Source organism: Paucilactobacillus wasatchensis (assembly GCF_000876205.1).
In the GTDB taxonomy this organism is placed as follows: Bacteria; Bacillota; Bacilli; order Lactobacillales; family Lactobacillaceae; genus Paucilactobacillus; species Paucilactobacillus wasatchensis.
This window is the reverse complement of sequence record NZ_AWTT01000011.1, coordinates 1-43,135: the sequence shown is the minus strand read 5'-3', so window position 1 is coordinate 43,135 and position 43,135 is coordinate 1. Positions and strand designations below refer to the sequence as shown.

General features: G+C 39.8%; 37 protein-coding genes, 1 tRNA gene and 1 other annotated feature. Of the genes, 29 read left to right on the top strand and 9 right to left on the bottom strand.

The window, feature by feature from the left end; translation table 11 throughout:
* Positions 1–247 precede the first annotated feature (247 nt).
* A complete protein-coding gene (locus tag WDC_RS03220; RefSeq protein ID WP_044010376.1) occupies positions 248–2,467 on the bottom strand; it encodes an extracellular solute-binding protein in 2,220 nt (739 codons plus the stop codon).
* Positions 2,468–2,809: 342 nt separating this feature from the next.
* Between WDC_RS03220 and WDC_RS03215 the strand changes: the two genes are divergently transcribed.
* The 7 genes from WDC_RS03215 to WDC_RS03185 all read left to right on the top strand — a co-directional run bounded on the left by WDC_RS03215 (position 2,810) and on the right by WDC_RS03185 (position 10,508).
* Positions 2,810–4,198: an MFS transporter gene (locus WDC_RS03215; protein WP_044010375.1), complete on the top strand. Its 1,389-nt coding sequence runs from the start codon at positions 2,810–2,812 to the stop codon at positions 4,196–4,198.
* A gap of 14 nt (positions 4,199–4,212) precedes the next feature.
* Complete coding sequence (locus WDC_RS03210; RefSeq protein WP_044010374.1) at positions 4,213–5,739, top strand: glycoside hydrolase family 2 protein; 1,527 nt, start codon at positions 4,213–4,215, stop codon at positions 5,737–5,739.
* Entirely contained in the window at positions 5,727–7,319 is a 1,593-nt protein-coding gene (locus WDC_RS03205; RefSeq protein WP_044010373.1) for a hypothetical protein, read from the top strand. The genes WDC_RS03210 and WDC_RS03205 overlap by 13 nt, the downstream gene beginning before the upstream one ends.
* A 155-nt stretch (positions 7,320–7,474) precedes the next feature.
* Positions 7,475–8,800: an MFS transporter gene (locus WDC_RS03200; RefSeq protein WP_082040901.1), complete on the top strand. Its 1,326-nt coding sequence runs from the start codon at positions 7,475–7,477 to the stop codon at positions 8,798–8,800.
* Between the two features lie 280 nt (positions 8,801–9,080).
* Positions 9,081–9,575 carry a phosphatidylglycerophosphatase A family protein gene (locus WDC_RS03195; RefSeq protein WP_044010372.1) on the top strand — a complete coding sequence of 165 codons (495 nt, stop codon included), beginning with the start codon at positions 9,081–9,083 and terminating at the stop codon, positions 9,573–9,575.
* Between the two features lie 347 nt (positions 9,576–9,922).
* Positions 9,923–9,996: transfer RNA gene (locus WDC_RS03190), tRNA-Thr, on the top strand.
* A 182-nt stretch (positions 9,997–10,178) separates the two neighbouring features.
* Positions 10,179–10,508: a heavy metal-binding domain-containing protein gene (locus WDC_RS03185; RefSeq protein ID WP_044010371.1), complete on the top strand. Its 330-nt coding sequence runs from the start codon at positions 10,179–10,181 to the stop codon at positions 10,506–10,508.
* A gap of 16 nt (positions 10,509–10,524) precedes the next feature.
* On the opposite strand, the gene WDC_RS03180 is transcribed toward WDC_RS03185, so the two are convergent.
* On the bottom strand, positions 10,525–10,968 hold the full coding sequence (locus tag WDC_RS03180) for a MerR family transcriptional regulator (protein ID WP_044010370.1): 444 nt from the start codon (positions 10,966–10,968) through the stop codon (positions 10,525–10,527).
* Positions 10,969–11,074: 106 nt separating this feature from the next.
* Between WDC_RS03180 and WDC_RS03175 the strand changes: the two genes are divergently transcribed.
* A complete protein-coding gene (locus WDC_RS03175) occupies positions 11,075–12,106 on the top strand; it encodes an NAD-dependent epimerase/dehydratase family protein (RefSeq protein ID WP_044010369.1) in 1,032 nt (343 codons plus the stop codon).
* A 56-nt stretch (positions 12,107–12,162) separates the two neighbouring features.
* On the opposite strand, the gene WDC_RS03170 is transcribed toward WDC_RS03175, so the two are convergent.
* A complete protein-coding gene (locus WDC_RS03170) occupies positions 12,163–13,047 on the bottom strand; it encodes a DegV family protein (RefSeq protein ID WP_044010368.1) in 885 nt (294 codons plus the stop codon).
* Positions 13,048–13,189: 142 nt separating this feature from the next.
* Between WDC_RS03170 and WDC_RS03165 the strand changes: the two genes are divergently transcribed.
* The 4 genes from WDC_RS03165 to WDC_RS03150 all read left to right on the top strand — a co-directional run bounded on the left by WDC_RS03165 (position 13,190) and on the right by WDC_RS03150 (position 16,367).
* Positions 13,190–13,516 (top strand): hypothetical protein, encoded by a 327-nt coding sequence (locus tag WDC_RS03165; RefSeq protein WP_044010367.1) that lies wholly within the window; start codon positions 13,190–13,192, stop codon positions 13,514–13,516.
* Between the two features lie 81 nt (positions 13,517–13,597).
* Positions 13,598–13,822, top strand: a binding site (T-box leader).
* A gap of 139 nt (positions 13,823–13,961) precedes the next feature.
* The gene (locus WDC_RS03160) at positions 13,962–14,762 is read left to right on the top strand and encodes a transporter substrate-binding domain-containing protein (protein ID WP_044010366.1); all 801 of its coding nucleotides are present in this window, start codon (positions 13,962–13,964) and stop codon (positions 14,760–14,762) included.
* A 173-nt stretch (positions 14,763–14,935) separates the two neighbouring features.
* Complete coding sequence (locus WDC_RS03155; protein ID WP_044010365.1) at positions 14,936–15,631, top strand: amino acid ABC transporter permease; 696 nt, start codon at positions 14,936–14,938, stop codon at positions 15,629–15,631.
* A gap of 1 nt (position 15,632) precedes the next feature.
* Positions 15,633–16,367: an amino acid ABC transporter ATP-binding protein gene (locus WDC_RS03150; RefSeq protein ID WP_044010364.1), complete on the top strand. Its 735-nt coding sequence runs from the start codon at positions 15,633–15,635 to the stop codon at positions 16,365–16,367.
* Between the two features lie 277 nt (positions 16,368–16,644).
* On the opposite strand, the gene WDC_RS03145 is transcribed toward WDC_RS03150, so the two are convergent.
* Complete coding sequence (locus WDC_RS03145) at positions 16,645–16,872, bottom strand: hypothetical protein (protein WP_044010363.1); 228 nt, start codon at positions 16,870–16,872, stop codon at positions 16,645–16,647.
* Positions 16,873–16,896: 24 nt separating this feature from the next.
* Complete coding sequence (locus WDC_RS03140; RefSeq protein WP_044010362.1) at positions 16,897–17,406, bottom strand: YbhB/YbcL family Raf kinase inhibitor-like protein; 510 nt, start codon at positions 17,404–17,406, stop codon at positions 16,897–16,899.
* A gap of 779 nt (positions 17,407–18,185) precedes the next feature.
* On the opposite strand from WDC_RS03140, the gene WDC_RS03135 reads away from it, so the two are divergent.
* The 13 genes from WDC_RS03135 (at position 18,186) to WDC_RS03075 (ending at position 33,141) form a co-directional block, all read left to right on the top strand.
* Positions 18,186–19,622 (top strand): anthranilate synthase component I family protein, encoded by a 1,437-nt coding sequence (locus WDC_RS03135; RefSeq protein WP_044010361.1) that lies wholly within the window; start codon positions 18,186–18,188, stop codon positions 19,620–19,622.
* 1 nt (position 19,623) lies between these two features.
* The gene (locus WDC_RS03130; RefSeq protein WP_044010360.1) at positions 19,624–20,232 is read left to right on the top strand and encodes an anthranilate synthase component II; all 609 of its coding nucleotides are present in this window, start codon (positions 19,624–19,626) and stop codon (positions 20,230–20,232) included.
* A gap of 680 nt (positions 20,233–20,912) precedes the next feature.
* A complete protein-coding gene (trpD, locus tag WDC_RS03125) occupies positions 20,913–21,929 on the top strand; it encodes an anthranilate phosphoribosyltransferase (protein WP_044010359.1) in 1,017 nt (338 codons plus the stop codon).
* Positions 21,926–22,723 (top strand): indole-3-glycerol phosphate synthase TrpC, encoded by a 798-nt coding sequence (gene trpC / locus WDC_RS03120; protein WP_044010358.1) that lies wholly within the window; start codon positions 21,926–21,928, stop codon positions 22,721–22,723. Before trpD ends, trpC begins: the two co-directional genes overlap by 4 nt.
* Positions 22,710–23,306 carry a phosphoribosylanthranilate isomerase gene (locus WDC_RS03115; RefSeq protein ID WP_044010357.1) on the top strand — a complete coding sequence of 199 codons (597 nt, stop codon included), beginning with the start codon at positions 22,710–22,712 and terminating at the stop codon, positions 23,304–23,306. Before trpC ends, WDC_RS03115 begins: the two co-directional genes overlap by 14 nt.
* The gene (gene trpB / locus WDC_RS03110) at positions 23,281–24,489 is read left to right on the top strand and encodes a tryptophan synthase subunit beta (RefSeq protein WP_044010356.1); all 1,209 of its coding nucleotides are present in this window, start codon (positions 23,281–23,283) and stop codon (positions 24,487–24,489) included. The genes WDC_RS03115 and trpB overlap by 26 nt, the downstream gene beginning before the upstream one ends.
* A complete protein-coding gene (gene trpA, locus WDC_RS03105) occupies positions 24,482–25,261 on the top strand; it encodes a tryptophan synthase subunit alpha (RefSeq protein ID WP_044010355.1) in 780 nt (259 codons plus the stop codon). Before trpB ends, trpA begins: the two co-directional genes overlap by 8 nt.
* A gap of 185 nt (positions 25,262–25,446) precedes the next feature.
* Positions 25,447–27,477: an alpha-glucosidase gene (locus WDC_RS03100; RefSeq protein ID WP_044010354.1), complete on the top strand. Its 2,031-nt coding sequence runs from the start codon at positions 25,447–25,449 to the stop codon at positions 27,475–27,477.
* A 134-nt stretch (positions 27,478–27,611) separates the two neighbouring features.
* Entirely contained in the window at positions 27,612–28,982 is a 1,371-nt protein-coding gene (locus WDC_RS03095; RefSeq protein WP_044010353.1) for an aldehyde dehydrogenase family protein, read from the top strand.
* 28 nt (positions 28,983–29,010) lie between these two features.
* Positions 29,011–30,435 carry a glycoside-pentoside-hexuronide (GPH):cation symporter gene (locus WDC_RS03090; RefSeq protein ID WP_044010352.1) on the top strand — a complete coding sequence of 475 codons (1,425 nt, stop codon included), beginning with the start codon at positions 29,011–29,013 and terminating at the stop codon, positions 30,433–30,435.
* A gap of 15 nt (positions 30,436–30,450) precedes the next feature.
* Positions 30,451–31,116 (top strand): transaldolase family protein, encoded by a 666-nt coding sequence (locus WDC_RS03085; protein WP_044010351.1) that lies wholly within the window; start codon positions 30,451–30,453, stop codon positions 31,114–31,116.
* Positions 31,117–31,124: 8 nt separating this feature from the next.
* On the top strand, positions 31,125–31,811 hold the full coding sequence (locus tag WDC_RS03080) for a DUF4867 family protein (RefSeq protein WP_044010350.1): 687 nt from the start codon (positions 31,125–31,127) through the stop codon (positions 31,809–31,811).
* A gap of 1 nt (position 31,812) precedes the next feature.
* A complete protein-coding gene (locus WDC_RS03075; protein ID WP_044010349.1) occupies positions 31,813–33,141 on the top strand; it encodes a hypothetical protein in 1,329 nt (442 codons plus the stop codon).
* A 59-nt stretch (positions 33,142–33,200) separates the two neighbouring features.
* Here the strand turns inward: WDC_RS03075 and WDC_RS03070 are convergent, their stop codons facing one another.
* Both WDC_RS03070 and WDC_RS03065 read right to left on the bottom strand, forming a co-directional pair.
* Complete coding sequence (locus WDC_RS03070) at positions 33,201–33,989, bottom strand: tyrosine-protein phosphatase (RefSeq protein ID WP_044010348.1); 789 nt, start codon at positions 33,987–33,989, stop codon at positions 33,201–33,203.
* 82 nt (positions 33,990–34,071) lie between these two features.
* The gene (locus tag WDC_RS03065) at positions 34,072–35,034 is read right to left on the bottom strand and encodes a GDSL-type esterase/lipase family protein (protein WP_044010347.1); all 963 of its coding nucleotides are present in this window, start codon (positions 35,032–35,034) and stop codon (positions 34,072–34,074) included.
* Positions 35,035–35,161: 127 nt separating this feature from the next.
* On the opposite strand from WDC_RS03065, the gene WDC_RS03060 reads away from it, so the two are divergent.
* Entirely contained in the window at positions 35,162–36,178 is a 1,017-nt protein-coding gene (locus WDC_RS03060; protein ID WP_044010346.1) for a DUF1002 domain-containing protein, read from the top strand.
* Positions 36,179–36,527: 349 nt separating this feature from the next.
* Positions 36,528–37,544 (top strand): zinc-binding alcohol dehydrogenase family protein, encoded by a 1,017-nt coding sequence (locus WDC_RS03055; RefSeq protein ID WP_044010345.1) that lies wholly within the window; start codon positions 36,528–36,530, stop codon positions 37,542–37,544.
* A 72-nt stretch (positions 37,545–37,616) separates the two neighbouring features.
* Here the strand turns inward: WDC_RS03055 and WDC_RS03050 are convergent, their stop codons facing one another.
* Together WDC_RS03050 and WDC_RS03045 are read right to left on the bottom strand one after the other, a co-directional pair.
* Positions 37,617–38,285 carry a Crp/Fnr family transcriptional regulator gene (locus WDC_RS03050; RefSeq protein WP_044010344.1) on the bottom strand — a complete coding sequence of 223 codons (669 nt, stop codon included), beginning with the start codon at positions 38,283–38,285 and terminating at the stop codon, positions 37,617–37,619.
* Positions 38,286–38,448: 163 nt separating this feature from the next.
* On the bottom strand, positions 38,449–39,615 hold the full coding sequence (locus WDC_RS03045; protein WP_044010343.1) for an iron-containing alcohol dehydrogenase: 1,167 nt from the start codon (positions 39,613–39,615) through the stop codon (positions 38,449–38,451).
* A gap of 357 nt (positions 39,616–39,972) precedes the next feature.
* Between WDC_RS03045 and WDC_RS03040 the strand changes: the two genes are divergently transcribed.
* Together WDC_RS03040 and pepF are read left to right on the top strand one after the other, a co-directional pair.
* On the top strand, positions 39,973–41,247 hold the full coding sequence (locus tag WDC_RS03040) for a cation:dicarboxylate symporter family transporter (protein WP_044010342.1): 1,275 nt from the start codon (positions 39,973–39,975) through the stop codon (positions 41,245–41,247).
* A gap of 12 nt (positions 41,248–41,259) precedes the next feature.
* Complete coding sequence (gene pepF / locus WDC_RS03035) at positions 41,260–43,068, top strand: oligoendopeptidase F (RefSeq protein WP_044010341.1); 1,809 nt, start codon at positions 41,260–41,262, stop codon at positions 43,066–43,068.
* The last annotated feature ends 67 nt before the right edge of the window (positions 43,069–43,135 follow it).

Below are 43,135 nucleotides of genomic sequence, written 5' to 3'. Positions count from 1 at the left end.
TGGCAATCAGGCGATTAGATTCTGATCATACTATGTTGTCCCCAGAATCAACTGCTAAAACAGTCAGTTTTAATTGTCGCTAAGTGAAATCCATAAATACTTACCGTTTTTGCCACTTAGTAATATTGACGTCGAAGATAATCTGCTTTATTGACCACGTTTAAAAGAATATTTAAAAAGGAGGCTGATGCAAAAAAATGCTCAACTTCCTTATTATTTGTAATTAATAGAGTGAGAAAAGTCTTTATTACTCATTTTTATGATTTTCAATGAAAGTAATAATTTTTTGTTCCATGTTTGATACGGTTGTTTCAACGCTTATATCGCCTGCAATAAACTTTTCTAGTTCAGTTGGAATGATAGAAGTATATATTTTGTCGCTTTGTTCATAATTGCTTATCGAAACGGGAATAATTCTTTTTCTGCTTTGCTTATAACTATTTGGCAATAGCGATTTCCAGGGGTAGATATTTTCTAGGTCATCGCGTTTATAATACTTGCTCCGAAGAGTTGAGCCTCCGAGTAGGGAAAATGGAAATGTGTTTTGAATGGAGCACGCCCATAATATAAAATTTTTGGCAGCATTAACATTTTTGCTAAATGGATTGATAGATAGACACCAGCCACCAAGAACAGAAGTGTTGTCTGGAATAAGTGAAAATCCAATATTTCCAGCCGCTTGTGACTTCGAGTAATCATTTAAGTTAACTGCATCCGTGTTGTACAGGACACACATCGCCACGTTGCCAGTTGAGAATTCTTTGGCTACATCTTCCCAGACCTCAAGCTTTTTTTCATGAGAGGTGAATTTATAGCTATCTTTGAAATTTTGCAAAGCTACACATGTATTTTTGTTATTAATGATTACGTCACCATCGTTATCGAAGATATCACTACCATAAGCCCATAATCTATTTAGAAAACTGATAGTGGTAGAAATGTTTGGACCCGATACATTGGAAATACCATATTCAACTGGAGATTGATGATTAAATGCTCTGGTAAAGTACTTAGCGATTAAATTGAAAGTTGCCCAGTTCTTAGGGGGAATAAGCTCTTCGTTTTGGGTGAGTCTAAAATTGTATTTAAGCATTTTATCTTCGAATAGATCTTTACGATAGAAAAGGATTTGAGCACCAGAAAGAAAAGGGATGCCAATTAAATTACCATTATGAGTGCCATATTCATCAATCATACCATCTACAAAGCCAGCAAAATAATTTGGGTTATCTTGTTTTAGTTCGTTTAATGGTAACAAAATTCCTTGATCAGCAAAACTGTCCATCCAGGCAACATCGACCATAAATCCATCATAATGATCACTTTTTTTAATTTTCTGATCGTACAAATCATGTTCTAGATTTTGATATTTTTTTAAATCAAAATTAATATTAATTCCGGTTTGTTGGGCATAGGTTGTTGATAACATTTTAAGCGCACGTGCGGCAGGAGAATCAACCAATTCAAATTGTAGCGTAGTGTCAGTTTCATTTTTTATGAGTTGTGCAGAATTACTTTCTTCATAATTTGCCTGAAAAACTCGAATGATGTTTTCATGAATTTCTGGGTTTTTCATTGCGTTAAGCAATTGATTCGTGATGTAATTACCAACAGTTTTGAAAGATACAGAAATTTGAGCATCAATGTTGTTATTATCTTCTATCCAATTACTTTCTTTTATAACGATCAAGAATACTTTAGTTAAATTGAGCATTTTTAGTGCTTTAATTACACCTTTGGCAATTTGATAGTTACTGACAATTAAAGCTTCAATTTCTGGGTGATTATAGAACAGATTGAATGCTGTAATGAAACCACGTTCCTGGCTGCCATCAGTTGACTTGATGTAATCGCTAGTATTATTTGGATAATATTCTCGATAGATATTTAAAAAATTATTTTCATAAATAAGTTCTGATTCCATGATCAACCCTGTATGGGTTATTTTTTTCTGCTGGAGACCAGTAAGTGCCTTTTTTAAGGCAACATCATATGAAATAGTGGCTGTGTCGCCTTCAAAAAAACGTGAATTATATTCACTAATCAGTACAGAGGGAATTGAGCTGTTTTTTAGTATTGACGAAACATTATCTTTAAACGGAGAATAAATAATGATGCCATTCACATGATGCTCTAAACATTGTTCCACACATTTTTTTTCAATTTGAAAATTATTTTTGGTTAATTTTAAAAAGATACCAAAATTATTCTCGCGCAGCTTTGAATCTACTGCAGCCAGAAAAGAGATACAATCAGGATTCTGAAGATTGGGAATTATAACACCTACGAGCGAATTATCATGTTTTTTTAAATTACGGGCTCGAACATCCGGATAATAAGCCAGTTCGTGCATTGCATCTTCGACTTTTTTAACAAGCTGAAGGTTTTTTGTTTTACCATTCAAAACGTTTGAAACTGTGCCAACTGAAACTTGAGCTTTATTTGCGACATCTTTGATTGTTGCCATATTATTCACCTTAAATTTTTAAGATTTTTATGTAGTGTGAATTAATGATTGCTATTAAACGCAAAAATCATATGAACAAAGGAATACATAAATACTAATAGTCGTAATATATCACAGACAAGAGTGATAGACAAGATCTCATAGCATCAGCAAGGAAAGCGGTTGCAATTAATAATAAAGATGTTATTATATTCGTATGAATCGATTCATGAACATATTTTCACACTAGGAGGATGTTGGTTTCAAAGAAAGTGCAGCAGGTTTAATTTAATGATCACCGGGTGAGACTCGTTGGTAGAGCGGGATATTTTCGAGACAATTTATGAATTGGAGTGAATACAGATGGATGTTACTGAAAATAAGGGCAATATTGATAGAAAAGATAAAGTTCCATTTTTAGGCAGAACCGCATATAGCTTTACGGGGCTTAGTTATCAATTAACTGCAACGATGGTTGGGGCATATGTTGTATATTTTTTTACTAATGTTGCAAAAATGAATTTAGGGCAAGTAGGTGTACTACTACTATTAGCACGAATTTTTTCGGCATTTGGAGCTCCCTTAGCAGGTATTTTTATTGATAACACTAAAAGCAAGTGGGGAAAGGCACGTCCTTGGTATCTATGGATGATGTTGCCGGTATCAGTAATTACTGTGCTGCTTTTTATAGTACCTGGATTTTATAATCCAGCCACAAATACGATATATATTTGGATTTTTTACATTATTTGGTCATTATTAGAAATTTTTATTGATACACCGACGACGGCGATTTTACCAATGTTAACGAGCAGTAAAGAAGAACGAACATTATTGAATAGCTTACGAAACGGGGGCAGCCAAATAGGGGGATTAGTAGCCAATGCAGCGGTATTACCGTTGGTAGCATTCTTTGGTGGTTCAAACGATAAAAAAGGATTTTTCTTCACCGCACTATTTATGGCTGTTTTATCAATTCTTGGTTATATCTTTGTTTTTAGTGGATTGAAAGAACGCAATACAGAAAATATTGGAGTTACAGCGAAGAAAAAAATGTCGATGGCAGAAAGCTTTAAGGCCATTAAAGGTAATTGGCCATGGATCTTGGTTTTCATTATTACAATTTTGAATTTTATTGCTAATATGTCACGTAATACAGGAGTTATTTACTATTTTCAATACAATTTACACAACCGGGGGATGGCTGCACTTGCAAATGGATTAAATACCACCCAACTAATCTCTATTGCATTATTGCCACTGTTTGTTAAATTTATTGGACAGACCAATACGTGGATTTTAGGGACTTTGATGTCTGCAGTCGCTCAAATTATGATTTTAGTTTCTGGTCAAAACATCACACTGGTACTAATCTGGTGGGTTGTAAGTAACTTAGGAATGGGATTCAGTGTACCACTAATTTTTGCGGTTATTGCTGAAACTGTAGACTTTGGTGAATGGAAGTCAGGTGTCAATGCCCCTGGGTTATTAGCAGGAATTGGTGCTACAACAGCTAATAAATTTGGTGGAGGTTTGGGATCTGCTCTTGTTCCATGGATTTTAGCAGCTTTCGGTTACACTGCAGTTGGTCAACAATCAGCACATGCGTTGGTAGGGATTAATGTTGCATTTATTTGGGTTCCAGCTGTTGTGTATGTTTTGTCTGTAATTCCGATGTTTTTCTATAGAAAATACGAAAAAATGGGTCCTCAGATTAAAGCAGAGCTAGAAGAACGTCGGGCTAACAGTTAAAGGAGGAATCGTCAATGGCTAAAGGTAAAGCGAATGATCAATTTGCAAATATTGCAAAAAATTTAGGCCATTCTAATAATCTAAAAGATGGATTGGTTCGCATATTTCCTAAAGAAATTAAACCTGAGAATTTACCGATGGGAAATTTTGAAGATGAAATTGAACTGCCAAAAAAAATGACAACTCAAGAACAACTTGATGCTGAATTGAAGTCAATGCGAAAAAAATTTAGTCCATTTCTTCAAAAGCAAGCTCCGGAAATTATTAACACCCGAAATAAAATTGAGTTAAGCAAATTTGATTGGAGAATTGAAACCCAAGCTGATCAACAAAATTTTTCTAGGGTTTTAGCGGGCGGTGGCGAATGGGACACAGTAACAATTCCGCACTTTGGTAAACCGCTGGGCAATAAGACAACTTACTACCGCAAACAGTTTGATTTACAATCACAAAATGTACCAGGCGATAAAGAGTCGATGTTTATCCATTTCAATGGGGTAGACTATATTGCACATGTTTATATCAATGGGTATTTAGTTGGATCTCACGAAGGATTCTTCGCACCATTTGAATTTGAAATTGATAAATATGTGCATCAAGGTGAAAATACGTTAGTCGTCCAGGTTGAAAATGATTTTATTCATAAACGAAATGAGTTAGAAGCCGGCGGAGAGATGTATGGCGGCGATAAAATTTATGCTGCAACTGGACCGGGTTTCGATGATCCTTCGTTAGGTTGGCATCATTGTCCGCCTGGGATGGGAATTTATCAGAGTGCTTATTTAGAAGTTCGACCACAAAAATTTATTAGAGATATTTATGCCCGACCAATTTTGAAAGAAAATAAAGTTGAAATTAATACCAATCTGTTTAGTTGTTTGCTGGGTGAGCAAACAGCAAAATTTAAAATTTCAATTTTCGGTGACAATTTCAAAGAAGAAGTTGTTAAAGATAAAGAGGTACAGTGGTCGACTAAAACAGCTATTGGACTTGGCAATACTTTTACTGAAGCAATGCTATCTGCTACCGGGGAAAAGGATAAAGAAAATGCATTGAAAGCGGAAAAAGGTGATAACTTTTTTAAATTTACTTTTGTTATTCCTAGTCCCAAGATTTGGTCGCCGGAACACCCATATTTATATCAAGTTCAAGTTAGTTTTCTAGGTGAAAATAACGAAATTATTGATCAGCAGATGCAAACTTTTGGTATGCGGAGTTTCAAAATGGATGAAAATTCAACACCAAAAGGGAAATTTTATCTAAACGAACAAGAAATTCATCTTCGCGGTGCCAACACAATGGGATTTGAACAACATGATGTTATGAAGGGCGACTTTGAGCAACTTATTGACGACATTTTACTAGCAAAAATTGCCCATATGAATTTTTGGCGAGTTACCCAACGGCCTGTTCAAGAAGAAGTTTATGATTATTGCGATCATTTAGGGTTGATGACACAAAGTGATTTACCATTGTTCGGTGTTTTAAGAAAAATAAATTTAGTGAAGCAGTTAAACAAGCTGGAGAAATGGAACAACTAGTTCGTAAGCATCCTTGTAATATTGTTGATACTTTCATCAATGAACCATTTCCAAATGCTAATAATCTGCCACAACGGCATTTAGTTAGAGCTGAACTAGAACGATTTTTTAAAGCTGCCACGGAAACAATTTTAGTTCTTAATCCTGATCGGGTTATTAAATCAGTTGATGGCGATTATGACCCGCCAACATTTGGATTGCCAGACAATCATTGCTACACTGCATGGTACAACAGTCATGGTGAAACAATGGGAGAGTTGGCAGCAGGATTTTGGACACCAATTAAAAAAGGATGGAACTATGCCTGTGGCGAATATGGTTGTGAAGGGCTAGATCCGATAGAAACAATGTATAAAGAATATCCTAAACAGTGGTTGCCAGAAAGTCCAGATGATGACTGGTCTCCAATCAATATTTCCTTGGAACAGAGTAGTAACTTTCACTATCAATATTTTGATACCCCAAGGACATTGCGTGGTTGGGTTAAAGCTAGTCAGGATTATCAAGCGTTTGCAACTAAATGGATGACAGAGAGCTTTAGAAGACAAGAAAATATGATTTCTACTGTACTACACATTTTCATCGACCATTTTCCTGCAGGGTGGATGAAAGCAGTAGTTGACGTTGATCGGAATGCTAAACCAGCATTCTTTGCTTATCGGGACGCATTAACTCCTACGATGATCAGTTTTAAACCGTCGCGGTTGAGCTTTAACGAGGGTGAAACGGCAAGCGTAGAAACATGGGTATGTAATGATTTATCTGAAAGCTTTACCGATTACAGTCTATGCTATGAGGTTATGCACGAAGGAGATATTATTGGTAAAGGGATCAAAGACATAAATATTCATGCTTGTGCTTCAGATTATGTCGGTGATATTTCCTTTAACACTAATGGACTGGAGGGGGCAGTGACAGTTAGATGTGCACTGCTAGATGAATCTAAAAATGTTGTTCACTATAATGAAACTGTTTTGAAGGTTGCAAAGGTTAATGAAAATTTAAATGGGACTAATATTTTCACAGATGAAGAAAAAGATTCAAAAGAATTATTACAACCTTTTACAAACTTTACACGTACAAACGAAATACCGAACGCAAATACGATTATCATCAACAATTTTGCAGCATTTACGGCTAAACAAGCGGAGTTGCTAGATCGGGTTAAAGCAGGAGCAAAAATGGTGTTTTATAATCTTAAACCTGGTGATTATACTATTTTAAAAGAATCAGTTACGATTAAGCCATGTGGAATGTTACCAGTCAATTTTGTTTCTCGCGCTACAAATCATAAATTGATCGATGGATTTGATGCGGATGATTTCAGATTTTGGTTCGATGAAGCTAAGAAGATTATTACACCTATTCTTGACAATACATTCATTTCTGAAAACAAGGATTTTGATGAAATCTTGACCAGTGCTAATATGAATTCAAAAGGCGAATGGCGACCTGAATTAGCTTGTGGTGAAAAAAAGTATGGTCAAGGCTTCATCATCATTTGTAACTTGGACCTTAATAATCGGCTCAATACAAATCCTGCTGCATTGAAATTTGCGAAGAGATTAATAGAGGTATAAGTACAGTAGTTGGATTTACGAAACTAGTAGTTGGTTATCTGGTAAATGTCGAAATTAATTTCAATTTATTCTGGGGGTGGATTATTTGGATAATGGAGATAAGTTGAGTATGAACATGCTGACACAAAAAATTCCGTTTATTCGAAAACTTGCATATGGGACTACTGACTTTAGTTACCAACTTATCACTAACTACTACGGTTAGTGCATACCTTGTGTTCTTTTATACTGATGTAGCAAAAATGTCACTAGGTGCAGTAGGATTATTAATGCTGATTGCAAGGTTGATGTCTGCAGTGGCTGCCCCATTATCTGGTTACTTTATCGATAATACAAATACAAGGTGGGGGAAAGCAAGGCCATGGTATTTATGGTTGTGCATTCCCGTGGCAATCTTTAGTATTTTGTTATTTTTGGATCCTAATTTTAAAAGTAACAGTATGAATGTGACCTATATTTGGATTACGTATGTTATTTGGTCGATGCTGGAAATATTTATCAATACTCCAGATACTGCAATTCTACCAATGCTAACTAATGATAGAAATCAAAGAACTATATTTAATAGTTTTCGCAATGGTGGCAGTCAAATTGGTGCATTAATTGCTAATGCAGCTGTGCTGCCATTAGTTGCATTATTTGGTGCTGGTAACGATAAAAAGGGTTTTCTATACATGATATTTTTCTTGGCATTTTTGAGTGTTTGCGGTTACCTATTTGTGTTTGTTTTTATCAGAGAGGTTAATACGAGCACAGATGGTGATAAAAATAAAAATCATGTATCAGTTAGTGACGGTTTTAAAGCGATGAAAGGAAATTGGGCATTTGTAATTACTTTCATAGTTACTATTCTTGTGTTTTTTGCAGCAATGGCCAGGAACTCGAGTGTTATTTACTATTTTAGATATAACTTGAATGATCTAAAAATGGTTGCTGTGATAAATGGGCTGAACTCGACACAACTAATATCAATAGCGTTATTACCCCTCCTAGTGAGAAGGCTTGGACAAGCAAGAACATGGATGTTGGGATTATTCCTATCGGCGATTGCTCAACCGCTAATTTTAATGAGCCACTCAAACATGGGATTAATAATCACATTTTGGATAGTAAATAACCTAGGAATGGGAATTTGTGTACCGTTGATATTTGCGATTTTAGCGGATTCAGCTGATTATGGTGACTGGAAAAATCATATTTATGCACCCGGATTTCTATCCGGCATCGGTGCCACCACCGCAACTAAACTTGGCGGTGGTCTAGGGATGGGAGTTGTACCGTGGATATTAGGGATGTTTGGCTATATTGCAGAGAAACCACAGACCACACACGCATTATTTGGAATAGAGGTTGTATTTATTTGGGTCCCGTTTGTGTGTTTATTGCTGGCTATTATTCCGGCATATTTCTATCAGAGAATAGAAAAGCAACGAGGACAGGTGCAAGATGATTTAGCAAAGAGGAGATCCAATATTAATTGATAAAAAAGGCTAGTAGCTTTTGCATGCAAATATCGTTTTAAGTGAGTGTCAGCTAAAGCAGCAAAATCAAATGTGGGTTTGCTGCTTTTTTGCTTTGGATTAACAAATATTTAAATACTGAGCAGGAATGTACTTTTTTCGAAGCAAATCTTCGAAAAATTCATTAAATAATGTTAAAGTTGGCTTGAGTTCTGTGACATTTCAATTTTAAAATAACTTGCTTGGTAATTGAAAACAAGACACAAAATTTAAAAATGATTTTTGAAAGATGGCGAAATATATGATTGATAATTTTAAGTATCCTGACACGAAAGCCTACAATTACGTCGTAGCCGCATTAGAAGCCAAGGGTGTCACTTATAAAGAGATTGCAAAAATTACTTATGATTTGCAAAAACAGTTCATTCCAGACATTAAATTGTCAGAGTATGAAGAGACAACCATTGATGTGATGCACAAGCGTGAATTGCTAAATAACGTTATGGTCGGTTTATATTTGGATGAAATGGCGACAAAGCATAAACTGGATGAACCTTTGCAATCGATTGTGGAACACGACGTCGGCGTTTTTGGTGTTGACGAAACGTTGGCGTTACAAATTGCTAACATCTATGGATCAATTGGTGTGACTAACTACGGTCACGTTGACCGAGAAAAGCCAGGTGTTATTGGTGAATTAGACCGAGATAAAGATTCTGTGAATACGTTTATTGATGACATTGTTGGTGGTATTGCGGCTGCGGTAGCGGGTAAATTGGCGCATAAATATAGTTAGATCTGATAAAAAAGTTATTGTGATGATGGCAGTAACTTTTTTTGATCGCAGTTAAAATTTTTACTCTTTACATTTTTGAGCAATTTAGATGTAATATAAGAAGAAACTAAAAATAGTTGATAGATCAGCTTTAATTTTGTATAAAGGTTAAGACTAAAAAATAAAATGGTCGTGTTACAATCTTTATGTGTAGTTAATCTGATTGTAATCACTAGTAGTCAGTGTGTAATTGATCGATTAGATCCCAGGGTTATGCAAGTAATTGTAAGTACTTGAAAACAATCTTTTTAAGTACTTGCGTTTGGAGGTACCTTTAATGTAAAATGTTACTTGTAGTTTTGATATCTGCCTGCGTAGCATAGCTGGTTAATGCACCCGACTAGTAACCGGGAGATCGTATGTTCGAATCACACCGCAGGCATAAAGAGTGGGAAATAAGGCGCTTAGAATCTGCCTTATTTCTCACGTTTTTGTTATTTAGGATATGTGGTACAAAAGATAATGGCCTACCCAAACAATTGGTAAGCCATTTTTGTTAGCACTAAAATAGCTGATTAACTCCCAGTAGGCTATAATGGAGACGACAAAATAGGGGAGATTATCATGGCACAAAAGCAAATTTTAGTAAGTACCACAGAGGAAATTCCAAATCAAAAGTACGAAATTATTGGGGAAGTTTTTGGATTAACAACACAGTCTAAAAATGTTATTCGAAACATTGGCGCGGGACTGAAGAATATCGTTGGTGGTGAGATCAAAGATTACACCAAGATGATGATTGAATCGCGTGATATTGCCATCGATCGATTACGCAGTAATGCAGTTGAAATGGGTGCAGATGCAGTGGTCATGATGCGATTTGACTCAGGCTCAATTGGCACCGATATGCAGTCAGTTGCTGCATATGGTACTGCTGTTAAATTTATTGATTAATGAATTCGGGTAGCAATTATTTTGTCATTTGATAAGGATTAGGCAGATGATTGGCCTTCTTTTCAGCCGTAGCAAAAGCCAATTCGCGGGCGACACTAGTTTCTGCGTTTGGTGCGGCATACATATTAATTTTATAATCAACCTCTGCTAAATTTTGCTGAATTTTTTGCTGTTGGGCGACAACTTCTAGCCTGTGGTCGGTCAATAATTTGAGACGCAGTTCAACAGTCGTTGGTCCAGCCATTACGTATTCAATGTACTGACGAATATTTTTTATTTTCATGCCAGTATTTTTTAAACAGCAAATGGTTTGGAGTAAATTTAAATCACCTTCTGTAAACTCACGATAACCGGATTTGTTTCTGGCCACAAAGGGTAACAAACCCTGCTTATCATAAAAACGTAAGGTGTAAATGGAAAGATTAGTCTTAGCAGCAACCTCTTTAATTGTATAAGTCATAAAAAGTTCTCCTTTTACTTGCCATAGAGTTATGTCTAGGGTTTAACATCATCAGCATAACTTAATAAGTAGCTGATATCAATCACAATTTTAAGGAGATTAAATGATGAATGAAACAGTGCTAGTAACTGGTGCCAACGGCTTTTTAGCGATGAGACTCATTAAACAATTGCTCACAAATGGCTATCATGTTCGTGCGACGTTGCGATCACTTGCTAAAAAAGAGACAGTATTGGCAGCTTTTAAAGCAAATAATGTTACCAATATTAATCAGTTGGAATTTGTCCAAGCGGATTTAACTAAAGATGATGGGTGGCATGCGGCAATGCATGGTGTAACTTACGTGATGAGTGTCGCTGCCCCTGTGTTTGTTAATGGTGCAATGGCGTCTGAGAAAGTGGCTCAAACTGCAGTGGATGGAACATTGCGAATTTTGAAGGCTGCCCAAGCAAGTGAAGTTAAGCGCATGGTGATGACTGCCAATCTTGGCGCAGTCGGTTTTAGCAACAAGGATCCCAAGCACATTACTACAGAATCAGACTGGACTAATTCGAACGAACCGGGATTATCAATATATGAAAAATCGAAATTAATCGCCGAAAAAAGTGCATGGGATTACTTTAAACAAACAAATAGTCAGCTCGAATTTGTAACTGTTAATGCCGGCGCTATGTTAGGACCGAGCTTGGATAACCATGTTTCTGGCAGTTTTGGCATCATTAAAAATTTCTTTGATGGTGGCTTGAAGGCAATTCCCAAAATTGATGTCAATATCGTCGATGTCAGGGATGTTGTTGATATTGAAATTCGGGCAATGGAGACATCACAAGCAGCTGGCAAAAGGTTTTTGGCAGTCGAAGATAATCCAATTTCAATGCCGCAACTGGTTTCAGTGATCAAAGAAAACCGACCGCAATTGGCACCCAAATTACCAACTAAAACTGTACCATCATGGCTGATTCGACTTGGTGCACCATTCAATAAGCAAGCGCAAGAAGGACGGCTGTTACTGGATATAAATCACCATGTTAGTAACCATAGAGCAAAAGAGATACTGGGATGGCAACCCATTAGCCGTAATGAAGATGCAATTTTAACGGCGGTGGATTCAATGCTCACTGCTGGATTGATTAAATAAAAAATAAAAGTTTGTGGGATTGCTGCCACAAACTTTTAATTGAATAATAGCTATTTTTATGAAGGCATGCTTTCCGCTGCCAGTTTTTGCCAATCGTAAGCCCACACAAAGCCCATCGTTTTTTCACCTGTGTGAACACTGATCACGGGGCCGAGATGACTGGAGCTAACCGGAATATCAGGAAAGTCATCTTTAAATGTTTTCACCCATTTTTGATTTGTTTCTGGGGCATTGGCATCGATAATCGTGACCCGGACCGGATAATTGAGCTTAGCTAAGTCTGCGGTGAAGTCATTTAATGCCCGTTGAAAGGCTTTTTTCATGGTACGCTCTTTGCCTAGCGCCACGATTTGGCCGCGCTCGTTAAAGGTCAATAATGGTTTAATGCGCAATAAATTGCCAACAAAGGCAGAACTATTTGAAATTCTTCCGGTGCGCAAGAGGTGACCTAGGTCATCGACCATAAAGTAGACGGAAGTGGTATTGCGCAATTTTTCTAGTGCTGGCATGATTGAATCAGCGTGAGCGCCATCTTGTACCATCTTACCTGCCAGCAATGCCATATTAGCTTCACCGGCACTCGCAATTTTGGAATCAAATGGATAAACTTTTAATTTATCGTAGTCTCGAGCAAATACGGATAAATTATCAAAGAAACTAGTAATGCCGGAGGATAAGTGAATTGAAATTACTTCATCGTAACCAGCGGCTGCAAGTTGATCGTACGCCGCTTCCATTTGGGCCATTGTGATTTGAGCTGTTGTTGGTAAATTCGATTCGGTGCGCATTCGTTCGAAGAAAGTAGGCGAATCAATATCAATATTTTCTAAAAAGGCTTGTTGGTCAAAAATGACAGTAATTGGCATTACCGTTAAATTGAATTGTTCTATTTGCTCTGGTGATAGATAAGCTGCGCTATCTGTCACAACCGTTGTTTTCATAAAATTGACCTCTCTAATGTTTGTTTAGTGCTTCCATTATAACTAACCCGGGGTTAAATACAACAGCAAACGATTATCTGACTTCTGGGTAAGACTGGTATAATGGAAACAACGAAAATTAGTGAAAGGAAACACAGTAAAGATGAGTTTAGCCATACCTGAAAACATGGAAGAAGTAATGATGCGGCAAGCAATGCTTAAGTCACATGGGCAAGAGGTAACCGTGGATGAGATTATTCAACAGTCTGTTTTGGATGTATTACAGGCCTTTGTGGACCAAGATTTGGATGGCCACTATGATGAAGTAAAGTGGGTGCAAAAGCAGTTGGTAATTTATGATTTATCGCACGATGAAACTGCACGTATTGCACCACGGACTGAAACGTTTGTGATGGATTTTAAAACAAATTCACAAGCAGTTTTATTACAGCTGGAAGATGCAGCTAAAAAGGCAGTTGGTTCACGGTAATGGGACTTAATTAAGTAAAATAGGTTTTAGTTGTTGACAAGAGTCATAATTCGTTCTATGATTTTGTTCAATCATAAATATTAAAAAAAGATGAAAAGATGAGTACATTTTTAATAATTGCCAATTAGAAATCTTCGGTAGCTGAAAAGAAGAGCAATTAAAAAATGGAAGATGGTCTTGGTATTCGGGTGGTCGAGCAAGTTGTAAGACCACCATGGTGCGCTCATTATGGCGTAATGTTCTTACATGAGAAAGCATGCTCGTATGCTTTAAATTAAGGTGGTACCACGACAAGTCGTCCTTATTCCAATCTATTTGGAATGAGGACTTTTTTTGGGGGTAATTATATTGGGAAAAAAGATAACACGGGTTCAAATACGTGATGCATTGTGTTAAATCACGGTAATTAGTTGGTTTGGTTGTAAATTCAAGGAGGATGAATGGAATGAAGAAATGGGTTAAAAGAATTGGTATTTTCGGGTTGGGATTGTTGGTAGCGGTGACGTTAACGGCTTGTGGCAAACAAAGTTCAAATAGTAATAAGCCTCAATTGAAGACGTCGGGAACGTTGACAATTGGTTTGGAAGGCACATTTGCGCCATATTCATATCGTGAAAACGGCAAATTAACTGGTTTTGAAGTTGAATTAGGTAAAGCAATTGCCAAAAAAGCTGGCTTGAAGGCTAAATTTGTTCCAACAAAGTGGGATTCGTTGATCGCTGGTGTCGGCGATAGGAAGTTTGACGTCGTCTTAAACGATGTTACGATCACAAAAGCACGGCAAAAGCATTATGATTTTGCAACACCGTACATTTATTCTAAGACAGTTTTAATTACGAAGAAAAATAATACGGATATCAAGAGTATTGATGACATTAAGGGTAAGAAAATTGCGGTCGGTACTGGGACAGATAATGCTGTTCAAGCAAAAAAATACGGTGCTGATATTTTGTCATCAAGTCAATTTTCAGACACCCTCGCTTTGATTGAACAGGGACGCGCAGAAGGAACTTTGAATTCACGTGAGGCATTCTTGGCTTACTTAAAAGACAATCCTAAGGCGGATCTGAAGTATCAGGTTGTCCCAACAAGTAAAGTTAAAGCCGCTAAAATTGCTCCTCTGATTAGCAAAGATAATCCTGGATTGAAGAAAAAGATTAATAAAGCAATTAAGGAATTACGTGCTGATGGAACGTTGAAAAAACTTTCTAACAAGTATTTCACTTCTGATATTACGGAAAAATAGTATAATGGTGTTGTTTGGTAATAATGAATTTATTTTTGAAACGTGTTAAAGCAACCAAATTCCTCGAGCTAACTTAATTAACCACCCTTCGCTAAAGATGCGAACAGCGGTTAATTAAGTTAGCTTACGGAGCTTGTGCGGTTGCTTTAACACTCTACTTAGAAGGGAATATTATGTGGAACACCATTGTTAACTCAACTCCAGAAATATTTTGGGCCGGAATTAAATTTACAATTCCGCTGACACTGATTTCGTTTGCGATTGGATTCGTGATCGCGGTAGTAACGGCGCTAGTTCGAACTTCTACACCTAAAGGCAATCCGGTTGTTGCCGGCTTATGGGGGCTTTTAAAGCTATTTTTAAGTTTCTATGTGTGGCTCTTCCGGTCCACGCCTTTGCTAGTTCAATTGTTTATTGTTTTCTTTGGACTACCCAATATTGGAATTCAATTTGATGCTTTTTCCGCAGGCATTATCACGTTTTCATTGAATACGGGTGCTTACTGTTCGGAGACTGTTCGTGGTGCTATTTCGTCGATTCCAGATAGTCAGTGGGAAGCTGCCTATTCAATTGGAATGACATATCGGCAAGTGCTGTTTCGGATTGTCTTTCCACAAGCGCTGCGGGTTGCGCTGCCACCACTTTCGAACTCGTTTATTGGCTTGGTTAAAGATACATCGTTGGCTAGTTCAATCACGATTTTGGAAATGTTCATGGTCAGCCAACAGATTGCGGCTAAAAATTATGAACCGTTGTTAATGTATTCGATTGTGGCAGTTGTCTATGCCGTTTTCTGTACAGTGTTAAGTGTGGCACAACATTATCTTGAACGGTACATGTCGCGCTATGTGCAAGTGACGGGGGAATAATATGATTAAGCTAGAACATGTGGATAAACAATTTGCCGATCATCATGCCTTGAATGATATTAATGTTGAATTTCCAGAGCATGAAACGACCGTTATTCTTGGTCCCTCAGGCGCGGGAAAATCAACACTATTACGCTCGTTGAATTTGCTGGAACGCCCACAAAGTGGCATCTATCAGATTAATGATGAGAAAGTTGATTTTTCACAAGAATTGTCAACTAGCCAAATTTTACGAGTTCGCCGGAAGACTGGAATGGTTTTTCAGAGTTGGAATTTATTTCCACATTTAACGATCTTACAAAATATTACTGAGGGCCCGATTCATGTTTTGAAACAATCTAAACAAGAGGCTGAAGCTAATGCAACCAAACTATTGCAGCAGGTTGGATTAGATGGCACTCAGCATCGTTATCCGAGCCAGCTGTCTGGTGGACAACAACAGCGAATCTCGATTTGTCGGGCGTTAGCAATGGATCCAGAATATATCTTGTTTGATGAACCAACAAGTGCGCTGGACCCTGAGTTGGAAGCACAGGTTTTGCATGTATTATTAACGCTGGCACAAAGTAAGCAATCGATGATTGTGGTGACTCACAACATGGAATTTGCCCGCCGAGTGGCTACTAAAATAATATTTGTGGAAGATGGCAAGGTTGAATTTGATGGTACGCCATCAGAATTTTTTGACCATCCAACAGATAGAATTCATGCATTCTTGAATGGCATGCAATTTTAGAGCACAAACTGGCACGAGTTGGTGCCTGGGAATAATGTAAAGAAGACCACCACCGCGATTTTAATCTGAAGTTGCGGCGGTAGTCTTCTTTGCGTTTTTGTGTAAGCATAGTTAGCAATGAACAAGTTCAAGCTTATTTGAATAGCTGACATGTGTTCACAGCTGCAATTGTCTAGGGCTAAACTAATAAAGGTAATCGAGCAATCAAAGACCGATTACTCAATTACCTTTATTAGCTTAGCCTACGACAACTTAGCGCGGCTGTTCACACTATATATTAAATGCGCTTTGTGACCTCGTAACCCTGTGGATGGCTGCTGTGGTCTGATGGGAGGGCATCCTTTGCGTAGAAAATGGCGTATTCTTCGTCGCCTTTTCCTCTTGCGATTACCAGCTCGTCTTCTTTTTTCTTCTTTTTAAAAATCTGACCCTTACGAACGGCCTCATTGTAGTCATTGATGTTGGCGATTGAATCACCAGGATTAAAGAAAATTCTATTATCCATGAATATCCAACTCCTTCATAATTTTTATTTACGACTCAGTACTTCAACTTGAGCTGTCGCTAATACATGACCCTCAATGGCTCGATAAAATTCGTTGAGCCAATAGCCGTTTTCTAACGGTAAATTAGAATCCAGTGCATAGACAGTTAACGTGTAAGTATGGTCTTTGTCAGGTGGCTCTGGTCCCGTGTAGTGTCTGGTGATGATGGGATCAGTATTACCAACTAAAGCTCCTGCATTACTATTATTTCCTTGCAACATACTGAATGGATTATCACGACTCGCGTTTTCAGGGATGTTAGTAATGGTTGCTGGGATGTTAGCGGCAAGCCAATGAATCCAAACAAAGCCACCAACGGGTACAGCATCATAATCCAAAAAGGTTAGTGCAAAAGTTTTAGTTTCTTCAGGTGCAGCGTTGATTTGAAATGGGAACGAAACAACTGGCTGACCTTGATATTTTAATTTAGGATCCGCATATTGACCATATTGGTCTGGTAAAAAATTTTCATTCGTTGCAATTTTTATTTGCATCTACGATCGTCTCCCTTACTCCTAGCTAATGACTACATTATACATTTTTTTAGAACCAATGGGCTACCAATATGGATTTAAGAAAAAGCTTGACTTTTATTTCAAACCGTTCTAATCTATTGCTAACTTAATATTCGTCCACAAACCGATGAAGTGGAGATCAAAATAGCCGTGCATGTACAGAGAGTTGACAGTGCTGAGAGTTCAACCAGACGCAGACTATTAAATGGACCACGGAGGGAACGATGAACGGAGTGGGGAGAAGAGCGGTTAGATCATGAGCATTAGCGTGATTTAGTCAATGAGCCCTGAATTTGGGCTCATTGACTAAATTGGGCTAAGCACAGTGATCTGCTCTTCGGAACACGTTCTAACTAGAACATGAACCGCCACTCCAAGTACCTCGTTACGTTAGGCAGACGTCAATTGCCAAGGATGTGTTAGCATCCTGCTGAGAGTGAACGAGTGTGATGACACGTGTAAAAACGTGTTGCGAGGAACTGATTCTTCCGCTTAGTCACAAAAGTTAAACAATGCGAAACCCGCATTATTCAACTTTTGCCACTAATGCTCAGGATCAAACCGTTCCTCTCCACACTCTTCAAAAAAAGGTGGTACCGCGGAAAAAACAACAAATCCGTCCTTGTAACGATTAATCGTTATGTGGATGGATTTTTTTGTTACTAATTTTTTGGAGGAATGCAATATGATAAAAGCAAAACGATGGCAAAGCCGGTTGTAATTTTAATATTCTTAACTAAAATAAAGAGGATAATATTATGAAACCAGCATTCGAAAAACTAAACCAATATGTACCAAAATTTAAATATGCACCAGTCAAACTAGAATTTTCCATGGAATCGTTTGATACCTACCAAGTTACAGATTACTTTGATCGGCAAAATCACGAGGCCTTCCAGCTGACGATTGATGATCGTAATCACGATCGATTTACGTATTTAGTTGTACGTCCAGCACAAAAAATAACCGTATACGATGGCTACATGGTTGTTAATCATAATGAGCTTCACCAAAATTCCCGTGACTATTTAAAGCAATTACTAGCAAAATATAAAACTCCTAAATTACCTGATTTTCCGCCGTTTAGTGGCGGTATTAGTGGGTATTTTGCTTATGAATATGCTAAGGGGGCAGTTAGCAAATTAGGCCAACTAGCAGCTCTGCCCGATCAACAACCCTTAGCACAGTTATTGGTAGTGGATGAGTTGATTGCCTATGACCACCAGCGTCATGTGTGTCAGCTAATTAAGCTGGTACAACTGGATCAACTGACAAGCAGCTATGCGACGGCGAAGCGACGATTAACCAATCTAAAAAATGAGTTACTAACAATTAAACCGCACTCTTTGCAACCATATCAACAGTTGTCAGACTTCACGCCGCAACAAACTCCAGCTCAATTTGAACAGGGTGTCACTCACATCAAACAAGATATTCACAATGGTGACATTTTTCAATTAATTTATTCGAATCCACAAGTGGCTAGGACAAGTGGCAGCTTAATTAAAATTGCCCAACAGTTGGCGGTTGATAATCCGTCGCCATATCAATTTTATTTTCATCATGATAATTACCAGGCAGCCGTTGCTTCTCCTGAGACGCTGGTGGCTCGTCATAATGACCAGTTATTAACATATCCCTTAGCTGGCACGCGTCGCCGTGGACGAACCGCAAAAGAGGATCAAACATTTGAACGGGAACTGACCACCAGCGTAAAGGAATTGTCAGAACATAACATGCTGGTCGACCTAGGTCGCAATGATTTAGGACGGGTTAGTCAAATTGGCTCTGTCAAAGTTACCAAACATGCCCAAATTTTACGTTTTTCTCAAGTAATGCACTTAGGCTCAACAGTGGAATCACAAGCCCAAGACCAACTGTCTGCAGTGGATTTATTGGATGCAGTTTTTCCAGCCGGAACATTATCTGGTGCACCTAAGGTAAGAGCGATGGAATTAATTTATCAGTACGAACAGTTAACGCGTGGCATTTATGGTGGCTGTTTTGGTTACTTTGATTTTAATGGGGATGTCGATATGGCAATTGGCATTCGGTTAGTTTATCAGGATAACAAACGGACGGTTATTCATAGCGGTGCTGGTATTGTCGCTGATAGTGATGCCCAGCATGAATACCAAGAATGTTTCAACAAAGCACGGGCAGTTAACCTAGCCGTTTCGAAAGTGAGTGAATGAAATGAGAGTTTTAATCGATAATTATGACAGTTTTACGTATAATCTGTACCAGCTAATCGGCGAATTGGATGATGATCTGATGGTGGTGAAAAATGATGAGATTAGCTTACCTGAGCTGATTGATTTGGCACCCACTGGTTTGATTTTATCTCCCGGACCGGGTCAACCGAGCGACGCTGGAATTAGCCTTGCTGCAACTAAATATTTTGCCGGTAAAATACCAATTTTAGGGGTGTGCATGGGTTTAGAGGTCATTTGTGAAGCGTTTGGCGGTCAACTAACCTACGCGCGTCGTTTAATGCATGGCAAAATTGATCGAATGACACTTGATAATGAGGATCCATTATTTGAAAACTGCCCACCAATGGTGAACGCTGCCAGGTATCATTCATTGGTTGTTGATCAAAAAGCATTGCCCGACAAATTGAACGTCACTGCACATTCTAGTGATGGTGATGTGATGGGATTGTCCCAACCTGAATTAGGAATTTACGGGGTTCAATTTCACCCAGAATCAATCATGACGGATGCTCAATTTGGACGGCAAATGATTCGAAATTTTCTCAAAATTAAATTAACCAGCGAAAAAAGGTTGACAAACATCTCATAAAGTTTTAATCTAATTTTAATTTAATAATTCGTCCACAAACCGATGAAGTGGAGATCAAAATAGCCGTGCATGTACAGAGAGTTGACAGTGCTGAGAGTTCAACCAGACGCAGACTATTAAATGGACCACGGAGGGAACGATGAACGGAGTGTGGAGAAGAGCGGTTAGATCATGAGCATTAGCGTGATTTAGTCAATGAGCCCTGAATTTGGGCTCATTGACTAAATTGGGCTAAGCACAGTGATCTGCTCTTCGGAACACGTTCTAACTAGAACATGAACCGCCACTCCAAGTACCTCGTTACGTTAGGCAGACGTCAATTGCCAAGGATGTGTTAGCATCCTGCTGAGAGTGAACGAGTGTGATGACACGTGTAAAAACGTGTTGCGAGGAACTGATTCTTCCGCTTAGTCACAAAAGTTAAACAATGCGAAACCCGCATTATTCAACTTTTGCCACTAATGCTCAGGATCAAACCGTTCCTCTCCACACTCTTCAAAAAAAGGTGGTACCGCGGAAAAAACAAAATCCGTCCTTGTAACGATTAATCGTTATGTGGGCGGATTTTTTATTTACAATCATTTGGAGGAAATCAATATGAAGACACTAAAACGATGGCAAAACTATAACTGGATATTCGCAGAAACTAAACAATTAAAAATTGAAATGAGGAATTTAACATGATTGAAACAGCAATTAAACAAGTAACTAACAAAGAAGATTTAACTTTTGACCAAGCACAGCAGGTAATGAACGAAATTATGAATGGCGAAACTAGTGATATTCAAATTGCATCATTTTTGACAGCTTTGAGCATGAAACATGAAACGGCCGATGAAATCGCCGGTAGCGCCAAATCAATGCGTGACCACGCGGCACCATTCCATGCCGGCGAACAAGTATTAGAAATTGTGGGCACTGGTGGTGATCACGCGAACACATTCAACATATCTACCACCTCTGCTTTGGTAATTGCCGCAGCAGGCGTACCGGTTGCCAAGCATGGTAATCGCGCAGCATCATCGAAGAGTGGTGCAGCGGATGTGCTCGAATCATTAGGTGTCAACATCAACTTACAACCACACCAAAGTGAAGAATTGCTACAAAAAATCGGAGTATGTTTCCTATTTGCCCAAGAATATCATCAAGCGATGCGGTTCGTGGCACCTGTACGTAAGACTTTAGGTATTCGAACAATTTTTAACATCCTCGGACCTCTGGCCAACCCAGCTCACGCTACACAACAATTATTAGGTGTTTACGATGAGAGCCTGTTGAAACCAATGACGCTTGTGCTAAATCAACTAGGTGTAACAGATGCAATGATCGTTCATGGCCAAGATGGTCTTGATGAAATCTCAATGAGCGCGCCAACCGATGTCGTTGAACTACGACATGGTACCACGACTGAATACACGATTGACCCTCGTAAATTTGGTTTCGACCTATGTAACAAACAAGATTTAGTTGGTGGGACGCCAGCACAAAATGCCCAAATCACACGTGACATTTTACAAGGACAAAAGAGTGCTAAACGAGATGTTGTGTTACTTAATGCTGGTGCGGCACTGCACATTGCTAAACCAGAACTCAGTATTGAAGATGGGATCACGTTAGCTCGTCAGTTAATCGACGATGGCAAGGCCCAACAAAAGTTAAACGAGTTAATTGAATTTACGAAGGAGGCAGTTGCATGATTTTAGATCAATTAGTAGCTGCCACCACCAAACGAGTCGCGCAGGCTAAACAACAACTACCCCTTGAGAAATTAAAACAGCAAGTAGCAAAACTGCCAATTAGTGATGAACGCCCATTTGAAAAAGCATTGAGCGGCAATGGAATGCATATTATTGCAGAGGTAAAAAAGGCTTCACCTTCAAAGGGTGTCATTGCAAAAGATTTTCCGTATCTAAAAATTGCCCAGGATTATGAAGAGGCCGGCGCCAACGCCATTTCAGTGTTAACGGAACCAGATTATTTTCAAGGATCATTAGAGTATCTACGCCAAATTGCCAATAAAGTTCAAACACCACTGTTACGCAAAGATTTCGTGATTGATGAATATATGCTCTATGAAGCTAAATTGGCTGGGGCTGCAGCGGTTTTATTAATTGTTAAAATCTTGACGGACCAGCAATTACAAGCTTATCTGACATTGGCAAACCAATTGGGGCTGTCTGCGTTAGTAGAAGCCCACAATGAAGATGAGATTGATCGAGCTGTTAAGGCACATGCTAGAATCATTGGCGTGAATAATCGTAATTTAAATGACTTTTCAGTAAACTTCAACAACAGCGAACAATTAAGAAAATTGGTACCACAAGATTGTATTTTCGTCGCAGAAAGCGGTGTTAAGAGCGGTGATGATACCGCAAAGTTGCGGCAAAATGGAATTAACGTTGCACTTGTTGGTGAGACATTAATGAAGTCGCCCAATAAGCTTGAAACAATGCGACAACTAAAGGGGCGTGTGGCGGTTGACCAAAGTTAAAATATGCGGATTAAAAACGATTGCTGACGTTCAAGCAGTTAACGATGCCCAACCAGAACTAGCAGGATTCGTTTTTGCACAGAGTAAGCGCCAGGTTACGGCAACACAGGCCGCAAACCTGAGAGCGCAGTTAGACAGCAATATTGATGCGGTTGGGGTGTTTGTTAATCCGACATTAGCTGAAATTAAGCCATTATTAAGTAGTCATACGATTCAATTAGTCCAAATACACGGGCAACAAAATCAGCAGCTGGTAGCTCAATTGCGACAGCTAGGAACTAAGGTAATCCAGGCCATTCAGCCCGGTGAACAATTGAAAGTGACAGCCGATTATGTCATGTATGATGGCCGCAAGCCAGGCAGCGGCACCACAATTGACTGGCAAACCATCGATGAAGAACAACGACCATTTTTTCTTGCTGGCGGATTAACACCAGACAATATTGAAACGGCAATCACAACTGTTTTGCCAGATTTTGTTGATGTTAGTTCGGGAGTAGAGACCGATGGCCATAAAGACGCAATGAAGATTATGAAATTTACACGGAGGGCACACAATGCAAGAAACAAAATCAGAAACTAACCAAGTAGGTCGCTTTGGCGAATATGGCGGCCAGTACATCCCAGAAACCTTAATGAGTGAAATTGATCGACTGACAGAGGCTTATGACCACTATAAAGATGATCCAGATTTTAAAGCAGAGTTGAAGGATTTACTAATTAACTACGCAAATCGGCCATCATTGCTTTACCATGCAGAAAGAATGAGTGCTGATTTGGGCGGCGCACAAATTTATTTCAAGCGTGAGGACTTAAACCATACCGGATCGCATAAAATTAATAATGTGCTTGGTCAGGTACTATTAGCTAAACGAATGGGTAAAACACGAATTATCGCAGAAACAGGCGCTGGCCAACACGGCGTTGCAACTGCCACTGTTGCTGCATTAATGGGGATGGAATGTGAAATCTTCATGGGGAAACTGGATACAGAGCGCCAAGCATTAAACGTTTATCGAATGGAACTACTGGGGGCCAAAGTTCATGCTATTAGTACTGGAACAGGGACCCTGAAAGATGCCGTTAATGCAGCGATGCAAGAGTGGACTCGTCGAATGGATGATACGCATTATGTGATTGGTTCAACGATGGGACCACATCCATTTCCAACCATGGTCCGCGATTTCCAGTCTGTTATAAGTAAGGAAATTAAAGCACAGTTATTAAAAGAAACAGGTAAATTACCTGATGCAGTGGTGGCTTGTGTTGGTGGCGGTAGTAATGCCATTGGTGCCTTTTACCATTTCATCAATGACCCGAGTGTAAAATTAATTGGTTGTGAGGCCGCCGGCAAAGGAATTCATACGGATAAAACAGCTGCCACACTTGAAACTGGCCGGATCGGTATTTTTCATGGCATGAAGTCACTATTCTGCCAAGATGATGATGGTGATATTGCACCAGTTTACTCGATTTCGGCGGGGTTAGACTATCCTGGAATTGGACCAGAACATGCAGCCTTACAAGCAAGCAAACGGGTTCAATATGTCGGAATTACGGACGACGAAGCAGTGGATGCCTTTGAATATATTGCACAAACTGAAGGAATTGTAGCTGCTATTGAAAGTTCCCACGCAGTCGCCTACGTTAGAAAATTAGCGCCAACAATGCGCAAAGATCAAATTATTGTTTGTAACTTATCTGGGCGCGGCGATAAAGATGTCGCTGCAATTGCCCGTTATCGGGGGGTGAATATTCATGACTAATTTACAGGCAGCATTTGCAGGAGAAAATACGTTTGTTGGATTTACGGTTGCTGGTGACCCATCAGTTGAAAAAAGTGTCGAATATGTAGTGGCCATGGCGCAAGCGGGCGCTGATGTGGTGGAATTAGGCATTCCGTTTAGTGACCCTGTGGCTGATGGTCCAGTAATTCAAGCGGCCGATTTACGGGCCTTTGCAGCGGATATTACCACTGATAAAATTTTTGCCATGGTGGCACAAATTCGCGAGCAGACTGACGTACCTTTGGTATTCCTATCATATGCCAATAAAATTTTTGATTATGGTTATGACAAATTTTATCAACGCTGCGAGGAGTTAAATGTTAGTGGCACAGTGATTCCTGATTTACCAGTTGAAGAACGTGACGAGATAGTACCATTTGCAACCAAACACGGTGTGTCGGTGATTCCGTTGGTTGCACCTACCTCGGATAAACGAATTCCTAAAATTGTGGCAGGCACTACTGGCTTTATCTACTTAGTTTCATCCTTAGGGGTGACTGGCGTTCGTGATGAGGTAGCGCATGATTTAATCCAAACAGTCCAACAAATTAAAGCAGTGACTGATACACCGGTAGTGGTTGGATTTGGAATTCATACAGCAAAACAAGTACAACAGATGAATCAGATTGCTGATGGGGCAATTGTGGGGTCTGGAATTGTTAAGCTGATTGAAAAAAATCCAAATGATGCAACTGAGGCAATTAAGGCTTATGTGCGCGAAATGAAGGGCAATGTTTCGGTTCAAAATTAAAATTAGATAGTTAGTTAGGCTGGAGGATAATATTCTTCAGTCTTTTTTTGACTGTTTTTTTGCATACTCTTAATTTAATTATCATTTTTTCTTTATACTTCCCGCACCCGCACTTCAAACTTATTTTATAAGATTGACACAATGTATTTTTATTCTTAGTCAATTGAAATGGAGTGTGGATTGATATGACAGCTACTCTTACAAAACGATTAACCTATGATGACGGACAGTTAACCTATAATAACCAATTAATTTTCTCTCATACGGATGCTTCCCCCATTTTGTTTTTAGGTCATGGCGCCGCTGACATTGATATGTATCGTGGTAATTTTGATATTAACGATCAAATAACAACTAAAATTCCTTTGTTTGTGACCGATGCTGATGTTACTGAAGAACAAGTTGAATTAGCCTTTGGGTTTAGAACTCAAACCTATTTAAAGCTCATTGCTCAATTAGATCACCAGCAAAGATTAGTCGTAACATTCAAATTGCTTCAGCCTGATTGGAATCGGCTGTGGGTGCGTCTAAATGCTGTTGCCACCGAGAAAATCTATGGGTGTGGTGAACAATTATCGTATTTCAATTTACGTGGTCGTCACTTCCCCCTATGGACTTCTGAACCAGGAGTTGGCCGCAACAAGCGGACGTTAACCACTCAGTTAGCAGATTATAGTGACCATGCTGGTGGCAATTATTACACCACAAATTATCCACAAGGAACCTTTATTTCTAGTGCTAAATATTATTGTCATACCGATTCGTCTTATTACGCGGATTTTGATTTTAGTAATCCGACATATCATGAATTACAATTTTGGGGCATGCCCACAGCACTCACTATTGAAACTGCAGCAACATTTGTCAAATTAATCGAAGAACTAACTAATTTAATTGGCCGGCAACCCAAATTACCAGATTGGATTAATGATGGCGTGATGCTAGGAGTTCAGGGTGGCACGAACCGAGTCCAAACAATTACCGATCGACTGCAAGAAAAAAATGTTAAATTAGCAGCACTATGGTGCCAAGATTGGCAAGGAATTCGAATGACTAGTTTTGGCAAGCGATTAATGTGGGAGTGGCAAGCTGATTCGAAATTATATCCCCAATTAACGGAACAAATTAAAACTTGGCAACACAATGATTTGCGCTTTTTAGCATACATCAACCCATACATTGCCAGTGATACATCCATGTTTGCCAATGCAGCTAAACATGGCTACTTTGCCAAGACTGATCGAGGTGATATCTACCTAGTCGACTTTGGCGAATTTGATTGTGGCGTGGTCGATTTGACTAACCCAGCGGCATTTGAATGGTTCAAATCTGTGATAAAAACTAACTTGATTGACATAGGCATTACCGGTTGGATGGCTGATTTTGGAGAATATTTGCCAACAGATGTGGTGCTATTTGATCAAAGTGACCCATTGGAAATGCATAATCAGTGGCCCAAATTATGGGCCAAATGTAATTATGAAGCAGTCCAAGAAGCAGGCAAGGGTGACGAAATTGTTTACTTCATGCGTGCCGGTGCCAATGGTAGTCAACCGTACACACCACTACTGTGGGCGGGCGACCAGAGCGTTAATTGGAGTCTAGATGATGGTTTAGCTTCCACGATTCCCGCAGCATTGTCAGCCGGAATGTCTGGTTTCGGTTTAAGCCATAGTGATATCGGCGGGTATACCAGTTTACATGGCAATATTCGTTCCAAAGAATTGTTTATGCGCTGGGCTGAGATGGGTAGCTTTTTACCGGTTATGAGGACCCACGAAGGCAATCGACCTGCAGAAAATTTTCAGGTTTATGACGATGACGAGGCAATGACTCATTTTGCGCACTGTAGTGACATTTTTGTGGCATTAAAACCCTATCGTCAAGCCATTATGAAAGAATACCAGGAACATGGCTTGCCCATGCAACGACCACTATTCATGCATTACGAAAATGATGCCCATGCTTACGATATTCAGTATGAATATTTATTTGGTCGCGATTTACTGGTTGCACCAGTCTACCAAGCACAACAAAGTCAATGGATAGTTTATTTACCAGACGACGAATGGGTTCATCTATGGAGTGGCCAAACATTTGGTGCTGGCCAACATCGAATTAACGCACCATTGGGCCAGCCACCAGTCTTCTTTCGGCGTCAATCTAAGTACGCGCAACTATTCGAACAATTTAATGAAAAAAATAGGAACATCTAATAAAATTCAAATTTAACGCAAAATATTGCCAAAATGTTCATTTGTTTTTCCTAAGTGGTGCATAAAGAAACCAAATGCGTTTGATAAAACTGTAGATAAGTTATTTTTTAACTAACCGAAGGGAGTAATCAACTATGAAATTTGACGTATTAAATCCATATTCAGAATCGATTGAAGCAACATTCACCATTAACAATCAACAATTAGTAGAAGCAGCACTAACAAATGCGAACCGTTATTTCGAAACTGCGAAAAGAGGTTCATTTGAACAACGCGCACAACAGTTGCATGCTATTGCAACCGCATTTCGTACCAATGCAAAACTGTTGGCCAAAACAGCAACCCAAAATATGGGTAAGCTATTGCAAGAGAGTTTACAAGAGGCAAATGCTGCAGCAAATATTGCTGATTACTATGCGAATAACGGCCCGGCAGCGTTAGTATCAAAAGATTATCAGTATCTGGGTACTAAGCGGGCTAAATTAACATATGAAGCAACTGGGATAGTACTGGCGATTGAACCATGGAATTTTCCGTATACCCAAGTAATGCGAGTGTTCGCTCCTAACTTTTTACTTGGCAACCCAGTGTTATTGAAACACGCCAAAATAGTAGCTGGTTGTGCCACAGTGTTTGAACAAACCGTTTGGCAAGCCGGCATTGAACATGGTGCGTTCCAAAATCTATTTGTTACCAATGAACAAGTTGCAGATATCATCAAGGATCAACGTGTTCAAGGCGTGGCATTAACTGGTTCTACTAAAGCAGGCAAAGTAGTGGCGAGTGAAGCCGCCCAGGCCATTACTAAAACAACGTTAGAGTTGGGTGGCAATGATGCCTTTTTAGTTTTACCAGGTGCAGATATTAAACAGGCTGCTAAAGACGCGGCAACATCACGATTGCGCAATAGTGGCCAAGTTTGTACATCGGCCAAACGGATGATTGTTCATCAAGATGTTGCTGATGAATTTACTGCAGCATTAATCAATGAATTTAAGTCGCGTCATATGGGTGACCCAATGGCTGAAACAACAACCCTGGCACCGTTAGCATCTAAATCAATTCAAACAACCCTGCAAAAACAAGTAAATCTTGCAATTCAACACGGCGCTAAGGAATTGGTTCATGGCGGGATTGATGATTCAAAAGCAGGCAACTTCTTTAGCCCGGTGCTACTAACCAACATTGATGAAGCTAACCCAATTTTTGATGAAGAATTGTTTGGACCAGTTGGTCAACTGCATGTGGTGGAGAGTACTGACGCAGCAATTAAATTGGCCAATCGGTCACAATATGGTTTAGCTGGTGCAGTTTATGCTGGTTCAATTGAGCAGGCACAAATGATCGCCAAACAATTAGAAACTGGGCAAGTCTTTATTAACCAACCATCGAACGGCTATCCCGAATTACCATTTGGTGGTGTCAAAAATTCAGGTTATGGTCGTGAAATGAGTGATTTAGCATTGTATGAATTTGCTAATCAAAAAATGATTGCGCTAGGTTAACCCCGGGCAAATGAAAGGAGGAACCATTATGCAAAAACAAATCGAGCCGGCCGTCGCGCAAAATGATATTGCGCCAAAGACCGTTACATTAAAAAACAAAATTGCCTATGCGATGGGCGATGTCGGTAATAACTTTTTGTTTGATATGGGGCAACTGTATCTACTGAAGTACTTTACCGATCAGTTAAAATTACCAGCTGCAGCTGCGGGAACTATTTTCCTGGTGGCTAAAATTTGGGACGCCTTCATGGATATCAGTGTTGGAACTTGGATTGATAATCGAACTAATATTGGTAAACGCGGTAAGTTTCGACCATTTATTTTATGGTCCGCCATTCCGTTAGCGTTGTTACTGATTGCAAACTTTACTATGCCTAGTTTTTCAGTGACCGGTCAGTTAGTTTGGGCCTACATTGCTTATATGCTATTTGGCACCTGTTACAGTATTTCCAACATTCCGTTTGGTTCCATGATCCCAACAATGACCAAAAACAGTCAGGAGCATTCTGAACTGGCGTCATATCGTCAAGCTGGTTCTAACTTAGGCCTAATGATTGCTACAATTGGTTTTATGCCGATTGTGACGTCATTGCCCAATGAAAAAATTGGTTACACGGTGGCAGTGTTGATCTTCGCAGTTGTCGGCGTGTTGTGCCAATGGTACTCCTATGCCAGCATCAAAGAAGTGTATCAGGTACCAGTTAAAGAAAAAGTTGACCGAAAAGAAATTAAACATGCATACAAAGCATTACTAAAAAATAAATCACTGTGGACTGTTAGCTTGGTTAATTTGTTTACTTTTTCAGCATTTAACTTGAAGCTGGCAGTGCAGGTTTACTACTGTCAGTATGTGCTTAAAAATACTACCGCAGTGTCGCTACTTGGCTTCTTTAGTATTGGCATGGTGTTTGTCTCCGTCTTTTTGACACCAATGTTAACGCGTAAATTTGATAAGAAAAATGTTTACATACTAGGCTGTCTCATTTGGGCGGTGGCAGATATTGCCGGTTTCTTCTTTGCTAGCAATACATTCTTACTGGTGTTATTAACAAGTGTAGCTTACTTGGGCAATGGATTCACCAGTGCCCTTAACTGGGCGTTAGTGTCTGATTGTGTTGAGTATGGCGAATGGAAAACCGGAATCCGCTCAGAGGGATTGGTTTATTCGTTTTTCACTTATTTCCGTAAATTATCTCAAGCACTGGCCGGCTTTATTCCGGGCATTGTATTGTCATTAGTTGGCTATGTTCCTAATCAAACACAGACAGCAACCGCAATTCTTGGAATTCGGGGATTAATGTTTATCTACTCAGCTGTGTTGGCAATTGCGACGATTGGATTAATGTACTGGCTCTATCCGTTAACTGAAAATCGTTACAGCAAGATTATGCATGAACTGTTACAACGGCGAGCGCGTGAACCACAACCACAGCCGGTCCTGGAGAATAATTAGGAAGAAGGAATTAAAATGAAATATTTTTTAGATAGCGCCAAGTTAGATGAGATTAAGGTGGCCTATGAGCAATATGGATTTGACGGCGTTACCACGAATCCAAAACATATCATGAATAGCGGCAAACCATTTAAAACATGTTTAGCAGACATTGCAGCATATGTGGCAGACAAGCCTGATTTTCCAGTATCGGTGGAAATTAATCCACATCTTGAAAGTGCTGCAAAAATGGTTTCGATGGCCCAAACTATTAGCCAAATATCACCTAATTTTGTGATCAAAATTCCGACTAACCAACAAGGAATTATTGCTGCTCGTCAGTTGGAACAGCAGGGTATTCGGACTAATTTAACGTTAGTATTTTCACCTGCACAGGCGTTAATGGCCGGTAAAGTAGGCGCCAAGTATGTCTCACCGTTCGTGGGTTGGAAAGAAGACTACGGTGACGATGGGCTAAAGTACGTTCAAGACATTATAGACATTTATGCACATTATCATTTCAAGACTGAAGTGATTGTTGCGGCGATTAGAACTGCCAAACAGCTTGAGACCGCAGCAATTTATGGCGCTGACATTGTGACATGTGCTTTGTCTGTTTACGAGACCAGTTTCAACAATCCGTACACAGATTTAGGATTAAAGACTTTTCAAGCTGCATGGGACAATACAAAGACTGAGTAGGTGATTAAATGAGAACATTAAGCCAATTACAAGAACAAAATCAACATTTAAAAATCAAATCGGTGGCTGATGATGCATTTGCTCAGTTTGGCCAAATCATTTCATTACCGTATCAAGATAAACTAGCGCAACAGCTAGCAGCGACAGACATTCCAAGTAGCAATAATAAATATGTCCGCGATGATCAGGCCTTTTTAGCTGATGAACAACGGCAGGTGGTTGCACGAGAATGGTATGGCGAACAAGCAATTGAGATTGGTTATTGCAACGGCAATAGTAGTCAAATTAATGCTTTGGAATTTCATAATTGTTCTGAAATTAATTTAGCTGGGACGGATTTGGTTCTATTTTTAGCTCACCGGAATCAATTGCATGATAATCAACTTAATACCAATCAGACACAAGCTTTCTTTGTACCACAGGGAACGGCAATTGAAATATATTCAACGACAATGCATTTTGCCCCTTGTCGCGTATGGCAAGCTGGTTTCAAGTGTTTAGTGATATTAGTGGATCAAACCAATACACCACTGACAACAGCTCGTAAGTCATCTGATTTATTGTTTCAGCATAATAAGTGGTTATTAACTCATCAGGAAAATCAACGCATGGTCCAACAAGATGCCTATGTTGGTTTAATCGGGAAAAATTTAGCAGTTAAACCACTAAACTATATCGCGGAAGGAGTACGATGACATGAGTAAAATCTTATATTTACCAGTGGTGCGGCGTAAGTTTGACGCTGAATTTGCCACTAAAATTATGGCCGCTACTAAAAAACAGATAGTTGAATATGATGTAATTGCTCCTCAAGAAGCCTTAGGCGACCCACAAGAACTAGCAAGCTTTTTAAGTACAATCCAAGAAAATGACATTGCCGGAATTATTTTTCAAAACACCACGTTTACAGATGCCGAATTCATTCAATTAGTGCAGCGATCATATCCGACGACACCAATCTTGTTACTAGCCCCGCGCGAGCCCAGTATTCACGGTTGGCTTCATTTAAATGCGTTAACTGGACTAATGAGCAGTGGTAACTATTTAGCCAGCCAAAAGCACCAATTTCAGCATATTTATGGCAATCCAGATGAAGAGGCGGTACAGCAAGTCATCGCAGATTTTGTGCAATCGGTTAAAGTTAAGGACGACTTAGCCCATCTCAATATCGGTGTAGTTGGTACATTTCCACCAGGATTTTTCTTTTCAGACGCTGATGCCGATCAGCTACAGGCTAATTTTGGGGTGCACTTAAAACATTATGAAATCGACGAAGCCTTTGCTCAAGCAGAGGCGTTGCAGCCACAAGAATATCAAACCCAATTGGACTATGCCAGCCAGCACTACAACAACTTGAACGTCAAACAAGATGAAACAATCCGGTTCGTTAAATATGTGACATTGATGCATCAATGGGCACAACGTGATAATTGGGGCGCGCTAGCTTCCCGCTGCTGGCCTGATTTCTTTGATAAATATCATAGTGCACCGGGGTCGGTATGGACCCAATTAGGTGACCAAAAACTACCAACGGCGATGGAATGTGATATTCATGGTGCGCTTTCGATGTATATTTTGCAGCAAATGACGCCGCAACAAGATGCAACCTTCTTAGGGGATGTTTCCAGTTTGGATGAAGGCGATAATACGATCACAATGTGGCATGATTATGGTGCGTATTCACTTGCTAATCCTAAGTATGGTGTGGAGGCCAGTGTCCATCCCAATCGTAAGATGCCTGTCAGTCCACAAATGGTATTGAAGCCAGGACTAGTGACTATTTTGCGAGTGCATTATGATGCAGATGGCTACCGCTTTGTGATTACAAAAGGAACCGTGAAAGATACACCAGCCCAGTTTAATGGTGTTTCTGGTAGAATAGAAATGCAGCAACCGGTCAACGAATTGATGGACCAATTTGTGGCTAATGGCTACGAATCACACTTTGCACTTGTATATGGTGACTATGTGAGTCAACTTGAAAAATTGGCGCAAATGCTAGATTTACCCAGTACAACATATTGATAGAAAAAAATCGTCTCATTAGGTAGCTGCCTAGTGAGACGATTTTTAAATGGTTAAATTTAATCTAAATACAGTTTTTGTAAATCCTTCATTTGTGATTCAGAAACAGCTAAATACTGCTGCAAGTAGTTTTTAACATCGCCATACTGGCTGTCAATTTCTTGTAGAGCTGTGTTGACATAGTCTGGTGAGACCGTAGAGAGCGCGAATGTATTTTGGGCAAATGCATCCGGCAAACCAGCCGCTTTAATTTTGGCAATATTGGCGGCGACAAAGTCCCTTGTGACTGAATTGGTCAGTAAATAATCGCGCACAATTGTTGGTCGGTCAACGTTGAGCGCGCTCAACAAGAAGACAGCGCCCATCCCAGTACGGTCTTTACCGGCAGTACAGTGAAACAGTGCAGCACTGTGATCGTCATTACTCAGAAGCTGACTGAAAAATGTTTGATAGGATTCTTTAGCTTGTTTGGTAGTGACCATATCGCGGTATACGTCCAACATATGCTTATAGCCGGCATCTGGTCGGTCCGAATAATCAGCCATAATTTGTTCTTGACTGTGTGAAGCATCTGTTTCGTCAGTTTGAAAAACCGGTAAAGCAGTGTAGGCTGCACCAGTTGGAATTTTATCTGGACGTGCTGAAATTTCATCAGGAGCTCGAAAATCAAGATCGAGTTTTACGTTAAATTGTGCAAGTACATCTAAATCGTGCTGGTCGAGTGAATTTAAGTGTCCCGACCGAATTAAGCGCCCCCATTTGATGGTGTGTCCATCAGTGGTCGTGTAGCCACCAAGATCGCGAAAATTATTGCCATGTTGAATCGGTAGTAGCCGTTCGTATTTCATATTTTATCCCTCATCAATATTTTTTATTATCCATTCGTAATTGTACCGTGTCTGAAGCTAAAAAGACAATCTTTGGTTTGAGTTATGTTAATGTTCGTAGGACCCGGGCCAATTCATTACCCGCAATTTGAGAACCTTTGGCATCAGGATGGAGGCCGTCCGTGTAAGATAAGTGCCAATTTTTGGTTTCGATAAGTTGAATGTTGTTAAATTTAGTTGCCGTGGTGCGAAAAATAGGAGCAAACGTTTGGCTAAATGGAATCATTAATTTGATCGGCGCAGCAAAAAACAATTGGTTAACCTGTTGAATGAATGCTGGTAATGCTTGGGCAAATACTGAACGGTCAAAGCGGCGGTCGTTGACGCCAATGTTGATGACTATGGCCGCGGTGGCCGGGGGTTGCCACGGCGATGTGGCATCAATGTGATCGAGAAAATCAAAGGCGTTGGGCACACCCCCAGTCCCAGGCTTTAAAATTCCAGCAGCCGAGTATGAAATACGACCAGCATCCAGGTTTAATTGATCGGCGCAAATTGAAACATAATTAGCTTCAGCCGCATAGTCAAAAGATGCGTGGTGGCCATTAATCCAACAGCCTGATGTAATTGAATCACCAATAAAGGTTACGGGCCGAGCAAGTGGTGTTGGTGTGATAGTGGCTGATTGGTCTATCGCAAATGATTTTAGGGCAAAACCTTGCTTTTCAGTCCAAACACCGTCGAGATCGCTGTTACCAACCAGCATTAATTCAATGGTATGGCGGTCTCTTGACAAGTTGATTATTGCAGGCATCTGGTTGGTCATAAATCGTTGCCACTGTTGTTGGTCAATGCGAACTGCAATGGTTTGACTAGGACCAAATGGATTGCCATTATTGAAAAAGTCGACACCTAACTGAGTGCTATTTACGAGATTGAATTTAATGGTGGACCCAAGATTAGTTGAGTAAAGCGTGTCGGTCTGGTGAACAGATTTGATCGTCCAACGACCAACAAGGCTAGTTTGATTTATTATTTGCTGTGGTGTGAGTTGTTTAGTTATCATTAATTGCCCCTCAATATGAATATTAAATTAATGCTAAATAATTAGCCTTTTAATTAATAAAATTAGGCGTTAATTTTGTTTTGTATGCGACCATGGTAAAATAGTGAAGTACTTTAGGAGGTGCACAATGAAATTTATCAAAAAAATTGCATTAACCTTGGCACTTGTGCTAGTTGGTGCGGTTGCAATCCCAGCAGCAACGGCAACTGTTACCTATGCGGATACAACAGCGGATACTAGCAGCAGCTCTGCAGTGCAAACACAAGCACTATCGAAGCCCTACGTTGTGTATGGGGCTGGCTTAGCTTCCAGCGACCGGTCATCAGTGGCCAGTGCACTGGGTGCTAATGATAATTATACAGCATTAACTTCAACAGCAACTGATTATGCTCAATACATTAGTTCGAGTGGCACCACCGATTCAGCCATGATTAGTTCAGTTGCTTTGGCACCAGCCGATTCTGGCGCTGGGGTTAAGGTAAACATTGTTAAATATAATGGTGAAAGTAATATTACTGAAGTTACAGCGCAACAATATGCTATGGTAGCAACGATGGCAGGGGTTAATGATATCATTATTACTGTGACTGCTAACAAAGCAGTTTCGGGTCAGGCTGCGTTAACTGGTGTTTATAAAGCATTAGCAGCAGATGGAATTACATTGAGCTCAGAGAATACCACAGCAGCCAATAGCGTACTAAATGCAACGCAATCAGCAATTGATCAAAATAGTGGTGACAAAACATATTCTGGTAAATTGATGGCGGCGGTTGGAACTGTATCTGCTGATTTAGCCAAACAACGGCAAAATGATAATGAATATGCCACCAAGGCCGAAGTACGTGAAATGTTAGATAAAGCACTAGCAAATAGTAACTTAAGTTCCAAAACGCCGGAAGCTTCAAAGGTACTGATCGTCAATGCATTGATTCAAGTACAAAAAGCACCGGTCTCAACTTCAAAAACATATATTAGCAACGTGAAAAATGTTGCGAGTTCATTAAAGGGTAGTGTCGGTAGTGCGATGGCCAAACTAGGTGACTTCGCCAATAGCGCGGACGGAAAAGCATTAATGGCAAAATATGGCAACATATTCCAGCGAGTATGGCAGCGGATTGTGGAGTTCTTTGAGGGCATATTTTAGGAGTGTGAGAAACCGCGCCTAGAAGTCGGAGTGTAACGTGAAAATAACGAGGATGGATGGCGAACTACAGCCATCCATCCTCGTTATTTTTATGTTACACGGAGACTTCTGCGGTTGTCGAACACGTTCAATCAATAAAAAAAGTAAAAGGCTTGCTTATTTGAATCATATTGTTACACGGAGACTTCTGCGGTTGCCGAACACGTTCAATCAATCAAAAAGTAAAAGTTTTGTTTAATTGCTAATGTAGTTGTTTAGCCAGTAAATTAAATTACTATAGCCCATTCACCCAATTTTCGCTCAATTTGTAGTAAACTATCCCCAAACTAATCAAAGGAGCAATCAAAAAATGAAAGCAATTGGAATATACGAAGGCGCACCTTCAGCCAAATCTCAGCAATTTGCTGAAATTGAACTGGCCAAGCCAGTCCCAACTGGTGACGATCTGTTAGTAAAAGTATCAGCTATATCAGTCAATCCAGTTGATACAAAGGTCCGCCAAGCAACGGCGGTGCAATCACAATTGAAGATTTTAGGCTATGATGCAGTTGGAATTATTGATTCAGTAGGGCCAAAGGTGACTGAATATCATCGTGGTGATCGTGTTTTCTACGCTGGTACTAATCAAAGATCTGGTTCTAACCAGGAATTTCAACTAGTAGATGCACGCCTGGTGAGCTTAGCCCCACAAAAACTATCCGATGCTGATGCAGCCGCAATGCCATTGACCATGTTGACGGCGTATGAATTAATTTTCGAAAAGTTTCAGGCTAAGTTTGGACCGCAGGCTAATTTGGGCCGGACAATGTTAATTATTAATGGTGCTGGTGGCGTGGGCTCAAGTGCAATTCAGTTGGCTAAGTGGGCTGGCTTTAAAGTGATTGCCACTGCCTCGCGCCCTGAAACAGTTGAATGGGTTACAAAAATGGGGGCCGATTTAGTTGTTAACCACCACCATGATTTATGGCAACAATTAGGTGACCAGTACGCTGACAAAATTGATGATATTATGATTCTTCATTCCACGGAAAACTATTTTGATGTTGCTGCTAAACTTGTGCGACCATTGGGCCATGTCGGATCAATCGTGGAAACAAGTAAACCTGTGGCGTTAGGCAAACTAAAAGACAAAGCTGCTAGTTTTGACTGGGAGTTTATGTTTGCAAAGGCTAAATATGAAATTGAAGTTGAATCTCAAGGAAAAATTTTAGCTGACCTGGCAAAATTATTAGATAGTGGAGCAGTTGCTTCAACCAGGACGCAAACGATTAATTCAATTTCAACAACCACGTTACAGCAAGCTCATGAACAAGTGGAAGCCAACAAGATGGTCGGCAAGTTAGTACTGGTTGGACCGTTTAATTAAAAAATAGGGGCTGGACAAAAAACATAGTTTTTGTCCAGCCTCTTTCTGGTTACGATTGTTATCATTCACATTTTAATTAATTAATGCTAAAGCATCACTATCTTCAATGGTAATCTTTTTGCCGCCACCTTGAATGATTAAGCCTTGGTCCTCAAATTCTTTTAGTTTGCGGCTGATCGTTTCTGGTGTGGTGCCCAAGTATGTGGCTAAATCCTTTTTCTTCAGTGGTAATTTAAATGAAGTGACTTTTAGTCCGGCGGCTGTTTCTACCAAATAGTCAGCCAGTCGAGATTCAATCGAGGAGGTTGTGGCCTGGGTTGTTCGCTTTTCTAACTTAGATAGGCGGTTACCAAATTCGTTTAACAAATTAATGCTAATGCTAGGGTACTTTTGCATCAGTTTCTGAAAGTCACTACGCTCGATTTGGCAAATCGCAGTTGGCAATAGTGCTTCACCAAATGATTGACGGTTGGTTTGTGAGAAAAGAGCAGATTCGCCTTCAAAATCACCAGTCTTTAATAAATAAAGGAGCTGTTCACGACCATTTTCGGCCAATTGATAAACTTTAACTTGGCCGCTAGCAATGATCATCAAAGCATCTAATGAATCGCCAGCCGCAAAAATAGTTTCTCCGGGCTGATAATGGTGCTGATGAACGATTGATTCAATCGTATCTTTATCAGCGTGGGTTAATTGTGCGAAAAGCGGAACTAATGAAACGCATTCGTGTGCTAAAGTCATGAGATAACTCCTCCTCGAGTAATAATACTAGCTAAAGAATAGCACTATCAGCGACAAAAGACTAAAAAATTGCATGTTAAATAATACAAAAACACGTGCTGATTCAGCGAACGAATCACACGTGTTTGCACTTTTATCAATCGTTATCGAAATGATAAAAATATTATTTATTGTAAGCAGTGGTGAATAAATCGATAACGTCTTGTTCATTACCAATTCGAGGGTTAGAACCGGCGTTACCATCTTTGAGTGCATTTTTAGCTAACAATTCAAAATCTTCTGGCTTAGCTCCTAATTCCTTCACTGTGCGAATACCAACTTGTTTTGAGATTCGTTCAAGTGCATCGATGGCTTTTTGAGCAGCATCCCAAACATTTAAGCCATCAACTTTTTCACCCATAAAGCGAGCAATATCAGCGAATCGTTCCGGTGCAGAAATCATGTTCCATTGTTCAACTGTTGGCATCAATGAAGCACAACATTCGCCATGGGGAGCATCATATTGACCGCCCAATTGATGAGCCATTGCATGAACGTAACCCAGATCAGCATTATTAAATGCCATTCCAGCTAGTAGTGATGCTTCTGCCATTTTTGTTCGAGCTTCAACATTGTGACCATCAGCATATGCTTGTGGTAAGTACTTGCTGATAATTTTAATTCCTTGAATTGCTTGGGCATCAGTGATGTCGTTACGATGCGTTGAAACATACGATTCAACGCAGTGAGTCAAAGCATCCATTCCGGTTGCAGCTGTCATTCGTTTAGGAACTTCGAGCATTAACAAAGGATCATTGAATGAAACTAGTGGAACGTTACGCCAAGAAATAACAACGAACTTTAACTTAGTTTCTTCGTTAGTAATAACAGTATGACGGGTAATTTCACTGGCAGTGCCAGCAGTTGTGTTGACGGCTAACAGTGGTGGCAGTGGGTTATCAAGTGTATCGATTCCAGCAAGCTTAGTGATGTCATCACCATTGGTTAAGACAATGCCAATTCCCTTGGCGCAGTCATGTGATGAGCCACCACCAACAGAAATAATACTGTCACAACCGCTATCAAGATAAACTTTTTTGCCTTCTTGGACGTTGCGAACCTTAGGATTTGGCTCGACGTTATCATAAAATACATAGTCAACGCCCGCTGTCTTCAATGAAGCTTCAGTTTGTTTAACGGGACCATTTTCCATGTTGCGTAAAAATTTGTCAGTAACGATCAATGGCTTTTTCATGCCCAAGATTTTGGCACGATCACCAATTTTCTTAATCACACCGGGTCCAAAAAAGTTGACGTTTGGCATCATGAAATCTGTGTTTGGTTCTACCATAAGTAATCCCTCCAGAGATAAAGTTGTTTGAAAAATAATTCACAATCAATGCCAAAAAAATAAAATTATTCGAGCTAAAATTGGCAATGATTGGGGCACCATTTTTCTGATTCATCGTTATTGTAAATGTATTACTTACATTTTGCAAGCGCGAGTTTTGCAAAGGTTATTGACAATTAATGTGTTCTGCTAAATGGCGATAATGAGTAATTAGATCTATCTCATTTTGAAATACAATTTAGTTGTGCGGTAGTGCACGTTTTCAATTGCATTACAAAAATGCAACCAAAAATACCCGCAGCAGATTAAATGTGCTAAACTGGATTTATTAAAATTTTATGAGGAGGATTGCAGACGATGAAACATTATCGCTTTACACGGCTCAGCTTAGGCTGGCAAATCGTGATTGGCTTAGTTTTAGGTATTATTGCGGGAGGAATTTTTTATCATAATAAAGCAGCAATCACGGTGATGCAAAACTTGGGGACGATGTTCATCAGTTTAATTCAGATGATTGTACTGCCAATTGTTGTTTCCTGTTTAACAGTTGGGATTGCTAACATGGGTGATATTCATAAATTGGGCCGGATTGGTGGCAAAACTTTAATTTATTTTGAAGTAATGACCACCGTCGCAATTGCACTAGGGTTAGTGATTGGTAATATTACCCACCCGGGGACATTTATTGATATTCATCAGTTACAAAGTACTGATATTTCACAATACATGAGTACAGCTAAATCAGCTTCACACACTGGAATTTGGGATACGATTATGGGCATTATCCCAACCAACTTTTTTAAAGCTCTTTCCACTGGTGATATGATGCCAGTAATTTTTTTCTCAGTATTTTTTGGTTTAGGAACTGCCGCAATTGGCAAACGTGGCCAAATTGTTATTGATTTTTTGCAGGCTACTTCAGAAGTAATGTTTAAGGTCACTAATTGGGTGATGAAGTTTGCGCCAATTGGAGTGTTTGGCCTAATTGGAATGACCGTTGGTGAAATGGGCTTTAGTGCACTAGCACCATTGGGATTATTCGTGTTAATTGCTTATGGCACAATGATTATTTTTGTGGTTGTAATCATGGGAATTGTCGCCCGTATTTTCGGCTTCAAGTTCTGGGCTTTAATGGATGTCATTAAAGAAGAGATCGGAATCGCATTTTCAACTGCTAGTTCAGAGGCAACGCTTCCCCGGTTAATGGATAAAATGCAAAAATATGGTGTTAGCAAAGGGATTGTCTCCTTCGTAATTCCAACTGGTTATACCTTTAATTTAGATGGTTCTGCCATCTATCAATCATTAGCTGCCTTATTTTTAGCACAGGCTTACGGTATCCACCTGACATTAGGTCACCAAATCACGTTGTTAGTTGTATTGATGATCACTTCAAAAGGAATGGCCGGCGTGCCTGGAGCTTCTTTTGTGGTGTTGTTAGCAACTGTTTCCACGATTGGGGTGCCAATGTCTGGCTTAACGTTTATTGCCGGTATTGACCGCTTTGTAGATATGGGGCGGACGGCAGTTAACGTGGTTGGTAATTCACTGGCAACCATGGTAATTGGTAAATCAGAAAATGAGTTTGATGAGGCCAAGAGCGAACAGTATTTGGCTGAAATTAAGTCGTAAGGGGTGCAAGCATTGGCAACAGAAAAATTATTACCGCGTGACCAGGTACCTGAACAATTAAAATGGAATTTGAAGTTATTATTTGAATCTGATGATGCAATGAAAGCGGCACTACAACAAACAATTCTGCGGGTAAATGAATTTACGCAGTTGCAGGGCAAAGTTGGGCAAAGTGCAGCTAATTTACTAGCTGCATTACAAGCAGAAAAAAGGATTAATGAAGAATTAGAGCGCGAATTTGTGTACGGATTTTTACGACGTGATAGTGATACAACCCAGGCACAAGCAGTTAGTTTGTATGGTGAAGTAGCCAATACGCTTAGCAGGATTAGTGCACAGACGGCCTTCTTGGAACCTGAAATTGTGGCCATTGATGAGGCGCAGCTAACAAAATTCTATGCAACCGAACCACAGTTAACTGAATTTAAGTTTATGCTAACTAAAATTCGCCAACAAAAGGCACATATTTTATCGGATAAAGAAGAGCAATTGCTTGGTCGTGCCGGGAAAGCGTTGGATGCAGCTGATGATATTTATAATACGCTGAACGATGCTGATTTAGATTTTGGACTAGTTCATGACGACAATGGCAATCAAGTGCCACTCACACATGGTAACCGGAGCCAGTTTACAGAATCTCAAAATCGGAATGTCCGCCGTGAAGCCACGCTGGCGTACGAAAAACCATATCATAACTTGCGCAATACCTTTGCTCAGACATTAAACAGTTTTATTAGCTCACAAAACATGCAGGCGGAAGTTCGTCATTTTGACAGTGGTCGAGCAGCTGCGTTGAGTGGTGAACAAATTCCAGAAAGTGTTTACGATACACTGGTTAAAAGTGTTAATGAGCATTTGCCGTTGGTTCATCGCTGGTATGCCCTGAAAAAAGAAATTATGCAGTTAGATCCGTTTTATAAGTATGATATCAATGTGCCAATAGCGGGTCAGGATTTATTGAAGACCACTTTTGCTGAAGGTAAAGCAATGACGCTGGATGCACTATCGGTGTTAGGGCCGGAATATGTTGCTGGGTTAAAGCAGGAATTTGATCAGCGTTGGATTGATGCTGCAGAAAATAAAGGCAAACGATCAGGTGGCTATCAAATAAGTGTGTATACTGCTAATCCATTTATTTTATTGAACTGGACGGATAAATTGTATAGCACATATGTGTTGGCCCATGAATCTGGCCATGCAATGCATAGTTACTTTTCACAAAAAAAGCAACCTTCAGAGTATGCCGATGCACCGATCTTTTTAGCTGAAGTTGCATCAACGTTTAACGAAAATATTTTGACAGACTATTTACTCAAAAAATATGCGGACAATAAGCAGGCGTTGATTTTTATTTTAGAGCAATCGATCTCAGGCTTTGTGGGCACCATTTATCGGCAAACCCAGTTTGCTGAATTTGAACATCAAGCTTATCAGGCCGAACAAAATGGACAGGCATTAACGGCCGATTATTTAGATCAATTGAATGGTGAGCTGGTGAATAAGTATTACGGTCCAGCAGTGACCGAGTCTGGCACAAGAACGCAAAGCTGGGCATATGTACCACATTTTTATATGAACTACTATGTTTATCAGTACGCAACATCCTGGGCGGCAGCAACAGCATTGTCACAAGGTGTTTGGCAGCATGACGAAGACGCCTTGGAAAAGTATCAAACATTTCTAAGGGCGGGTGGTTCTGACTATCCAATTGAAATTTTAAAACAGGCAGGCGTCGATATGACAAATGATCAGTATTTAGTCCGTGCCTTTGGCGTGTTTGAACAAAGATTGGATCAGATTGAACAATTATTAAGAGCGTGAGCAGCCACGATTTGACTCCGTGGTGTAAGCCCAAAAACCCCAGGACAAGTGAATTACTTGTCCTGGG

Bases quoted from the DNA above. Each gene is read 5' to 3' on its own strand.
- WDC_RS03195 (WP_044010372.1), top strand. From the start codon at position 9,081: ATGATTGATAATTTTAAGTATCCTGACACGAAAGCCTACAATTACGTC.
- WDC_RS03095 (WP_044010353.1), top strand. From the start codon at position 27,612: ATGAAATTTGACGTATTAAATCCATATTCAGAATCGATTGAAGCAACA.
- WDC_RS03085 (WP_044010351.1), top strand. From the start codon at position 30,451: ATGAAATATTTTTTAGATAGCGCCAAGTTAGATGAGATTAAGGTGGCC.
- WDC_RS03160 (WP_044010366.1), top strand. From the start codon at position 13,962: ATGAAGAAATGGGTTAAAAGAATTGGTATTTTCGGGTTGGGATTGTTG.
- WDC_RS03210 (WP_044010374.1), top strand. From the start codon at position 4,213: ATGGCTAAAGGTAAAGCGAATGATCAATTTGCAAATATTGCAAAAAAT.
- WDC_RS03175 (WP_044010369.1), top strand. From the start codon at position 11,075: ATGAATGAAACAGTGCTAGTAACTGGTGCCAACGGCTTTTTAGCGATG.
- trpA (WP_044010355.1), top strand. From the start codon at position 24,482: ATGACTAATTTACAGGCAGCATTTGCAGGAGAAAATACGTTTGTTGGA.
- WDC_RS03155 (WP_044010365.1), top strand. From the start codon at position 14,936: ATGTGGAACACCATTGTTAACTCAACTCCAGAAATATTTTGGGCCGGA.
- trpC (WP_044010358.1), top strand. From the start codon at position 21,926: ATGATTTTAGATCAATTAGTAGCTGCCACCACCAAACGAGTCGCGCAG.
- WDC_RS03150 (WP_044010364.1), top strand. From the start codon at position 15,633: ATGATTAAGCTAGAACATGTGGATAAACAATTTGCCGATCATCATGCC.
- trpD (WP_044010359.1), top strand. From the start codon at position 20,913: ATGATTGAAACAGCAATTAAACAAGTAACTAACAAAGAAGATTTAACT.
- WDC_RS03050 (WP_044010344.1), bottom strand. From the start codon at position 38,285: ATGACTTTAGCACACGAATGCGTTTCATTAGTTCCGCTTTTCGCACAA.
- trpB (WP_044010356.1), top strand. From the start codon at position 23,281: ATGCAAGAAACAAAATCAGAAACTAACCAAGTAGGTCGCTTTGGCGAA.
- WDC_RS03045 (WP_044010343.1), bottom strand. From the start codon at position 39,615: ATGGTAGAACCAAACACAGATTTCATGATGCCAAACGTCAACTTTTTT.
- WDC_RS03100 (WP_044010354.1), top strand. From the start codon at position 25,447: ATGACAGCTACTCTTACAAAACGATTAACCTATGATGACGGACAGTTA.
- WDC_RS03170 (WP_044010368.1), bottom strand. From the start codon at position 13,047: ATGAAAACAACGGTTGTGACAGATAGCGCAGCTTATCTATCACCAGAG.
- WDC_RS03135 (WP_044010361.1), top strand. From the start codon at position 18,186: ATGAAACCAGCATTCGAAAAACTAAACCAATATGTACCAAAATTTAAA.
- WDC_RS03075 (WP_044010349.1), top strand. From the start codon at position 31,813: ATGAGTAAAATCTTATATTTACCAGTGGTGCGGCGTAAGTTTGACGCT.
- WDC_RS03220 (WP_044010376.1), bottom strand. From the start codon at position 2,467: ATGGCAACAATCAAAGATGTCGCAAATAAAGCTCAAGTTTCAGTTGGC.
- WDC_RS03090 (WP_044010352.1), top strand. From the start codon at position 29,011: ATGCAAAAACAAATCGAGCCGGCCGTCGCGCAAAATGATATTGCGCCA.
- WDC_RS03070 (WP_044010348.1), bottom strand. From the start codon at position 33,989: ATGAAATACGAACGGCTACTACCGATTCAACATGGCAATAATTTTCGC.
- WDC_RS03205 (WP_044010373.1), top strand. From the start codon at position 5,727: ATGGAACAACTAGTTCGTAAGCATCCTTGTAATATTGTTGATACTTTC.
- WDC_RS03055 (WP_044010345.1), top strand. From the start codon at position 36,528: ATGAAAGCAATTGGAATATACGAAGGCGCACCTTCAGCCAAATCTCAG.
- WDC_RS03040 (WP_044010342.1), top strand. From the start codon at position 39,973: ATGAAACATTATCGCTTTACACGGCTCAGCTTAGGCTGGCAAATCGTG.
- WDC_RS03215 (WP_044010375.1), top strand. From the start codon at position 2,810: ATGGATGTTACTGAAAATAAGGGCAATATTGATAGAAAAGATAAAGTT.
- WDC_RS03065 (WP_044010347.1), bottom strand. From the start codon at position 35,034: ATGATAACTAAACAACTCACACCACAGCAAATAATAAATCAAACTAGC.
- WDC_RS03080 (WP_044010350.1), top strand. From the start codon at position 31,125: ATGAGAACATTAAGCCAATTACAAGAACAAAATCAACATTTAAAAATC.
- WDC_RS03165 (WP_044010367.1), top strand. From the start codon at position 13,190: ATGAGTTTAGCCATACCTGAAAACATGGAAGAAGTAATGATGCGGCAA.
- WDC_RS03200 (WP_082040901.1), top strand. From the start codon at position 7,475: ATGGGACTACTGACTTTAGTTACCAACTTATCACTAACTACTACGGTT.
- WDC_RS03185 (WP_044010371.1), top strand. From the start codon at position 10,179: ATGGCACAAAAGCAAATTTTAGTAAGTACCACAGAGGAAATTCCAAAT.
- WDC_RS03130 (WP_044010360.1), top strand. From the start codon at position 19,624: ATGAGAGTTTTAATCGATAATTATGACAGTTTTACGTATAATCTGTAC.
- WDC_RS03140 (WP_044010362.1), bottom strand. From the start codon at position 17,406: ATGCAAATAAAAATTGCAACGAATGAAAATTTTTTACCAGACCAATAT.
- WDC_RS03145 (WP_044010363.1), bottom strand. From the start codon at position 16,872: ATGGATAATAGAATTTTCTTTAATCCTGGTGATTCAATCGCCAACATC.
- WDC_RS03180 (WP_044010370.1), bottom strand. From the start codon at position 10,968: ATGACTTATACAATTAAAGAGGTTGCTGCTAAGACTAATCTTTCCATT.
- WDC_RS03060 (WP_044010346.1), top strand. From the start codon at position 35,162: ATGAAATTTATCAAAAAAATTGCATTAACCTTGGCACTTGTGCTAGTT.